Genomic DNA, 57,671 nt, shown 5'->3' with positions numbered 1-57,671 from the left:
TTCAGATCGATATTCTGTCCCTGCATAGACATAGAAGCGTTTACCGTGTAAGAAGAAACTTTATCAATGTTTGCTTTTCCTCCGATTGCGTTGATGTACTTATCTGCAATAGAAGCAACGGTAACTCCCGCATCCACTTTCTGTGCAGTTGGTTTTGCTACAGGATTGGCTTCTTTATCGAAATATTTTACCGGATATCCTAATTTTTCCAGACCTTCAGAAATATCCGCTGCTTTTCCGGCAATAAAAATTCTGCTCTGGTTAGGAAGAATGGTAGATTTTACAGCATTAGAAACATCCGCAGCCGTTACCTTATCAATAGATTTCAGATAATTCGTATAAAAATCATCCGGAAGATCCTGCACTTTTTTATTGAGAGCAAATCTTGCAATGGTTGATGGCTGCTCCAGAGACATGATGAAAGAACCTTTCAGTTTTGCTTTTGCATTTTCCAGTTCTTCAGGCTTTACGGTAGAAATAGCGTTAAGTTCGTTCATGAACTCTTTTACTGCTTTATCCGTAACTTCGTTTCTTACACTTGCACTTGCCGAGAATTGCGGAGAATATTTACTTGCGCTAAGATTAGAGTAAGCACCATATGTAAAGCCGTTTTTCTCACGAAGGTTCATGAAAAGTCTTGCTTCGCCGCCACCACCAAGAATATAATTGGCAATGGTTGCTGGGAAGTAGTTCGGATCTTTCATTTTCAGCGTATTCAAGTTGTTTAAAGACACAACAGACTGTACAGCAGAAGGAACATCTACTACGTTAATTTCCGTTTTAGCAACATTAGAAGCTGGTTCTAAAGGAGTAACCGGAGTATTTGCTTTTTTCCATCCGCTGAATGCTTTTTCAACCATTGGTTTTACCTGATCAAATTTTACGTCTCCTACAATTACAAGATAAGCGTTGTCCGGAGCGTAATATTTTTTGTAGGTATTCTGTACATCTGCCAATTGAATTTTACTGATCGATTCTACCGTTTCAAATTCTCCTCTTGATGTATTTTTACCATACATTAAAGCGTTAGAAACTTTTGAAGCAATAGAAGACGCATTTTTCTCTTCAGATTTTAAACCTTCAATGGCTCTGTCTTTAGAATCCTGTATTTCTTCAGCAGAAAATTTCGGATTAATGATGGCATCTGCCATTAAGTTAAGAACCTGAGGAAAATATTTTGAAAGTGAATTTGCCGCAGCTCCGTTAGAAGAAAAATTCAGGTTCGCACCAAGATAATCCACCTTTTTGTTGAATTCATCTTTGCTCATGTTGGTGGTTCCGTTTTCGAACTGTTCCGCCATGATTTCACTTACTCCTGTTACAGCTCCCTCACTGTAAGGAGCTCTGTCCATCGTAAGATTGGCATTTACTCTCGGCAGCTTATTGTTTTCTACTACCATTACCGTAAGACCATTGCTCAGCTGAAATGTTTTTGGCTTTGCAATATTAATTGCCGGAGTAGGTCCCGGTTTTGGCATGGCATTAAGATCTATTTTTTGTGCTGAAACCATTCCTGCGAAGAAAAACGCTGCAGCTATATATGTTAATTGCTTTTTCATTTGTAAAAATTTAATTTTTAATAATCATTTTTAAACCTAAATCTCAGCGGATTACTTTTTTTCAGGTACGTAGTTAATGATTATTCTTTGGTTGGAATTAAGATACTTTTTAGCTGCATTCTGAAGATCCTGTCTTGTGATGCCTCTGTAGATATCAATCTCTTTGTTAATCAGGTTTGTATTGCCCATCAATACGTGGTTGGTTGCCAGTGAAGCTGCAATTCCCTGAATGCTGGAGTTTGAATTAACGAACTGGTTCTCAAACTTATTCTGAAGCTTCTGATAATCGTCCTCAGAAATTAAAGTCGTCTGCAGTTTTTTAATTTCAGCATCAATATCCGCCTGCAAAGTAGCCTTTGTGGTTTGTCCCATCGGGATCGCAAAGAATGCAAAAATACCGTAGTCTTCAAGACCTTGGTTGAAAGCCTGTACCTGAAGCGCTTTTTTATCCTGATCTACTAATTTTTTGTATAAAACAGAAGATTTACCGCTGCTTAAATAAGAAGAAAGCATATCTAAAATATAAGCATCTTTCTCCTTGTTACCCGGAGTTCTGTACGCGAATACATATGCAGGAAGCTGGATGTTCGGGTCCGTAGCCGTTACTTCTTTTTCCTGAGTAATGGGAGTATCTTTCGGGAAATCTTTCGGGTAAACTGTACCTTTTGGAATTCCTCCGTAGTATTCCTTAATCCATTTTTTAGTCTGTTCCGGTTTAATATCTCCTGCTACCACCAAAGTAGCATTGTTCGGAACGTAATATTTTTTATAGAATGCCTGAAACTCTTCTAATTTCGCAGCATTCAGGTCTTCCATAGAACCAATTGTCGGCCAGTTATACGGGTGATTGGTAAACAAATTTTTCTGAATCGTAGTGAAAAGATTTCCATAAGGCTGGTTGTCCATTCTCAATCTCTTTTCTTCCTTTACAACCTCTCTCTGAGTATCTACACCCACCTGATTAATCAACGCGTGACGCATTCTTTCAGCTTCCATCCAAAGTCCCAGCTGTTCGTTGTTGGATGGGAAAGTTTCGTAATAATACGTTCTGTCGTTCGTTGTATTAGCGTTGTTTTGTCCCCCGTTTGAAGAAACGATCTTAAACCAGTCACCTCTTTTGATGTTGGGTGTTCCTTCAAATAAAAGATGCTCGAAGAAGTGAGCAAAACCTGTTCTTCCTTTTACCTCGTCTTTTGCACCTACATGGTACATTACCCCTGTTGTTACAACCGGAGCCGAGTTGTCCTGATGAAGAATTACGTGAAGACCGTTTGGTAAGTCATACTCTTCGAATTTAATTTGTTGTGCATTAAGAGCCATTCCGAAGAAAGCCGCTGCAGCAACAGAAAGAAGTCGCTTTTTCATAAAGTAGAAATTGTTTTGTCAATTAGTTCCAAAAATACATTAATTGTTACATTATTATCAAAATAAAATTAGCTTTAAAAATACTTCTTTGAAATAAAATTTTATTATGTTAAAAAGTGGTATCATATTTTCAGTGAAAGTGTAGAATAAAAATTAATTTTGTAAAACAGAAACCATTATTGTAATGAAAAACTTTTTAGACCAGAATATCTCTCATGAGTCGCTTAAAATATTATTCAGTCAGGCTCCGGTAGCGATGTCTTTGCTGATGGGGGAGGATTTTATTATCAGTAATGCCAATCAGCAGATTCTTGAACTCTGGGGAAGAGATGCATCCGTTATAGGAAAAAAGCTTGAAGAGATGCTTCCTGAAATAAGATCTCAGGGACTTTTTGAAATATTAAACAGCGTTTTCACGACCGGAGAAGTTTTTAAAGGCAATAAATGGTCGGTTTTTTTAGAGAAATTCGGAAATTACGAAGAACACTTTTTTAATTTCATTTATGCTCCTGTGTATAATGAGGATCATAAAGTTATTGGAGTAAGTGTTGTAGCCATAGAGGTTACGGATCATGTTATTTCGGAGCAGAAACTTTTGGAAAGCGAATACCGTTTTGAAGATCTTATCAGGCAGTCAGATTATTCCACTGCGATCTATCGTTCAGAAGACTTATATATAGAGCTTGCCAACGACAAAATGCTGAGAACATGGGGCAAAGATGCTTCCGTCATCGGAATGAAACTTGAAGATGCACTTCCTGAACTGGAAGGTCAGCCATTTGTAGGATTATTAAAAGACATTTTCAAAACAGGAAAAACCTACTCCGCAACAGAAGATCGTGCAGATCTTGTAGTGGATGGTAAACTTCAGACTTTTTACTATAACTTTTCTTATAAACCTCTGAAAAACTCCAATGGGGAAGTCTATGCGATCCTTAATATGGCAGTGAATGTTACAGATCTTGTGAAAGCTAGAAAAGAAGTACAGGAAAGCGAGAAAAAATACAGAGACCTTGCAGACTCTATGCCTCAGTTTGTATGGACGAGCGACAAACGGGGTAAAATAACCTATATGAACGACAATTGGTACAAATACATGAAGTTCAAAAAGGAAGAAGATGCCAATGAAGCCATTAAAAATATCATACGACCCGAAGTTTACCCGAATATTATAAAAATCTGGGAAGAAAGTGTAAACACAGGAAAACCCTTCGAAGTAGAATACGAATTTTCGGATCCGGATAATCCTGAAGTTTACCGTTGGTTTCTGGGAAGAGCTGTTCCCAATCTGGATTCGGAGGGAGAAATACAGCAGTGGATCGGAACTTTTACCGATATAGATGATTTTAAACAACTGCAGAACCAAAAAGATAACTTTCTGGGCATTGCCAGTCACGAACTCAAAACTCCGCTTACCAGCCTGAAACTTTACACCCAGTTTATCGGGATGAACCTTAATAAACAGGGCGATTACAAAAATGCTGAAGTAGCAAAAAGAATGAACGATCAGATTGAGAAACTCACAGAACTCGTTAATGATCTTCTGGATGTGACCAAAATTCAGAAAGGACAAATCCAGCTTAATGAATCTGATTTTGATTTTGATCAGCTCGTGGAAGATATTGTTGTAGAACAGCAGATGACGGCAAGACACAAAATTATCTTCAAGAAAAGCAATATCGGAAAGGTAACCGCAGACAGGCACCGTATTTCTCAGGTGATGAGCAACCTGATCAGCAATGCCATCAAATATTCTCCTGATGCAGATGAAGTGATTGTTTCTACTCAGGTGAAAGATAATATGATAAAATTCAGTGTAAAAGATTTCGGGATCGGGATTCCGGAAGATAAACAGCATAAGGTTTTCGAGCAGTATTACCGGGTAAGCGGAACAAAAGAACATACCTTTCCGGGGCTGGGATTAGGACTTTACATCTCCTCAGAAATTATCAAAAGAACGGGAGGAAAAATTTATGTTCACTCCGTAGAAGGAAAGGGGTCTGATTTTTGCTTCGAAATACCTAAAATTAAAATATAAAACATGTCTACACAAATTTTAGTCTTGGATGATAGTCCTGCAATTGTTGATTCTATTGAAATGATGATGGAGCTAGAAGGACTTACCGTTTCCAAGTTCTATAAAGGATCGGATATGCTGGATGCACTGAATACACAGCCAAAACCGGATGTTATCCTCATGGATATGTGGCTTTCCGGAGAAGACGGAAGAGATATCTGCAGAACCATAAGAGCCGATGAAAATTTAAAAGATATTCCGGTGCTTATCATGTCCGCAAGCCGAGGACTGGAGCAGTCTGCTCTTGATGCAGGAGCCAACGATTTTATCGCAAAACCTTTCGATATGGGAGATATGATTTCCCGCGTGAGAACGTACATCAAATAAAAACAGATTTTCTTGAAACATCAAAATCCAAAATTTGAATTCTCCATATAATACACTAATTTTGTGTTCCCAAAAATTTTTTGAAGCATGGAGGATTATCTGAAAGGACTTAATGAATCACAATACGAAGCTGTTACCACATTACAGGGACCATTAATGGTTCTTGCAGGGGCGGGTTCCGGAAAAACGCGTGTACTCACCATGCGGATTGCCCATCTCATTACCAACGGAATTGATCCTTTCAATATTCTCGCACTTACCTTTACCAATAAGGCGGCAAAAGAAATGAAAGAACGTATTGCAAAAGTTGTGGGACAGAGCAATGCAAGAAGTCTCTGGATGGGAACTTTCCACTCTGTTTTTGCAAGAATTCTGAGAAATGAGGCACATTATCTCGGCTATCCTTCCAATTTTACCATTTACGATCAGCAGGACGCATTAAATGTCATCAAAAAAGTGTTGAAGGACATGAATATTGATGCCGATCTGTATAAACCCAAAAAAGTTCAGGCAAGAATTTCGACCTATAAAAACAACCTCATCACCGTAAAAGCTTATTTCAACAATCCTGAGTTGATGGAAGCAGATGAAAAAGCCAATATGAAATTTATCGGTCAGATCTACCAGCGGTATGTAGAGCAATGCTTCAAAAACGGATCGATGGATTTTGACGATTTGCTGTTAAAAACCAACGAATTGTTAACCCGTTTCCCTGAAGTATTAGCAAAATATCAGGACAGATTCAGATACATTCTTGTGGATGAGTATCAGGATACGAACCATTCTCAGTATCTTATCGTTAAAGCTTTAGCCTCAAAATTTGAAAATATTTGTGTCGTGGGAGACGATGCACAGTCAATCTATTCCTTCCGTGGCGCGAATATCTACAATATTTTGAACTTTAAAAAAGATTATCCGGATGCAATGACGGTTGCTTTGGAGCAGAATTACCGTTCTACGCAGAATATTGTGAATGCTGCGAATGTAGTGATCGCGAAAAACCTTCAGCAATTCAAGAAAAATGTTTTCAGCGAAAATGAAGAAGGAGAGAAAATCAAAGTTTACCGTTCACTTTCCGATGCCGATGAAGCGAATTTCGTAGCCGGAAACATCTGGGAAACCAGAAACCGTGAGCAGAGAAAATACAGCGATTTTGCCATTTTATACAGAACCAACTCTCAGACGCGTGCTTTTGAAGATGCGCTGAGAAGAAAAAATATTCCTTACAAAGTCTACGGAGGTCTCTCTTTCTACCAGAGAAAAGAAGTAAAAGATCTCATCGCTTATCTGAGACTTTTAGTCAATGAAAACGATTCTGAAGCATTGATGAGAATCATTAATTATCCGGTAAGAGGAATTGGAGAAACCACTCAGAATAAACTGACTGTTTTTGCAGATGCACAAAATGTTTCCATATCACAGGTTCTCGATAATTTGCCAATGTATGCGCCACATTTAGGCTTAAACAACGGTGTTTTAAACAAACTGAACGACTTCTGGTCGATGATCAAAGCATTCCAGGTGCTGCTGAAAACTGAAACTGCGTACAGTGTTGCAATGGAAGTGGCAAAGCGAAGCGGACTGATTAAATTTTTAAAAGACGATCAGACTCCCGAAGGAATTTCCCGTGTAGAAAACGTTCAGGAATTAATGAACTCGATGCAGGGATTCATTGAAGAGCAGATGCAGTTGGAAGACGGAGATCCGAGTTTACCGAATTTCCTTGAAAACATTGCCCTTTCTGCCGATACGCAGGATAAAAACAATGAAGAGGATATGGTTTCGCTAATGACGATTCACCTTTCAAAAGGTCTTGAATTTCCGGTTGTACATTTGGTGGGGCTTGAAGAAAACCTTTTCCCGAGCTTTATGAGTTCTTCCACAAGAGAAGATCTGGAAGAAGAAAGACGTCTCTTCTATGTTGCTTTAACAAGAGCCGAAAAGCAGGTGTTTTTCTCTTATGCCGTTTCACGTTTCCAGTGGGGAAAAATTACCGATGCGGAACCTTCAAGATTTTTAAGTGAAATAGATGAAGAATATATCGAATTTGTAAATCCTGCAATTGAAAAACGTTTTATCAACAATTCCGGCATCAAATCCAATATTTTTGATGAACATCCTTCCGAAATGAGAAGTTTCAAAAGGGTAGAAAAGAAAACCATCGAAAGAAGCGACAGCTCAAAACCGATTGCAGAACCACGCAAATTAAAACCTGTAAGTACGGCAAAAATCATCAATCCGAGCGGAGCTTCATCTCAGGATATTGAAGTGGGTGATAAGGTAAGACACGACCGTTTCGGAATCGGAGAAGTAACTTTCCTCGACGGAACCGATCCTCAGAATATCAAAGCCAAAGTAGTCTTCCAGCATGAAGGCGAGAAAAATCTCATCCTGAAATACGCGAAACTGACTAAGATCTAAATCCGTTTAAATTTTAAAAATAGAAGATGGCAAAAGTCATTTTCTGTATTCTTTTAGTCTATTAATTTTGTAGACTAATAAATATGATTTACATTTGCACTTTTAAAACATGAATTTAAAGTGAGGAATATATGAAGAATAAAAAAACTATTTTTTCGGCATCGGTATTATTTTTCCTGGGAACATTTGCATACGCACAGGAAAAAGATACAGTAAAAACAAACAACTTAGAGGAAGTTGTTATTTTAGGATCAAGAGGCGGAGCAAGGTCTAAAGCAGACAGTCCGGTTCCGGTGGACGTTTTTAATATCAAAGAATCTTCGGTTATTTTACCGCAAACCAACGTTGCACAAATCCTTAATTTCATTGCACCGTCGTTTACATCAACCATACAAACCAATGCAGACGGAACCGATCATTTGGATCCTGCGCAGCTCAGAGGGTTGGGTCCCGATCAGGTTTTGGTTCTGGTAAACGGAAAAAGAAGACACACTTCCGCGTTAGTCAATGTAAACGGATCTCCCGGAAGAGGAACAGTAGGAACCGATCTTAATGCCATTCCGTCTTTTGCCATCAGTAAAATTGAAGTTTTAAGAGACGGAGCTTCTGCGCAGTACGGTTCGGACGCTATTGCCGGAGTGATCAATTTAGGATTGAAAAGAGATACCGGAAAACTGACGGGACAACTAAGCTACGGCGGAAATCTTACCCCGACAGCCAACGATCACACAGGAGATTTTGACGGACAGAATATTCAGGTAGACCTTAACTACGGAAATAAAATAGGGAAGAAAGGCGGATTTTACAACATTACGTGGACATCCCAGTTCAGAAATCCTACCTACAGAGCGGGAACAGAAAGCGGAAACATTTTCAATGCTTACAACGCGATTGAACAACGTGCTTTAAATAACGGCGTGAATCTTTCATCCCTTTTCACAAATATTAGCAATACTCCGAATTCCCAGCAGATCATCAATTATATTCATCAGTATGCACAGCAAGTCGATTATTTTTCTCCGGTGTTGCAGAACCAGATCCAGTCGGCGAATACAATTTCCGCATTACAGGGAATTTTAAATACGAATGTGACGGATCAGGAACTTGCTTACAGAGGTTTGTCAAGAAAAGATTTCAATATGCAGGTGGGACAGTCTAAACTGAATAACCATCAGCTTTTTGCCAATGTAGAAGTTCCGTTGAACGACAACTGGAAAGTTTATACTTTTGGCGGATACAGCTTCAGACACGGAACTTCGGGAGGGTTTTTCCGAAGACCTAACCAAAGCAGAACATTTACAGGATTGTATTCCAACGGTTATCTGCCGCAGATCGGAACAGACATTCAGGATCTTTCGCTTTCCGCAGGAATTAAAGGAGACTGGAAAGGCTGGAATATCGATTTCAGCAATACTTTCGGACAGAATTCTTTCAGCTATGATATTAAAAATACCGGAAATACTTCTTTAAGATTCAATTCTCCGAATGAATTTGATGCAGGAGGTTTAAGATTTTCCCAAAATACAATCAATTTAGATTTCTCAAAAAAATATGATGTCTGGAGCGGAATCAACGTTGCTTTCGGGGCAGAACACCGTTACGAAAATTTCAAAATAACAGCAGGAGAAGAAGCTTCTTACGCTACGTATGATGTTTTCGGAAATCTCTGGACCGGAAATACAGTTCGTCCGACCGACTTTTTCGGCGCTTCACTTCCGGGAGGTTCTCAGGTTTTCAGTGGATTTAAACCCGAAAACGCAGTAAATAAAAACCGACAGGCAATTGCAGGATATGCAGATGTTGAATTCAATTTTACCAACTGGTTATTGGCAGATGCAGCCGTGAGATATGAAAATTATTCAGATTTCGGTTCTACATTCAATTATAAACTGGCTTCAAGAATCAAAGTAAATAAAGACCTTAATTTCAGATTTGCGGGTTCTACAGGATTCAGAGCGCCTTCTATTCATCAGATTTATTATAATGTAACATCAACTTTGTTTACAAACGGACTGCTTCAGGAAGTGGGAACATTCAGCAACGATTCCGAAATTGCCAATTCATTGGGAATTCCAAGTCTGAAACAGGAAACTTCAAAATCTGCAAGTGTAGGATTTACCTATAAAATTCCTTCGGCAAAACTTACGCTTACCGCAGACGGATATTTCATCAGAATTGATAACAGGATTCTGCTTACCGGTCAGTTCGCAAGATCTGCCGTTTCTCCGTCAGCGCAGCTGATCTACGATGCCGCAAGAGTAAATGCCGTACAGCTTTTTACCAACGCCATAGATACGGAAACCAGAGGATTGGATATTGTTCTTACACATAATGCAAAATTTTCAAACATCAAACTGGATAATAATTTTGCGATCAATCTTAACCGGACCAGAAAAGTCGGAGCCATCCATTCATCCGGATTATTACAGTCTTCAAATCTGGAAAATGTTTATTTTTCCGAAGCATCGAGAGTGTATCTGGAAGAAGCAGTTCCCAGAGTAAAAGCCAGCTTATCCAATCAGCTTACTTGGGGAAATGCTATTTTCTATCTTAGAAATACCTACTTCGGAAAGGTAACGAGTCCCGATATTATCGATGCAAACGGAGACGGTGTCATTTCTCCGAATGAACATCAGGAAATAACAGATAAGATCATTACCGATGTTTCTCTGGCTTATCAGTTTACCAAAAATATAGGACTTACTGTTGGTGTCAATAACCTGTTTGATATCTATCCGACGAAGAACCTTCCTGCTTCTTCCAATAACGATCAGTTCGTTTACCCGCGATCAACTTCACAGTTTGGGCAGAACGGAAGATTTGTATTCTCAAGACTTAACTTTAATTTTTAAGTAATTTTTATGATTGTCCGTAATTTGTCATCATTGAAAAACCTTTGAGATCTTTGCTGAGTGAATAGTTTATGCTGAGCTTGTCGAAGCATCTTTGTGAACTTAAAAACAGTTGGTATATAAAAGAATCTTTGCGATTCTTTGCGTTAAAAAGCAGTATGATTAATAAAGGACAATCGAAATTTTTTTAATTCTCATCTGAAATGAATCCGGTTTTTCCGGGTTCATTTTTTTATTTGGCTGAAAGACAATTTGTATCTTTAAACCATAAAAGTTATACAATGAAAAGGATTCTGCTATTTTTATTTCTTACCCTGTTTTCCACCCCGCTTTTTTCTCAGGAATACCGCACCGAAAATAATATCCATTATTATGATGAAAAAACCAGTAAATCTGATGCTTACATCAATGAAAGATGTGTACTGGATATTTATATTCCGAAAAATGTGAAAAATTTTCCGACGGTGATCTGGTTTCACGGCGGAGGTTTAACCGGAGGTGAAAAGGAAATTCCGGAAGGACTGAAAAATAAAGGAATCGCAGTGATTGGAGTCAATTACAGGCTCTCTCCGAAAGTTAATGCCCCGAAATACATTGAAGATGCAGCCGCAGCAACAGCATGGGTTTTTAAGAATATTAAAAATTATGGAGGAAGTGAAGATCTTGTCTTTATTTCAGGACATTCCGCGGGAGGTTATCTTGCCATTATGGTAGGTTTAAACAAAATGTACCTGAACAAATATGGAATTGATGCCAATAAACTTGCCGGAATTATCCCTTTCAGCGGACAGATGATTTCTCATTTTACCACAAGAAAAGAAAAAGGAATTGATGAACTGGATGCCAGAATTGACGAATATGCACCGCTGCATTTCATCAGAGCAGATGCACCGCCTTTGCTATTAATTACCGGAGACCGCGAGAAAGAACTGCTCGGAAGATATGAAGAAAACGCTTATATGGCGCGAATGATGAAACTGAAAGGTCATAAAGAAACCACTTTATATGAACTTCAGGGTTTTGATCACGGCGGAATGGCGCAACCCGCTTTTCCTTTGCTCACCAACGAAATGAAAAGAGTGGAAAAGAATAGGAAATAGGATGGAGGTAGGAAGATGGAAGATAGAAGTAGGGAAGCGGGAAGATTTGATGTTAATAAATGTGCATACAGATTTTAAACTTCCATCCTCCAGCTTCTAACCTTCAGCTTTCATCTTCTAACTCCCAACTTCTCTCCTAATTATTTTGCAAAGTTTTTTATTTTTTCTTTCTTTGGAGCGAAAATAAAATTGATTTCGAACGATGGGTATGTTTTACAACAATGCGGTTTGTGATATTTATATAGGAAAAAGTGCAGGAGCTAAAATGATGCAGGACATCAGAAATGCTCAGAGAAATGTGAAAATTGTTTCTCCCTATCTTTCTCCTTTTTTAATTAAAGAGCTGATTCATCTCCATTCCAGAGGAATTAAAATAAGATTGGTTACCAGCGATGAAATCGAAGATTTTTACGGCTACGACAAGAATATCCATAAACTGATTATTCAGAATAAACACGTTGACGAAAAGGCAAAACAGACCAGAGACAATCTGGTAAGCCTTTCCGGAACGCTTCTTTTCGCCATGATCGGTTTGGGCGTGGTTTTGCTTCCGTTGATGTATCTTTTAAACAATTTTAAACTTGCATACGGATTTATTATTGTCATTTTAATGTTTTTAATAAGAGATTCCATCGTCAAAAAAATAAAAAGGACTAAAGTTTACCATTACAGCTACAAACAGCTTTTTCCCTTCAAGGTTTTTGTTTCTCCGAATAGCGGAAATTCTACCAATAAAACCTTCATTCACAGTAAAATTTACATCATTGATGACGAAATTGCCTATTTAGGTTCTCTGAATTTCACAGGAAGCGGCGTAAAAGACAACCACGAAACCAGAATCAGAACAACCGATCCGGAAGCTGTTGCTAAAATCATTGAAGAAGTAAAAGAAGTTTTCTATCATTCCAATCTTCCGGAAAGAGATATTCAGTTTTGGGGAAGTCAGTTGTACGAAGAACCCATTAATTAAGATGAATGGTGAATTTGCTTTGCAGTCAATGGTGAATTTTTTCATTATGATTATCTCAATCATGTTAAATTCACTGCGAAGCAAATTGATTATTGACCATTCACTTTAATTAATCACTGCATTTATTTTCTGCCATAAAACATCATCGAAATCTGAAAGAGCAAGATTCACATTATCTGCAGCATCACCCATTCTGATGATAACAAGTTTTTTGCTTGGAACCACATAAATTTTCTGGTCATTTTTTCCTAAAGCACAAAACATATCATCCGGTGCACTAGGAATCAATTTTCCGTTGAACTGAAACTGAGTCTGCGGCATATGATAACTTGTCTTTCCGTTCAGCCACCACAAATAACCGTAGGCTAAATTGATACTTTGGGAAGTGTTTGTCGCGCTTTGAAAATAATTGGAATTAATGACCTGTGTTCCGTTCCAGTTTCCGTTGTTTAAAGCCATCAGTCCGAAACGCGCCATACTTCTCGTTGTACTCCAGTACACACTGTTGTCGCCGCTTTGAATCCAGTTTCCTGTCATCCCGATTTTATCCCTCAGTTTGGTATTGAAATATTGTGACCAAGTCTGTCCTGTTGCTGCGGCTACAACATCCTGAAGTTTTACATAGACATTGTGATACGCCCATCGTGTTCCTGCATCGGCTTTGTACTGTAGATTTGCCGGACTTACATCATCTCCGAGGCTGTCGTCCAATCCGGAAGTCATTGTCAGTAAATTCCGGCAGGTAATTAAATTTTCTTTTGCCAATGGAGCGCTTGTCCAGCCGGTTCCGATGTATGTGGAAACTTTATTGTTGATATTGATAAATCCTTCCTGTTCTGCAATTCCCGTTACCGTTGAGGTTAACGTTTTTCCTGCGCTTGCCCAATACCAAGGGGTAGTAGAAGTATGTCCCGAAAAATAATTTTCCATAACGATTCTTCCATTTTGCAGGATCATAAAACTTTTAGAATGTTTGGTTTCCAGATACGTCAGAAGATCCTGAACTTTGTCCTGATGCCAGTTTAATGCGGAAAGAGATTTGGTTTCCCATACATCACTGTTGGAAGGAGGAAAATACATGGCTTCCGTTGTAGAAACCGTACTGTTCGGATCTGAAGAGGGTTGCGTAATATCATCAGAAGAGCTGCAGGATAATGCTAAAAAACAAAAAGCAGAAACAGAAAATAGATTTTTTATTTTCATACGAAATTAGTTTAAATTCTGATTTTTAGATAAGCATAGTAACGAATAGTTAAAAACATTTGATAAAAAATGTTAAAATTATCTTCAACTAAATTTTAAACTAAAACTTGAATAGACTAATTTCAGAATTAACCGCAAAAGATGCAAAATATAATAATACAGTGAATTTCAAGAATAAGCAAAGCATTCAAAAGAATAAAAATCAAAGATTTTTAAAAACTATTGTGATCTTTTTCTTTTAAAATCAGCACTTTGAATAAGGATTATTTTATCTTTTGTGCCTTTTGTGGTTATATAAAAGGTTAAATATTCTTTGTAAAAAAGAAATTATCTTCAATTAAAATTTAAACTAAAACTTGAATAGACTAATTTCAGAATTAACCGCAAAAGATAATGATAAAGCGAATTTACAGAATAAGCAAAGCATTCAAAAGAATAAAAATCAAAGATTTTTAAAAACTATTGCAATCTTTTTCTTTTAAAATCAGCACTTTGAATAAAGGTTATCTTATCTTTTGTGCCTTTTGTGGTTATATAAAAAGGTTAAATATTCAATTAAAATTTAAACTATAACTTTTTACTTTTTGTGCGCATCAATAAAACGGATCATGTCATCCGTAAGCTGATCCATATATTTTTTATCAGTTGTTCCGAAACCGTGTGTTCCATCTTCAACCACGACAAGTTCAGCTTCTATGTTTTGTTTTTTCAGTTTTTTTACCAGTTTTTTAGAATGACTTAATGGTGCCACCTTATCTTTATTTCCATGAAGAATAAAGGTTGGAATTCCGTTTTCAGTCTCATTAATCGGGGAAACCGTTTCCAGATAATCTATGGCTTTTCTTTTTTCTTCATTAATATCGTAGCCGGAAATTCCGTAAACCAGTTTTTGTCTGATCTCAACAATCGGTTTAAAGAAGAGACCTACAATAGACACCGGAAGTTTTCCCAGTCTTGTATGCAGAAGTTTATTAATATCAGTCGGTCCGAAATTATCAACCACATAATTTACCTTTGCCGTATAAGAAGATAATTCAGGGCTTCCCAAATATTCATTATCATTTGTATAAGCAGCCATCAGAGCAAGATGCGCTCCCGAAGAAGCACCGAAAAATCCGATGTTATCGGGATCAAAATGATATTGATCTGCATTTTTTCTTACCCATCGCACCACATCTTTGGTATCCTGAATCGGCAGCGGAAAATGTACGGTTTCACTTACAAGGGTATAATCGATGCTTACAACAGCATAATTTTTTTCAACAAGTTTTAAAATGAAATTTTCGATGTAATTGTTGGATCTTATTACTTTATCACCTTTCGCCCATGCTCCGCCGTGAACATAGATCACCACAGGAAGTTTTGTGGAACCCGCATTTTTCGGTTTGTACAGATCCAATTTGATGGGATTTCCGGAAGCATCATTTTTATACGTAATATTCTCTGAAAAATCCGTTTTTTCAGGAAGAAGAACACTTGGCGGTGATGGAGTTCCTTCGATCGGACCCTGAGAATAACTCAACGTAAAAAAGCTGAGCAGAAAAATAAAAAAAAGGCTTTTAGAAAACCTGTATGTAGTATTGTTATTCGTAAATTTCATAGAATATTTTTTTGAAGCGTATTATTTTACTAACTCCTCAAAAAGCCTACCAAAAGTATCTTCCAGATTTCTGGATTTTCCGGGATGAGGTCTCGAAGTCTGGATCACAGAACTTCTTACGGCAGTCAGCCAACGGAATCTTTCCGGAATTTCAAGCTGTGCAATCGGTCCGCCATCTTTTGTGCCGTCAGCGATTTTTTTGAAACTTTCCAGATTATGGATCACGTCTTCATAGTCTATTTTGCTTCGCATCAGCTTAAATTTATCAGGACAGAGATAAAATTCCACCTTAATGAATTTTTCTTTTTTTGAAAACATTACCAGTCCGATATTGAAAAACTCTTCTCTTTCAACCTTCGGAACCAATCGTATTACCGCGTATTCGTAGATTTTATCCTCTTGCATTTTTAGCTTCGTTTAAAAAGATTTCAGAATGTTCTAATCGGGTCTTCAGGAAGTTGAAATAGATTTCGCGGATTTCTTCCGGCGTTTCTTCCGCATCGTTCCAATGCAGCCAGTCTTCGGGAATGATATTTACAATTTCTCTGAATACCTTTTCGTTCAGTACTTCTTTGGCAAATTGATCGGCTTCATCCAGCTTCGATGCCTGTGGAAGCAAAACATGGTCTTTTACATATTTAAAAGGTGTTTTTGCTGCAGCATCAAAATTCTGCCATGAATGATGAAAATAAAAAGAAGCTCCGTTATCAATAATCCAGAGTTCTTTGTGCCACATCAGCAGATTTGTGTTTCTGAAAGTACGGTCGATATTCGTGATAAATGCATCCAGCCAGACGATTTTAGATGCCAGAAGCGGATCGATCTTCACACTCGGATCATAAGTAATGGAACCTGAAAGATAATGAAGTCCCAGATTAAGACCTTCGGAATTTTTCAAAAGATCCTGAATTTCTTCATCGGCTTCGGTTCTTCCGAAATCCACATCAAGATTCACAAAAACAAGCTCGGGAATTTTCAATCCTAAAATTTCTGTAATCTTTCCGCCGATCAGTTCAGAGATCAGCATTTTTACTCCGTGACCTGCTCCACGGAATTTCAGAACATATTTAAAATCATCATCTGCTTCTGCCAGAGCAGGAAGAGAACCTCCTTCCCGAAGCGGCAGAATATAACGCATGACGGTTACCTTTCTTAAATCCAACATAACGCAAAAATAAGATATTCCTTTGTCTTTATTTCTATTTATACTATTTTTAAGTAAAAATTGATTGTTTTGAAATTATGATTCTGAATAGACCATAGCGGAATGAAGAATCTGAATATAAATTTCCTGAACGATGCTCGCATCGATTAATGCTGTGTCGGAATAACAAAAAAAAATTTTTAATACATTATTATACAATACAATATGCAGATCACAAAAAAGCAAAATATCATTATTTCCAATCCTGAAACCAGACACTTTCTCGCCGATGCCTTTTTTCCGGAAACAGGGCAGAAACTACCGTTGGTGATTTTCGTTCACGGCTATAAAGGCTACAAAGATTGGGGCGCATGGAATCTTATGGCTGAAAAGTTTGCGGAAGCCGGATTTTTCTTTGTTAAATTTAATTTTTCGCACAACGGAACAACAGTTGAAAATCCTTATGAATTTGCTGATCTTGAAGCGTTTGGGAATAATAATTACTCTAAGGAGCTTTCGGACCTGGGAACCGTGATTAATTACTTCGTTAAAAATGAAAATGTAGATGCTGATAAGATTATCCTGATCGGTCACAGCAGGGGAGGAGGAATATCTATCATCAAAAGTTTTGAGGATGAAAGAATTCAAGGTTTAATTACCCTTGCAAGTGTAGACACACTGGATCGCTTCCCGAAAAACGATGATTTTGAGAAATGGAAAGAAGCCGGAGTTTTTTATGTAATTAATGGAAGAACTAAGCAGGAAATGCCTCATTATTATCAGTTCTACGAAGATTTTGAGAAAAATATCCATCGTTTTGATGTGGAAAGAGCAGCAGAGATGGCGAAAGTACATTTTTTAATCATTCATGGGACGGAAGACGAAGCAGTAAATGTAAAAAGCGCAGAGCATCTTCACATTCTGAACCCAAATTCTGAGCAGTGTCTTATTGAAAATGCCAATCATACTTTTGGGGCAAAGGAACCGTGGGAAGAGAAACAACTTCCCAAAGACCTTCATGAAGTTACAGAAAAATGCATTGCGTTTATTAAAGAGAAATATGATTTTTCTGGATTTATAAAGAAGTCCTATTCAAATTAAAAATTTTTCATACATTAGTGATATCAACAAATCTAAATCGTACACTATGAAAAATTTAAAAAAATTGAGCAGAGAAGCTAAAAAAAGTATTGTAGGGCAAGGACCGAGTTGTCCGCCTGTAGGATGTTACAATTTCTATCTCAGTGATGGAGACAGTACTTGTATCGCTTCTGGATGTCCAAACGATTATGGTACAATCGTTACGGTAAACGGACGATCTCGGTGTTGTTTCTAAAAAAAGTAAAGGAGTGAAAATTTTTCACTCCTTATTTATTTGTTCAGCTTAATGGCATTCTTTTTTACCGATTTTAAAAGACTTCTGAAGTTTTTCATCGTCATCATTTCCGTGGACGGTGTAAAGATCGTTGCTTTCTCACCTTTTTCTACAGAAACTTCCGAATAGGCTTTGAGGGTGTAGATCTTTTTCAATGTTTTGATATCATAAACATCCATCATTGCAAACGTTTCATTTTTCCGGTATTCATCTTGTACACCTAAAGTATGATCTAAACCGTTTCGGACTTTGAACGTATAAATATTCACCAGAAAGTTAAAGTCTGAATTGTTTTTAAGGTCTTCCAGATCTTCTGTTTCCGGACTGAACGGAATATCATGACTGATTAAGTTTTCGGATTTTGCTGTCTTTAAATCATAGGCTTTCCCGCCGCTTAATTCGTTAAATAATTTCATGGTTGCAGATGTCATCATTTCCTTATGATGTTCATCAACCGTTGTGTTGATATTATTAATCAGCCATTTCTGATCGTTAGAAAACACCAGAGATTTGCTGTAAATTCCGTAGTCTTTTCTTACAGGGTAATAGCAGGACTGTAAACCCAGTAATATCAATAATAACAAGAAATATTTTCTCATAAATCCTTTAGTAAATCAAAATTTTCCATGCATCTTCAATTTTACTTTCCAGTAATAATTTCTGAGCTTCAAAATGAACCTTTTCATCGGAATGATAATTTCCTGAAGGCAGTATTTCAACATTTGCCAGCATTCCCAAATCGTTTCCTGTAAATATTCTGCTGAATTTTATTTCGTCCGGAAGAAGATCGAAGCCGATTCCTTTCGTTACCAAAGGTTTTGGAACTTCAAAAAGATTGTCTGCTGTGTTTCTGGAATACCAGTTGCTTCCCAATCTTGCCACCATATCCAGTTTTGCCTGATCCAGATTTCCGTTTTCATCCAGATATTCTTCGCGGATATGAATTTTCTGAACTTCACAGATTACCAGATTTCCTGCACCGCCCTGATCGCCTAAAGATTTTACTTCTAAAACTTTGCATTCAAAATTTACAGGACATTCTTCAATTAATTTAGGCTGAACAAGATCAGCATCTTTCATCGTTAATCCGGATTTAATGAATTCGTTAACGCCTTCTTCATATTCTGTTGAAGCCAAAGAGATCTGCTGTACAATCGGAAAATTAACCGTTCCGATCACCACTTCCGGAACTTCAAGAACATTTTCCAGCGTATGTTTGATCGTATTGTCGCGAACTCTTCTTGAAGGTGAAAAAACCAAAACCGGAGGAACTGTACTGAACATATTAAAAAAACTGAACGGCGACAGATTGCTGTTTCCGTCTTTATCAACCGTTGAAGCCAGTGCAATCGGACGCGGCGAAACGGCAGTCTGCATTACTGTCTGCAATTGTACGGGAGTTATTTCGGAGGGGATGAGTGTTTTCATATTTTTACTTTTTAACACTTAAGTTAATTTAGCTTTAAAGATTTTCCTTTATTTGAAGTACACCTTAGTTTTTTGAAAATCTACGATTTTCATTCTATGGGAAGTGTTTTGAAGATTTTTGAGGCAAAAGATTCATAACCTTCATAATAAAGATTAATGACATTAAAATTTACCAAAATTGATCTTGGAACTTTCAGTAAATTCATGTAGTTCATCGTTTGAGCTTTATGAATTTGGTGAATTTCAGAAACCGACTTTATTTCTAAAACAACTAGATTTTCAATAAGAAAATCACATTTTAATTTGCAATCTATTAATTTCCCTTTATATGAAAAAGGAATTTCAAGTTCACTTTTGTATTTTAAACCTAAAATTTCAAATTCTCTTTCTAAACATTGATGATAAACATCTTCATATAATCCTGGTCCTGCCTGTTTATGAACTTCAATACAAGCTCCAACAATTTTATATGAAAGATCATTAATGAATTTTTGAGTTACCATAAAGTGAAAGATAATGAAAATCACAGATTTTCAGAAAACTAAAGTGAACTTAAATTTATGATATATTATTGACTTAAAAATACTTAAGTGTTTAAATATAATTAATTTGCAGGAATAATTTTGCCAGAAACCTCTCCAAAACCAACTCTTACCCCGTCTTTTTCAGCCCAGGCTTTCATGGTTACGGTATCGTTATCGTTGATGAATTTTCTTTCTTCTCCGTTGTTTAACTGAATAGGATTCTGACCTCTCCACGTTAATTCAAGCATGGAACCGAAAGATTTCGGATCGCTTCCTGAAATGGTTCCGCTCGCGTAAAGATCTCCGACTTCCACGTTACAGCCGTTTACGGTGTGGTGCGCCAGTTGCTGCGTCATGTTCCAGTACATATGCTTGTAGTTGCTTTCGCAGATCAGGTTTTGCTCTCCGTTTTCAGGCTGAAGATAGACTTCAAGATTGATATCGTAATTTTTATCTCCTTCAAATTTCAGATAATCCAAAACTTCAGGATCCTGTGTAGGAGAAGCGGTTCTGAATGGCTCTAAAGCTTCCAGAGTAACCACCCACAGCGAAATAGAGGAACCGAAATTTTTAGCTAAAAATGGTCCCAGCGGAACATACTCCCAAGACTGAATATCTCTTGCCGACCAGTCGTTGAAAACCACCATTCCGAAAATCGCGTCTTCAGCATCTTTGGTTGAGATACTTTCGCCCATTTCGGTATTTTTATTGATGATGAATGCCATTTCCAGTTCAAAATCCAGTTGTTTGCAAGGTCCGAAAATTGGCTTTTCCACATCTGCAGGTTTCATCTGACCTTTCGGACGGTTGATTTCCGTTCCTGAAACGACGATAGAGGAAGCTCTTCCGTGATAACCTACCGGAAGATGTTTCCAGTTAGGAAGCAGTGCATTTGCAGGATCTCTGAACATTTTTCCCACATTGGTTGCGTGTTCGATGCTGCTGTAAAAATCTGTGTAATTCGGAATATGAACCGGCATCATCATTTTAACCTGATCCAGCTCATAGAAAGCTTCTTCGATTGTTTTTTCGTCTTTTGACAAAGTAGAACCTTCCTGTAATAATTCCTGAATTTTTGAACGAACGGCATTCGTTACAGGCTTTCCAAGCTCGATGAACTCATTTAAGGTATAGGCTTCGAAAACGTTATCGCCAAAGCCTTCAATTTCTTCGAAATACCCTAAATCGTACAACGTTGCCAAATCTATGATCTGATCACCGATTCTTGTACAGCATCCGATGTATTCTTTGTTGAAAACCGCTACACCAAACGGAATATTATGAATAGAAAAATCTGAATCTGATGAATATTCTACAAATGATTTCATAATTTTAGAATTTAGTTTGGACTTTATATAAATCCGTTAGAATTTTTGGTTGTAATATTTGTTTAAATATTACTTTTTAGATTTGGTTTTGTTTTTAACTTTAGAAAAAGATTCTTCGTCAATCCAACGTGCTTTTGTATTTACGTCAATCAGGTACAGAATATTGTCCTGTCTTGTTAAAAGCAGCGTTTTGGTAACGGGGATCGGAACTTTTTTGTTTTCCAGAAGATCAGCTCTTAAAGAAATGATGTTCTTTTTGTTTCTCACGATATCCCCTGAAAAAACATTAGAACTGCTTTCTCCGGTGGCTTTATCGTCAAAAACCTCTACATAAGTCGCTTTGTTTCCTTTAATGACAATAAAATCCCTTTCGGTATGGTCTGCTTCATCGTTGATGAAAACAAATTTTTTATTGTCGATATTTACCGCTTCCAGATTCTGGTTGACTCCCTTTCTTTCCTCAAGTCTTGTAAGAATGTCATTCAGCGAACCATACTGAGCTTTTAGCCCAAAGCTCGCTCCTAAAAATAACATTCCAATTAAAAATTTTTTCATATTAATGTGTTTTTATAAAAAAGTTTTGTCAAGACTGTTCATCCTGACAAAACTCACTGTTACTATAAAATTAAAGATTTCCTCTTTTTTCCTGTTCTCTTTCCAATGCTTCGAATAATGCTTTGAAGTTTCCTGCTCCGAAGCTTTGCGCTCCGTGTCTTTCAATAATTTCAAAGAATAGAGTAGGGCGGTCTTCTACAGGTTTTGTAAAGATCTGCAGCAAATATCCTTCCTCGTCATGATCGATAAGAATTCCCAGTTCCTGAAGTTTCTTAATATCTTCGTCGATGTGTCCCACTCTTTCAGGAACCATGTCATAATAGGCTTCAGGCGGAGCAGATAAAAATTCTACCCCACGTTTTTTCAGTTCAGTTACGGTATGGATAATGTCTTTTGTAGCTACCGCAATGTGCTGTACTCCTTCACCTTCGTAGAAGTCCAGATATTCTTCTACCTGAGATTTTTTCTTCCCTTCTGCAGGTTCGTTGATCGGGAATTTTGCGTAACCGTTTCCGTTGGACATTACTTTAGACATCAAAGCAGAATATTCTGTATTAATCTGCTTATCGTCAAAAGAAAGAATATTTACAAATCCCATTACTTTTTCATACCATTCTACAGTTGGAATCATTCTGTCCCAGTCTACATTTCCTACGCAGTGGTCTACATACAATAAACCTGCATCTTCAGGCTTGTAATCGCTTTCCCACTTTTCGTAACCCGGCATGAAAGGACCGTTGTAGTTTTTTCTTTCAATAAACATATGAACGGTTTCTCCGTAAGTATAAATTCCGGACATTCTTACCTCACCGTTTTCGTCTGTTAATGTTACCGGCTCAAGGTAAGGTTTTCCGCCTCTTTTTGTGGTTTCTTCAAATGCAGAATAGGCATCATCTACCCAGAGAGCCAAAATTTTCACTCCATCACCGTGTTTTTTTACGTGCTCATTAATTGGAGAATCAGACTTTAGCCCTGTGGTAAGCACCAATCTGATTTTTCCCTGCTGAAGAACATAAGAAGCACGATCTCTTACTCCAGTTTCAGGACCAGCGTATGCAACAGACTGAAAACCAAAAGCGGTTTTATAATAATGTGCAGCCTGTTTAGCATTTCCTACATAAAACTCAATGTAATCTGTACCATTGATCGGTAAAAAATTTTCAGCCTGAGCAATTTTTTCGGCAAATGTAAGTGTTGACATATTTCTATTTTTACTTTTATATTTATGGGAATGCAAATTACGAATTTCTTACTAATACGAAAAATATTAACAAACAATCGTTAGGTTGATTTAACATAATCGTAAAGAAAAGTTCATTTAAGTATATTTAAGTTTATTATTCTGCTAATAATATGTATAGATTTGTATTACTAACAAGTGAAAAAAAAATATTTCGAAAAATGAAGCCGCAGGTTTTTCCTGCGGCTTTCTTTATTTTAGATTGTTTAATCTTCCTGCATCCGGGTTATAATTATCCCATATTTTCCACACATTGTCTATTTTTCTTATAAAATAAATCTGTGTGTTCAGCTGGTTAACGAAATGTTCTTCACCTGTTGCTCCTACTTTGAAAAGCAGGTTCCAGAATTCCTGAGATTCCAGAATTTTTTTGTCTGGTTCATCTGTCACAATATGGATGTCAAATACTTCATAATTCGAACGGTTGTTTTTCGTTACCAGATGAAAATCTCTTTCACACAATTCTTTGCTGAAATGTGAGGCTCTTTCCATAAAGGGCGATTCATTGAATACCAGATCTGTGAAGAGTTCTGTCTTATGCTGAGGAAACTGCTTGTAAAATTCAAAAACGGTAGCGCAGTAGTCGTACACCATCCGAAAGAATTTCTGACTGTTGTCTTCATCATCTCCCTGTCTCTTTTCTTTTATAAACTGTATGTAAGCATTTAAATCTCTGTATCCCAGAAAAATACATATCTTATCCAAGGTTTTTAAAAATCTGAGATCATTGTGCGTTTTATCCTGATAATCATTCTCGAAAAAACGCTGAAGGGTAACGTGGGAAATGGTATTGCCTATTTCAAATTTTTTTCCGCCTTTAAGTTCTTCTGCTTCAGAAAGTTCATCTTTAATGATTTCAGAAAGGATAATATAATGGCTTCGCTTCCATTCCTGCACATTCCCCAGAACTGAATTTTTCACTTTGGGATGCTTAACAACCTCTTCTCTTATCGAATTATATATCGTTTTCAATTTCCTGTTTTTAAAAGCTTTTTTGCAAATATACTGCCAATTGACTGATTTTTTTTTAACTATTTCATTATGTTAAATCGCAGACTGTTTTTTTGACTGGCAGAAAGAAGAATAAGCTCTTAAAATATAGAAAATATTAGTGCTTAAACCTTTCATAGGCAGCTTTTTCCAGCATTTCCCTGTCATCGGGATGCGCAATACTGATTAATTCCTGAGCTCTCTGCCTTAAATTTTTTCCGTAAAGATAAGCGGTTCCGTACTCCGTTACCACCCAATGAATATGTCCTCTTGTAGTTACTACTCCGGCTCCCTGTTTCAGGAAAGGAACAATTCTGGACACTCCTTTTTTGGTTCTCGAAGTAATGGCGATAATCGGTTTTCCGTCTTCGCTCAATGCGGCTCCTCTCATAAAGTCCATCTGCCCTCCGATTCCGCTGTACTGCATCGTTCCGATAGAATCTGCACAAACCTGTCCGGTAAGATCAATTTCAATGGCAGAATTAATCGCAACCATTTTATTATTTCTCATGATATTGATCGGGAAATTCACCGTACTTACATCATCAAATGAAAATACCGTGTTATCGTCCACGTAATCATACAGTTTTCTTGTGCCAAAACAGAAACTGGTGATGGTTTTATTGTCGTTGTAACCTTTATATTTATTGTTGATGACATCATTCTGGATCAGATCAATTACACCGTCACTCAGCATTTCGGTATGTACTCCCAGATCTTTATGATTATGAAGACATTTCAGAACCGCATCCGGAATGGTTCCTATTCCCATTTGCAGGGTGGATTTATCGTCAATTAATTCAGCCACGTTTTTTCCGACCAGCATTTCTTCAGGACCTACTTTTGCGCCGTAATCCACAGTGGGAAGTTCTTCTTCATGCCATACAAGCTTATGAATTCTGCTGATGTGGATCATTCCGTCACCATGCGTTCTCGGCATTAAAGGATTCACGACTGCGACAATTATTTTTGCGGTATCTACCGCAGCTCTTGCAACATCCACAGAGGTTCCCAATGTACAGAAACCATGTCTGTCGGGCGGTGAAACAGTAATTAAAGCAACATCAAGCGGTAATATATTTTTTCTGAAAAGAATAGGAATTTCACTTAGAAATACGGGAACAAAATCTCCTCTGTCGGAATTCACTGCATCGCGTACAGGAGACGAAACAAATAAAGAATTAACGAAAAATTTGTCTTTGTACTCAGGTTTTGCAATTTCCACATTTCCCTGCTGGGTAATTGAAACCATTTCTACATTATCCAAACGATGGGATTGCCTCGCTAGTTCGTCGATTAAGTAATTCGGAGTACAGGCGCTTCCGTGAAAAAATACACGGTTTCCGCTTTTAATGGTATAAATAGCTTCTTCTGCGCTGATGTAATTTTGCATATTGAAATTTTTTATGAATTTTTCTTAGTCTTAAAGATAGTTCATATTGTTTTTACTTAGTCTTATTATTCGAAGATTTTTATCATGTTTTAATTAAATTGATTCAAAAAAAGGACTGAAATATTAATATTCAGTCCTCAATATATTTTGATAATAATTTCAGTGCTAAAAGCAGGAAACCAGTCGTCAGAAGCTTTATTACTCCTGAGAACGGTCTTCAAGATGGTTGTCTTCGCTTTCCAGCCATGAAGTTTTGTAAGAAGGATCTTCCACTTTTAAAGCTTCTTCCGTAATTTTTAAAGGTCTGAAAGGATCTACCATTACAGCATATTCTTCCGTGAATTTCTTACCAATGCTCCTTTCCATTGCTCCTGGGTGTGGTCCGTGAACAATTCCTCCCGGGTGAAGCGTGAAATCCATTAAATCGATATGGTTTCGGCTCATGAAATCGCCTTCCGTATAAAATAAAACCTCATCCGAATCAATATTTGAGTGATTATAAGGAGCCGGAATGGCTTGTGGATGATAATCGTACATTCTCGCACAGAACGAGCAAACCACAAAATTATGAGCTTCAAAAGTCTGGTGAACCGGTGGCGGTTGATGAATTCTACCTGTGATCGGCTCAAAGTTTTTGATATTGAATTTATAAGGATAAAAATAACCGTCCCATCCTACAACATCAAACGGATGCGTTGCGTAGATGAAGTCTGTAATCTGGTTTTCTTTTTTTACTTTAATTAAAAATTCTCCCTTTTCGTCTTTAGGTTCCACAAAAGTAGGGGTAATGATGTCTCTTTCGCAGAAAGGAGAATGTTCCAGCAACTGTCCGAATTCGTTTCTGTATCTTTTCGGAGTGTAAATTGGAGAATGACTTTCCACAACAAAGAAAATCGTATCATCAGAATGCAGTTCCACCTGATAAATCGTTCCTCTTGGTATAATTAAATAATCCCCCACAGAAAATTCAAGATTTCCTACAAAAGTTTTTAAGATTCCGCTTCCGCAGTGTGCGTATAAAAGTTCATCGCATTCGGCATTTTTGTAGAAATAATCCATTGATTTTCTTGGCTTCGACAGTCCCATTTTCAGGTCATTGTTTACCATTAAGAACTTACGGCTGTCCAGAAAATCGTCTTCAGGAGTTACATTCATTCCCTTAAACATTCTTGGCGTTACATTTTTATCAATAACAATTTTCGGGGCTACGTCTTTCGGTTCGCCGATGGATTTTATCTGCGTAGGACGGTGAATGTGGTACAATAAAGAAGAAATTCCATGAAAACCTTCCGTCCCGAAAAGCTGTTCATAGTAAAATTTATCTTCAGGAGATTTAAAAATCGTGTGTCTTTTCTGGGGAATATTTCCCGACTGATGATATCTCATTTTACTTTTATATGTTGATTCTCAAATTTAACACTTTTTCATGAATTCAATTTAATAATATTTTTCAGTTGAGTTTTGTGGTTAGAAAATAATTGTTAGTTTTGTCTAACAATTATAATTTCATGAGGCGAATATTATTTTCTGCAATCTTCTTTTCGGGTTTCTGCTTTTCACAGGAAACGGACAGTCTGGCTTTGAATGGGTCGAAAGAGCACGATTCTGCAAAAGTTTCAAATCCAAAAATCAAAACAAAAGATATTGATGATGTGGTGATTACAGGAACAATAAAACCAATCAGCAAATCAAAAAGTCCTGTAAATGTTGAAATTTATTCGCAGAAGTTTTTTCAGAAAAACCCGACTCCGAGCATTTTTGAAGCTATTTCCATGGTCAATGGAGTAAAACCTCAGTTAAATTGTTCCGTCTGCAACACGGGAGATATTCACATTAACGGACTGGAAGGTCCTTATACGATGATTTTGATTGACGGAATGCCGATTGTCAGTTCGCTGTCCACCGTTTACGGACTGAGCGGAATTCCCAACAGTCTTGTTGACAGAATTGAGGTAGTAAAAGGTCCAGCTTCTTCTATTTACGGCTCCGAAGCAATGGGCGGAGTCATTAATATTATTACTAAAAATGCTTTGACTGCACCGAAATTAAGTGTCGATCTCATGACGACAACATGGAGTGAAAATAATATTGACGTTTCCACGAAATTTAATTTGGGAAAGAATGTCGCTTCGTTGTTGAGCATGAACTATTTCAACTATACAAAAAGATTCGATGACAATAAAGACAATTTTACGGATGGAGCTTTGCAGAACAGAATTTCAATTTTTAATAAATGGAATTTCCGCAGGAAGGAAAACCGATTGGGGAGTTTTGCTCTGAGATATTTATATGAAGACCGTTTTGGCGGAGAAATGCAGTGGAATAGATCGTATCGGGGAAGTAATGAAGTATACGGAGAGAGTATTTATACGAATAGAGTAGAAGCTTTCGGGGTTTATCAATGGCCTTTAAAAGAGAATATTATTACTCAGTTTTCCTATAATTTTCATGACCAGAATTCTTTTTATGGCAATAATCCTTTTCTGGCGAATCAGAAAGTGGCTTTTACCCAGACGTATTGGGATAAAAAATTCGGAAAACACGATTTGATTCTGGGGGTTACGTTTAAAAAGACATATTATGATGACAATACGCCGGGAACATTGTCTGTGGACGGATTAACCAACGAACCGATGAGGTCGCCGATTGTTGGAGCTTTTATTCAGGATCAGTGGGAAATTAATGAGAAAAACACGTTGCTGTTGGGTTACAGATTTGATTATGACAAAATTCATCATGCTGTACATTCGCCCCGCTTTGCATGGAAATTTTCGCCGAATCCTTATCATACTGTACGATTCAATTTCGGAACAGGTTTCCGTGTGGTGAATTTATTTACCGAAGATCACGCTGCATTAACGGGTTCGCGTGAAGTGGTGATTCAGTCGAATTTAAAGCCTGAAAAATCCATCAACGGAAATGTAAATTATGTATGGAAAATTCCGGTTGGAGATCAATTGATTAATTTGGATGCTTCTGGATTTTATACGTATTTCAGCAATAAAATTGTAGGAGATTTTGATACTGATCCTGCGAAAATTATTTATGATAATCTTCAGGGTTACGGAATTTCGAGAGGAGTTTCTTTAAATTTGGATTATACCTTTGATTTTCCTTTGAGCGTTAATCTGGGAGTGACGTATCTGAATGTTTATCAGAAGTTTGATGGGGAAAATAAAAAAACGCAGCAGCTTCATGCCCCGAAATGGAGCGGAACTTATAATCTGAGTTATAGGTTTATAAATAATCTGACAATCGATTTTACAGGACAGTTTTACGGACCGATGCGGCTGCCGGTTTTACCGAATGATTACCGGCCGGAATATTCTCCGTTGTATACTTTGGCGAATATTCAGATTTCAAAGAGTTTTAAATCAGGATTTGAAGTGTATTGCGGAATTAAAAACCTGTTCAATTTCACTCCGAAAGATCCTTTAATGCGACCTTTTGATCCGTTTGATAAAAATGTAAATGATCCGGTAAGCAATCCTTATCATTATACTTTTGATACGACGTACGGATATGCGCCGATGCAGAAAATAAGAGGCTTTTTAGGGGTGAAATATACTTTAAAATAGTTGTGAATTTTTAACGCAAAGATTTTTCTAATGAACAAGAATATTTTTAGAAATCAAAGGCAAATAAATTTGCTTCACGAAGCGTAAGGAAAAGCTTCATCAAATCAACTTGTTGATCCATCTTTGCTCACTTATATGAAATAGAAAAAATTAAACTTAGCGTTTAAAAGATTTTTATAAGAAAAAACATATATAAAATGAAAAGCCTAACGATATTTTTATTTTTAATGTTGGTGCCGTGTTTTTGTCTTTCGCAGATGAAAACCGGCACTTTTTCGGATTTGGAAATTCAGCAGAAGGAAGATCCTAAACCAATCATGATTCATCTTTATACCGATTGGTGCAGTGTCTGTAAAATCGAAAAATTTAATTTAAATAAAGATAAAGAGCTGGTTGAACTCATCAATCAGCATTTCTATATTATCAATTTTGAAGCTGAAAAAACAAAAGAGAACATCCGTTTTTTAGGAAAAGAATACCATTATCTGCCTAACGGAAACTCGGGAATTCATGAGCTGGCTCTGGCTTTATCAAAGAATAAAAGTCAGCCGGTTTATCCTTTGTGGATTATTCTGGATAAATATGGAAATTTGATTGAATATCATGAAGGATTGTTTAAACCTGAGAAATTAAAGAAGAAGCTCAAAGAGCTTTTAAACAAATGATTTTGTTTAGCAGATTGATTAGAACTTGTGGATTTCTACCGTACGCTGAGCGGAGCCGAAGCGTACGATGTGGTTATTTAGAAATGTCTTCTTACAGTACGCTTCGGCTCCGCTCAGCGTACGAAAGGTCACCAATACAAATATTCCTCATTTATTTTAATAGAGAGGAAATTTTTACTTCAAAATGATGAAGTGTATAAAATCGGGGGAGAGGTTTTATTTTAAAAGCACTGCAGCAATCGCCAGAATTGCAGGTAACGCCTGAACAAAAAAGATTTTCTTCGTTGCTGAAATGGCACCGTAAATTCCGGCAATAGCAACGCATCCTAAGAAAAATAAAGCGATATTCGTCTGCCATTTCGGATCTTCGATGAAGAATGACCAGATGAGTCCGGCAGCAAGAAAACCGTTGTAGAGTCCCTGATTGGCGGCTAAACCTTTGGTCGGTTTAAACATTTCGGGAGGCAGAGCTGCTTTGAAAACTTCTTTTCCTTTAGTTTCCCAGGCAAACATTTCCATCCAGAGAATATAAAGGTGTTCGAGGGCAACAGCGGCGATGAGTATTTTGGCTACAATTTCCATAATTTACGTTTTTGTTTTGTAAAACTAAAAAAATAAAGTTAAGTTTGGTTATACAATTTTCAAAAAAAATGGAAACTTTCAGGCAGCATTTGGAAAAATTTATTTCGGTAACCGATGATGAATTTTCTTCCATTCTTTCATTTTTTCAGCCGATGGATAGTAAGAAGAAACAGAATCTGATCACTGAAGGAGAAATCTGCCGGTCGATGTATTTTGTGGTAAAAGGCTGTCTCAGAAAATTTTTTATCAATGAAAAAGGAGTAGAGCAGACTACGGAATTTGCGATTGAAAACTGGTGGATCACCGATACTTTTGCGTATGAAAGACAGTCTGTCTCGAACTTTTCCATTCAGTCGGTTGAGAAATCACACCTTTTAAAAATTGATTCAAAAGATCAGGAAGAACTGCTGAAAAAGCATCCCGTTATGGAGCGGTATTTCAGGATGATTTACCAGAGAGCATATGCCGCTTCAGAAAGACGCATCCGCTATCTTTACGAATTTTCACGCGAAGAACTGTATGTGCATTTCAGTACCCAATATCCGTGGTTTATCCAGAGAATTCCGCAATATCTGGTGGCTTCTTTTTTAGGCTTTACTCCGGAATATTTAAGCGAAATCAGAGCAAAATTACGTTCTTAAACCAGTTTAAGATTTTTAAAGACTTCAAACCGGAACTTTGTCTCAGAAATTTAAACCAAAATATTATGAGTGCAAGATTCAACTGGACAACCGTTCATCCTGCTGCGTACAAAGCGGGAATAGGCATGGAAACTTCTCTTCAAAACAGCTTTTTAAGTCCGATTCAGAAAGAATTAATCAAAATCAGAGCTTCGCAGATCAACGGATGTGCTTTTTGTCTGGATATGCATACGAAAGATGCGTTGAAGTATGGCGAAACACCGCAAAGAATTTTCCTGCTGAATGCATGGAGAGATGCAAAAGAACTTTATACGGAGGAAGAGCAGGTTATTCTGATGATTGCGGAAGAAATTACGTTAATCAGTCAGAAAGGATTAACCGAAGAAACCTATCAGAAGGCAAAAGGGCTTTTTGATGAAACCCAGATTTCAGATATCATTATGGCAGGTATTGTCATTAATATGTGGAACAGGATTGCAATTTCCACGCATATGCCGATCGGTAAATAGTGTTTAAATACAGGGTAAAACAAAAGAGCTTTCCATATCTGAAAAGCTCTTTTCATTATTAAGTCTGTTTAAACTTTTTATTTAACCGCAAAAGTCAAAAAAGATCAACTAAACTTTTATTTAAAGTTGGTGATTATCAACAAAAAAAGTCACAATAGTTTTAAAAATCTTTGATTTTTATTCTTTTGGGCACTTTGATTATTCTGGAAATTCGCTTTATCATTATCTTTTATGCCTTTTGCGGTTTATTCTGAAATTAGTTTAAACTAGTCTTTTTATTTTTTCAATTCCTTTAGAATTTCTTCGCCTACACTTTTCGCAGACTGAGGATTCTGTCCGGTAATTACTCTCTGATCGCTCACTGCGTGAACCTGCCAAAGTCCGGATTTCTCAAATTTTGCGCCTCTTTCTTTTAGCTTATCTTCCAGAAGAAAAGGAACCACATTGGTTAATTTCACCTCCGCTTCTTCTTCGTTGGTGAAAGAATTGATTTTTTTACCGTCAACCAGATATTTTCCGTTATTCAGTTTGATGTTGACCAAACCAGCCGGACCGTGGCAGACTGCTGCAACCACACCTCCGTTTTCATAAATTTGAGAAGCGATGGAAGCCAGTTCGGTGTTGTCTGCAAAATCCCACATCGCACCATGACCTCCCGCATAAAATATTGCTTTATATTCTTCAGGATTCACTTCCGATGGTTTCATGGAGTGATCGATCTTGTTTTTATACTTTTCGTTTTCCCAGAATTCTTTATTTACAGGATCTTTCAGATCAAATCCGTCTACCGGAGAAGTACCGCCTTTCGGGCTTACAAAATCTATTTCATATCCTGCTTTGTGAAGAACTTCCCACGGATGAGCCACTTCCCCCAGATAATATCCTGTTTTTTCACCGGTGTCGCCTTTTGTCCCATGACTGGTAATGACGAACAAAATTTTCTTTTCCATATTTTTAAACTTTTTGGTTTGTGCCTGCATAAATCCTGCCATAAAGATGACAAGGACGAGTAATGTTAATTTTTTCATGCTGATATTTGCTGTTAAATAGACTGTTGAAATTCAGTTATTTAATAGTGTTTTAAATAATTTCTGTTAAATAATTTCTGTTAAATAAATCTGTGGTTGCTCCTGAAGCTTTTCATTCACCAGTTCTCCGAAAGCTTTGATGTAAGGCTGCTCGTTGTGTTGTGCTAAACCTTCTTCGCTTTTCCAGATTTCATAAAATATAAACTGGTTTTTATCATCAATTCCCTGGTGAAGCCTGTAAATTTCGTTGGCTTCCTCTTTCACGGTCTCTTTTACCATATTCTGAAGAACTTCCAGAACTTCTGCTCTGTATTCTTCTTTGGCTTTAATAACTGCGGTTAAATAAATCTTCATTACGCCAACTGAGGTTTTAATTCTTTTTCAAAAACTTCGGTAAGATGTTCTCTGTATAGCTTCATATCTCTTTCTACATCTGCATTTTTTTCGACATCATGAAAGTGGAAACTTTCTAATTTTTCAAGAGAAACGAAAGCATTCATCCGGTGGAATCCAAATAACGGTCCATTGTCTACACTGGTCTCCTTAAAAAATTCTCCCGGTAGCGTAAATGCGGTTGCAGGCGCGTTCCAGCTTGTAGTTACCATATATTTTTTTCCGCCAAGCATTCCTCCCGTTCCGTAATTGATCTTTGGATTATCGGCGCTTCTTCCGTCGCTCATATAAATTCCTTTGGCGTGTCCTGCGGTGAAAACTTCATCGATGTATTTTTTAAGACCGTTCGGTAACTGGAACCACCAGATCGGAGTGTGATAAATAATATAATCTGCCCACACAAATTTTGCCACTTCTTCATTTTTATCATACCCTTCGTCTACGTTAGTGATCTTTACTTCTACATTTTCAAAGCTCTTAAGTACTTCCAAAGTGTTCTCTGCGATGGTCTGGTTATATTTTCCTCCGGAATGTCCGAAATTCTGTCCCCCGTTAATAATTAATACTTTTTTCATTGCTTTTATGATTGTTTAAATTTTACAGGGACAAAGGTATTGGCTAAATTGCTATAAGAAAAATAATAAAAATTATAGCTAAGTATTATTTAAATGATAATTAATATATGTAATTGATTATCAGTTTTTTATTTTAAATATAGACCACCTTTATCGCTTTCATTGATGCTGAAAATATTATAATCATGATTATTTGGGTACATTTGCATCATAAAAGTAATACCTATGGTTAATTTAGAATGGTACAGAACTTTTAAGGCAATTTATAAAACAGGAACGCTTACCGAAGCTGCGGATACGCTGTTTATTTCTCAGCCGGGCGTAAGTCTGCATCTCAGTTCGCTTGAAGCGTATGTCGGATATAAATTATTTGACAGAACCGGAAGGAGAATGATTCCGACGGAAAGAGGAAAGGTCTTATATAATGCGATTACCGAACCTTTGGCAAAACTAGAAGAGGTGGAGAAAAACTTTCAGAAATCGACAGAGAAACTCACGCCTACCATCAGTGTCGGCATGTGTTTTGAAACCTTTCAGACAACATTGGAGCAGTACGTTTCGAGTCTGCCGTTCAACCTGATCATCAGTTTCGGGGAATACCGCGAAATGCTCGATCAATTAGATAAAGGAATTTTAGATTTAATTATTACTCCCAAAAAAGGAGTTTCGCCGAATATTGAACATGAAGCATTTTCTTCCGAACAGATCATTCTTGTAGGAGGAAAAGAGGTTGATAAAGAGCAGTTTGAAATTATTTTAAATGAAAAAGGAATCGAACACGCAGAAGAATGGCTGAAAAATGAAAAATGGTACGGTACAGCAGGAGATATGGAGCATCTTTTTCAGTTCTGGATCCTGAATTTCGGGCATAAACCGAACTTCCGTCCCAATTATATCGTTCCAAACCTGAATTCAATTGTGCGTTGTCTGAAAGGCGGAACAGGTTTGGCAGTGGTTCCTGATTTTCTCTGCAAAAAGGAAATTGAAAACGGAGAAGTACAGCTGATCTGGGAAGGTGAAAAACCATTAAAAAACACCCTGTATTTCGGATGCCGGAAGAAGACCAATTATCAGACGGAGATCGATCATATCAAAGCACTTTTCAGGAAGATGATGGGAAAAGAAATTGAGATTTAACAAATTATAAATAGATAAATAAAAAGTATGCAACAGAAAACATACACAGGGCAGCCTGTAATTACACTGAACAACGGAGTGGATATTCCGGCTTTAGGATTCGGAGTCTGGCAGATGGAAAATCTTCAGGAATGCGAAGATGCGGTGATCAAAGCCATTGAAACCGGCTACAGAATGATCGACACGGCTTCCATTTACCAGAATGAAACCGCAGTAGGAAATGCGATTAAAAACAGCGGAACAGACCGTGAAGAATTATTCATAACTTCAAAACTTTGGGTGCAGGATACTTCTTATGAGCAGGCGAAAGGGGCTTTTCAGAGAACTTTAGACCGACTGCAACTGGATTATCTGGATATGTACCTTATTCACTGGCCGTACTCTGATTTTAAAGGAGCATGGAAAGCGATGGAAGAACTGTATCAGGAAGGAAAAATAAAAGCAATCGGGGTTTGTAATTTCCCTGAAGATAAAATGGAGGAATTAAAAGCTGATGCAACGGTACTTCCTGTCATCAACCAGATCGAGCTGCACCCGATTTTCCAGCAGAAAGAACTTCAGGTGTACAACAGGGAAAATAACATCATCACGCAGCCATGGAGTCCGCTCGGAAACGGAAACGCCGGATTACTGGATAATAAGGATCTTAAATCAATCGGCGAAAAATACGGAAAAACGGTGGCTCAGGTAATTTTAAGATGGCATTTACAGGAAGGATTCTGCGTGATTCCTAAATCGGTTACCCCTTCCAGAATTGAAGAAAACTTTAATGTTTTTGATTTTGAATTAACCGAAGATGAAATGAACGTTGTCCGTTCTTTAGACACCGGAAAAAGATTATTCTTCGATCCGAAAGATCCGGAATGGGAACAGAAAATGCTGAAATCGGTAGCGGATATTTAAGATCTGGAATTTCATTTAAATAGTTTTCATTAAAAGCCTGTTTAGACTTTTATTTAACCGCAAAAGACGCAAAAGATCTATTAAATTTTTTATTTAAAGCTGATCATTATCAATGAAAAAGCTCACCATAGTTTTTAAAGTCTTTGATTTTTATTTTTTTTGAGCATTTTGATTATTCTGGAAATTCGCTTTAACATCATCTTTTGTCCCTTTTGCGGTTAACTCTTAAATTAGTTTAAACAAGTTTTATAGAATTGTTTAAAGTAAAAGAGTTTTGCTCCTGTAGGAGCAGAATCTGTGTAGAAATAAGAATAGAGCTGGCAATCAATCCGTAGGATTGATATCTGTAATACAACGGATGTTTTAAAGATAGCGTTCCTACGGAACGCCGAATATCTCCCGAATATGATTTCTACACAGATAAAACTCCATAGAGTTTTCTGGTATTTTACTGTAAACAACTTTATAGCAAAGAATCTTAATGATCTGATTTTTCAGAGATTCCTCATTGTTCTAAGAGTGGTAAAATTCAGATTATCAGGATTTTGAAAGGTCCTGCTAAAGAAATTATAAAACGCAAAAAAAAGTGTTTTATTAAGAAGAACGAAGATACTTACGCAAGATAAGGATGGTGAGCGTTCGCTTAATGGCAGATGAAATCTGTTTCACTTTGCTCGGCTCAAAATATTAACTCTAAAAACAAAAACTTTGCGTTTGAAGTTTATCATGAGAGTCTATTAGAAATTTAAACAGTTTTTAAGCCTGTTTAAACATTTATTTAACCGCAAAAGACGCAAAAGATCTATTAAATTTTTTATTTAAGGCTGAACATTATCAATGAAAAAGCTCACCATAGTTTTTAAAAATCTTTGATTTTTATTCTTTTGAGCACTTTGATTATTACATAAATTCGCTTTACCATTATCTTTTGTCCCTTTTGCAGTTAATTCTGTTTTAACTAAAAAGAAGTAATAATTATTTATTGCTTCTTTTTTTATTTAAAAATATCATTTAACTTTACGATGATACTTAAAAACTAAAATTATGGATACAAAAGTAAATCAGCAGATCACCGATGCGGTAACTCAGACTAATGTAAAAGTTTTAGGGGAGGCTCCGGCGATGGCAATGGGAAATCTTTATCAGTCTATGGCACATTCTACAGGCATACTTTTTCAGAATGCAGTTAGTGCTCAGAATCAGCAGAACGTCTTGGCTCAGGCTGCTACGACACAGGGCGTGATGCAGATTTACAGCATCGATACCGCTGCAGACGGAATTGGTACTTCAAAAATACTAAATAGCGGCGACTGAATATTTCAAGAATTTTTAAATAACCTGATTTCGGGATAAGTCTTCTTAAACGCAAGGTTAAACAAAGAGATTCAATTATCAGGAATTCATTTTTACAACTTATCAAAGTAATACCATTTTTGTCTTTTTTAAATAAACGAAGTGCCTTTGTTTAGCTTACCAACTTTCAATAAGTAAAAAAATCTTTTGTTTTTCTTTGCGATAAATCAATTATTTAAATTTATTTCTTATCCCGAACTGATGTTAAATAACAAAAACATCTGATTTTTTTCGGCATTATGTGTATAAGCCGTGAATTTCATCTATTTTTGCGGGATTACAATACCTCTGTTTAAGAAATTAGACAGTATAAGAATACCTTCTATCAATATGAACAAAATACTCATGTCGTTTCTTCTTTTGTCTGTTATTTCCTGCACAGGAAGTGATGAAGATCAGACTCCGGACAATAAGCCTTCCATTATCGGAACATGGTATGTCGAAAAAACCGAGATCTACAAATCTTTAAATCAGCAGATTCTGGTTTCTTTCTCAACGGAATGTCAGAAAATGAGCACCTACGAATTTACTTCTACCCATCTTTTCTCCATTTCTTTTGCGCAGAACAACAATACCTGCGAAAAAGCAAATGTTGTCACCCAAAAATACACGTTTAATCAGGCAAACAGTACATTCTGGTTTGAAGGGCAGGAAAAGTATCCGTATTACATCACAAAGCTTAATGAATCTGATATGGTGGTAGAAGACCGCACGCAGGATTTCGACGGCGACGGAGCCAAAGATGTATTGAGGCGTTTTTATAAAAGAATCAAATAAAATAATTGACTTATCCTTTTAATTATTATTGGAGAACAACAATGAGCAGGCGATTTATAATAGTGTCCCTTCGACAAGCTCAGGGTGACATCCCGAATACTTACCGCAATATTTAAATATTGTCAGGCTGAGCCTGTCGAAGCCTTCATGAGTAAAAAGGGTAAGTCAATAAAAAAACAACTCCTTTCGGTCTGAAAGGAGTTGTTTTTTTATATTCTGTACAGTTTATTTCGTAAGATCAAGACCTCCGAAATTTCCGGAGCTCATCATGAGATAAATGCCGTGTGTTTTATCCAGTGTGTTCCAGTATGCATGAAGTTCTTCCGCGTTGGTGAACACTTTTAAATTTTCATTTTTGAACTTTTCTTTGATCAGTTCCGGTGAAATCGGCTCCATTCTTTTGATTTTCAGGGCATCTTCAGAATAGAAAACAATCGCTTCATCCAGTCCGTCCATTGCGTGATCGTACTGTTCCAGAAAAACAGGATTTAAGCTGGAATACGTATGAAGTTCAAGAAAACCGTATTTCTTTTCGTTTTTAAACTGTTCGCAGAATGCTTTTACGGCTGCCTTTACCTTACTCGGCGCGTGTGCAAAATCTTTATACAATGTTCCGTTGTCTTCTCTTTCCACCTTTTCCAGACGCTTTGAAGCTCCTTTAAAGCTCATGATGGCTTCATAGAAATCTTCATCCATAATTCCCAGCGTATGGCAGATGTGTCTTGCCCCTTCAAGATTTAATAAATTGTGTGCGCCAAAAACCGAAAGCGGAATATCACCCATTTCCGTTTTCAGGTGAACTTTTCCGTTTACAATTTCGTATTCAGGGGTTTTATAAGGAATTTTTCTGAAATAATTTTCAGCACTTTCCACCACTTTTACCACTTCGGCATCTTCTTCATTGTATACCAGAACACCGCCTGCTGTAATGCTTGCCACAAATTTTCTGAACTGTTCCACGTAATCATCAAATGTTTTGAAAACATTGATGTGATCCCATGCAATTCCGCTCAGCAAAGCAATATTCGGCTGATACAGCAAAAATTTCGAACGGAGATCAATAGGAGAGGAAAGATATTCATCCCCTTCCAACACCATAAAATCATTTTCTTCGCTCAGTTTTACCATGCAGTCGAAACCTTCGAGCTGTGCTCCCACCATGAAATCCACGTCTTTATGATGGAAATTCAGCACATGGAGAATCATGGAAGTAATTGTTGTTTTTCCGTGTGAACCGGCAATAACCACTCTTGTTTTATCTTTAGACTGTTCGTACAGAAATTCGGGATACGAATAGATTTTCAGACCAAGCTCTTTGGCTTTCGCCAGTTCAGGATTATCCTGATGCGCGTGCATTCCGAGAATAACGGCATCAATATCGGAAGTGATCTTTTCCGGAAACCATCCCATTGCTTCGGGAAGAATTCCTTTCTTTTCCAAACGTGATTTCGAAGGTTCAAAGATGGCATCATCCGAACCTGTTACTACATATCCTTTATCTTTTAATGCAATGGCAAGATTGTGCATCGCACTTCCGCCGATCGCGATGAAATGGGTTTTCAACTGTATTTACGGTTTTTTTACATTAGTATTAATGATCTCCTGAAAAGCATTGGTAATGTTCGTCCAGTTTGTTTTATAGTTCGGCATTACAGAGCTTGCATCGGTTTTGCTGCCTTCATTCGGGCCTTTTTTTACGTTGATCGTTGTGGCAATCCCGTCATAGATTTTCTGGTGGTCTTCCTGTATTCTTCTGAAATTGTTCTGGGAAAGGGTAGTGTTCAGTTTTTTAAGATCTTCGTCTGTAATTTTAAAATCCTGTTTGTATTTTTTTCCCTGTCCTTCGAAAGAGTAATGCGCGTTGTTTCCTTTAATCAGAAGGTTTTCATACATTGGTGCAAATCCTCCGCTTTTCGAATAGCTGATGTCAAAATCCGAATACACTTTCTGGCTGTTGCAGGATACTAATACTATGATCGCGAATAAAATTCCTAATATTCTTTTCATAATTTTTTCTACTTTAAGAGCGTGTTTAAATTTATAATTTATTTTTACCATTAAGGAGTTAAGCTCCTTTAGCTTAAAAAACGTAATAAAAATCAATGTATTGATTTCTTAATTAGAATCAGTTTTAACCAGCTTACATTAACTTCATCGAATCTAAGATTTCTTAATGTTAAATTTAAGAATAAACAAAGTTTCTTTTAATTAAGAAAGTTAAGAAAAACCTGTAAAACTTTTATTTAGCAATATTTAAACAGGCTCTAATTATCTGATTCTTTTTGTTCTGATTTTTTAGCTTTTAATTCTTCATCATAACTGTGCAGTACATTGAAATCCTCTGTCTGCTCAATCGCCGTCATGATTTTATGCAGAATCTGCTGTGCATTTTCTTTGTCGTAGTCTATGTCAAGAGGTGCTTTAAATTCCATGGTCGGTTTTACACCTGTTACTTTTACACGAAGTCCCTTTTTATCGAAAGCCCTTCTGAATCCGTTAATTTTAATAGGAATAACAATAGGACGTTGGTTTTTTACCAGTTTTGCCGTACCCCTTCTTCCCTGAGCAAAAGCAGCCGTGGTTCCCTGAGGAAAAGTAGCTACCCAACCGTTATCCAGGGCTTTCATGATATTGTCCACCTCGCTCATGTCTACCATCCGGTTGACGTTTTTACCTTCCGCTCTCCAGGTTCTTTTTACCGTTACCGCCCCTGCAATCTTAAAGATTTTAGGAAGAATCCCTTTATTCATGGTTTCTTCGGCAGCTACATAGTAAAAATCAATTTTAGGATTTAGAAGATAGATCGGATTTTTAATGGTGTTCAGATACCCATTGTTCACCGAGCAGAATGCATGATACATCGCTGCCACATCTGCGAAATACGTCTGATGGTTGGATACAAACAGCACATTGGAATCCGGAAGATCCACAAGATGCTCAGTTCCGGTGATTTTCAGTTTATTAAAGCCGTTGAATCTTCTGTAAGATACAATTCCTAAAATAAAAATAATTAACCTTTTTAAAAAATAAGGAGTTCCGAACGCGTCGGTGAAAATGTTTTTCTTCGCCATCTCTCAATTAAACACGGTATTGCAAAGTTACATTTTTTTCAGCAACTGGCTGAATTCGCTCAGAATCATGGCGGTAGCGCCCCAGATAATATATCCGTTGAAATTTATAACAGGAACTTCATTTCCTGCCGTGCTCGGTAAAACCATCATTTCCGGCTCATCCGGAAGATTGAGAAAGCACGTGATGGGAAACTCGATTACTTCCACCGCCTCGCTCTGCTGTAAAACAAATTCAGGATTCTTTTTCGTATACGAAATATAAGGGTACACATAAAAGTTGCTGGGCGGTATGTAGATCGGCGACATTTCACGAATCATCCGTACATAATGTTTCTCAATGCCGATTTCCTCAGACGTCTCACGCACGGCAGTTTCCGCAAAATCCTGATCCGTTTCCTCACGCTTTCCGCCCGGTAAAGAGATCTGTCCGCTGTGGCGGTCGTGCTCATTAATGGTTCTCTGGATTAAAGGGAAATGCCACTCATCATTTTTGAGGTACAGCACTATATTTACAGCAGCAAATTTTGGATTTTTCGCCAAAACCTCTTCATACGTAAAAACAGGGCGGGAAGGAGGGGAGAAAACACCGTGCGCATGGATACCCGGCAATTCCGCAGCCTTTATTTTCTTTAATAAATCTTTTCCAAAACTCATTCTCAAATTTAATCATTTCTTTTGAAGAAAGGAAGAGCGGAAAATGTTAATTAATGGTAAAAGTGAGGGGGAGAGGGTTTAGGGTTTAGGGTTGATGATTGATGGTTGATGGTTGATGATTGATGATTGATGATTGATGATTGATGATTGATGGTTGTTGGTTGTTGGTTGTTGGTTGTTTGTTGTTGGGGGCTTCGGTTCCGCTCGGCGTACTGCTGGTTGATTTGTTTGCATGGCTGAATTTCTGAAATCTGTTTTTTTTGCTTGTTTTTGAATGATGTTTTTTGATGAACGGAGTAAAATTACCACAGAAATGTCTCCGCTCTGAGTACTTTTGGGTTGATTTGTTTGAATGGCTGAATTTCTGAAATCTGTTTTTTTGCTTGTTTTTGAATGATGTTTTTTGATGAACGGAGTAAAATTACTGCAGAAATGTCCATTTTCCACCACCATAAAAAATTCTGACCGGTTTTGACTGCTTTTGACCGGTTTTGACCGGTTTGAAAACCCATTTCTTCGGATCATGTTCGGGTCTTCTTCGGATCGGCTTCGGAAAAATGGGATTTTTTCCGAAGGATTACCGAACAACAGCCGAAGAAAAACAAAAAGTCCACAATGTATTTCTAGTATTTTTAAAATTAAAAGAAAGTGTATTATTTATTCGAAGAAGATTTTTTGAGGCTTGCCTCAGGTAAAAAGAGAAAAAGTTTGAAAAACTAATCAGTTTTCATAAAACTAAAAATAATGTCTCTTCCTTTGATTGCCTCAGGGAGAGTTTATTATAATATGAGAGATTTTGACGTATGGTTTCTAATATTTGTCAAAAATAAACTTATAGTGATAATATTTAATATTGTTTTTTTAATTATATTATTATATTTGTGAAATAATAACTAATACTATGAAAAAAAATATTCCAATACCACTGGATTAGTGCTAAAACATACCCATTAATTCAATTTCTATATTTATACTTTTAATAAAATATCGCAAATCCATTTTTTATGAATAAAATCTCCTGCAAGAGAATTTTCACAATACTTATGTCATTGTATTCATTCTCTGTTTATTCCCAACTGTTTGGCTCTGACGTGCAGCTGTGGGAAAAAACAAATCCTACTTTAAGGGAAGCAACTAGGTGTGCGGATGAAAAATTATTAAATTTTCATTGCGGAATAAAAGATAAGCTTTTCAAAAAATATATCAAATACAGTAAAAATAAGAGCCACACGCTAAGTCTTGTTCATACTTCTAAAGAAGACGAATTGATTTGGAATAATGCTTATAACAATGTGTCTCTAAGTAATAATACTTATTCTATAGATAAAGACTCTAAGGAATTAGGTAAGCGTCCAAGTATTTTTTCTTTTTTGGGAAATGCAGATCAAAAACAGAAGGCTGACAGTTTGAAAATCAAATTTGAAGATCAGAATCTTTATGAAATGATTTTCTTTTCGAGAAAGGCAAAAGCTATGGAGCTTAATAAAATACATTCATACTTATCTCTCAAATATGGGATTTCTCTGGAGAAAGGAAAGTATTATGGAAGTGATGCTCAAATAATCTGGGATCCGGAAAAACATAAAGATTATAAATATCGTCCTACAGGTCTTGGAAGAGATGATGGGAATGAACTTTATCAGAAACAGTCGACAAACCAGTCAGACTTGTTTTTAACTATAGGTATGGGTACCTTTGCAAGAACCAATTTTGAAAATTCTACTACTCTTGACAATAATAATTTTGTGATATGGTCGGATAACAACAGGTCAATGTCGGTAAAAGCGGATAAAGATTTGGAAGTTTTGGAAAGAAATTGGGAAATTAATTTTATAGGAAGTAAGATCCCTAAAACGGATTACAGTGTAAGGATTTTAAAGGATATTATTAATCCACTATCACATCCGATTAGTTATTGGATGATTATTAAAAAGGATAATGGGGAGGTTAAAAAAATACAAGGATTTGAAAATGAAAGATATATCACATTTACTAAAGTAGATTTTCTTAATGCTTTCGATTCTGGAAGCAAAGTTCATTTTACATTTGCTTTAAGTCCAAAAGCTCCAAAAAGTAATGAGCAGAATCCTCCATCAACCACTAATTCTGTAAGTTTGCATGGTTTGGAAGATATGTCATTGGATGCAAACGCTATAAACTTATATCCTAACCCTGTTAAAAAAGATCAGGACTTCACTATCGTTTTTCCTAAAATGGAAGATCTGGTTATTGCAATATATGATGGAGGAGGAAGATTGGTGAAATTGGAAAAAATCAGCAGTTCTGCAAGATCATATACATATCATCTTTCTGTTCAGAGTTCATATTTAGTCACCCTAACTCAAAACGGGAAAATTATAAAAACTTTTAAACTAATTGTTGATTAAACTAAGCCATGAGAATACGTGTGAATAGACAATCTTTTACTAAAAGATCAATACTTTTCGTATGCTTTTTTGCAAGTATGTTTATATTTGCCAGCTTTACGAAAGAAGACCGACAGAAAGTTAGGTCTTTCAAACTCCGAATGATGGATAAATATGTTCATCATTCAACAACAGAAGATAATGCAGATACAGACTCAACAAGAAGTTTAAAGAAAAAGAATAATAATGGGCATTTTCATGAAACTAAGAGTAAGACAAATAGAGATGTCATTCAGTCTGCTTTATCAAATATTGTATTTCCCGAAAATACTCTGGATAATACTTTTGCTTCAGAAGAAAAACAGGGTATTATCGGAGAGTTTTCTGATGATGAATCTGATAATGTGTCTGATAACTTCTTTACCATTACAATTCCTGAAATAGAAAGACAGAATGTAAAAGCCTATTTGATGTATGATCTTTTTGGGTTGGAATCTTATCATTCAGTATCAAGATCAATTAACAAGAATGTTGCTTTTGGAGGGAATATTATTGTTGCAAGCAGCAAGTGGAGTACTCAAAAAGAAGAAATTGCCTTAAATTCATTAGAAAAAGGAAAAAATACAATCTTATTTACTTCTTCTCTTAATGGGGTAAAGTATAAAGTAAAAAATGTAAAAATTGTTTTTGAGAACAAGTTAAAATCATCGGATAATATTTCATCATTATTATCAGGTAATAATCTTTACATAAAAGGAATTGAAAATGGACCTGTCAATATTAAGGGTAAATCAGTTTCATCTTTAAAAGGTGAGTACGAAACTTTGGTTGAGCTTACAGATGCCGATAAAGCGAAGGGCTTTATTTCCATTGTCGGTTCAAACGGAGTAAGAGAATATAAAATTCCTGAAAACAAGTCATCATTTAAAACATTGAGTGAAGAAAAATTTACTCCTTTAACTGTTAATATTTCGAAAGATAAAGAGTTTAAGGAAGTTTATGAAAATTCAATTATTGCAATTGAAAAAAATTCAGTAAGGAATATTGCTCAGGTTCAGGTTTTAAAACTCAGAAAAAAAGATTATCCTGCTATTTCCAGAGAGATTAAAAATATGACTGTAAATTCTAGTGCATATCGTTTAGAAAACCGATCAGGAGAATTTACAAAAAACATGGTTTTCTCTTTTCCTTACGATGAAAAAAAGTTGGGAGCAAGATCTGCAAAAGAATTAAAAGCTTTTTATTTTGATTATGCATCAAAAAAATGGAAAGTTGACCCTACCAGTAAAGTAGACACAGAGAAAAAAATAGTTACGGTTGAGACGAAGGGAGATACAGATTACATCAATGGAGTAATTTCAGTTCCTGAGTCTTCACAGCTTGAAGCATTTGCTCCGACAAGCATTAGTGGATTGAAAGCTGCAGACCCAACTGCTGGTCTGCAATTGATGGGAGTTCCTACAGCAACACAAAAGGGAGATGCGAGTACCAGTTATCCAATCCGCGTTCCGGCTGGTCTCGGCGGGCTTCAGCCTTCATTGTCAATCGGCTATAACAGTGCAGGAGGAAACGGCTGGATGGGAGACGGCTGGAATGTTAACGGTTTGTCGGCTATTACTGTAGATACAAGATGGGGAACTCCTGTTTTTGATACTAAAAATGGAGGAACAGAGACGGAACTTTATTCTTTGGATGGTGAAATGCTTGTCTATCCTAACGGATATCTTCCTCACAGACATAACGATGTTAATGAAAACAATACTGCTATTACTACTGAAAAGCAGAAAAGATCTGACTATACTAATCCTGATGATGGTACGAAAAAACAGTTCTATCTAAGAAAGAATCACGATTTTACACTGATTGAAAGAATAGGTACGGCTCCTGATAATTATACATGGAAAGTAACTTCAACAGATGGAACGAAAAGATACTACGGTGGTTCCACGGATTCTATGCTTTCCGGATCAGGAGGGGTTGTCCACTGGGGACTTCGAATGGTAGAAGATGTACATGGCAACACCATGAGATTTACATATTATAATGAATTTGCCTCAGGGGCATTTTTCCAGATTAAAAAGATCGAATATGGAAAGAATTATGATTACAGCGTAAATTTCAACAAAGAAACGAGCATTACCAGACAAGACATCAACATCAATGCAAAACAAGGGGTTGCAAGATCAGAGGCTTTCCTGTTAAAAAGTATTGAAGTAAAATACAAAACCGAGCTTGTAAGAACCTATAAAATGGATTATATAGAAGGGGAATTCTATAAAACCCTTTTGAAAAGAATTTATATCGTTCCTAATAATCCTTGTTCTACAACGCTTGCAAAAGGTACCGGAGAAAGTGAAAATTCTGAGGAACATACATCCGTTACAGGTAAAGCAAGCGGAATAAGAATAGATGACGGAACCGGTGGTAATGGTGGTGGTAACGGGGGAATTGAACCCACATGTAATGAGATATCAGACAGCTATACTTTCGATTATTATAATGATGTAAAAGATGGATCGGGTAATGTAAAGATATTTGGACCAGATACTGCTATTAATTTTCAGAATGATCATGAGGATGAACCTTATTCAGATTTTGTAACAAGTTTAATCAAGCCTTCTAAAATCAATGGAAATATAAGTACCGAAACAGGTTTAAATATAAGGATTGCTGCGGGATTAAATTTTTATACTCCCTCTAGTGCAGCTTACGGACATCTGATGTTTGGCTTCCCTTTTGGTAATTCCACTGCTAAAGCAAGAAATGCCCAACAGCTAATAGATTTCAATGGAGACGGTATTCAGGATATGATTTACAGAAATCCGAATAAAGGACTGCTTCTACGATCAGGAAAACTGGATGATCAGGGAAAATTAAGCTTTTCAGCGTCTCAGCGAATTGAAAACTATTCTGGTGGTGATTTTTCCTATACAGAAACGAAGACACGAAATAGAGGAGGGGACATGGGGGCAATTATTTACAGCAAATCCGAAACAGATTCTAAAACCAATAGTTCCACAAAAACCTATTTGATTGATGCTAACTCAGATGGTTTGATGGATATTGTACATGACGGAGAAGTCTGGTTTAACAGGTATGATACCGGCGCAGGAAAATCTTTCATGAGCAGACATTCAGAATATACGGAGAACATGGTGGTAAAAGCGAAAGCCATACAGCCTCCTATAAAATGGTGTGGAGATATTGGATCTGTACCTGATCCTTGTCCGGGAGAGCCTGAACCGGATCCCATGGATGTTGGAGATGTTGTGAAAGTATGGATTGCACCTAAAGACGGATATGTGAAGTTTACCGATAATGTTTCAATTTCACCCACACTTGTTTCCAATCCATCCATCAGCTTATCAGATCAAATGTACTATGGTGTAGAGATCAAAAATCCTACTCCTCAAGCCGGGATTGTACCTGTAAGCTATGCTAATACAAGAATATATTTAAAACAGCTTTTATCGACAGACCCTCCTCAGAATATTGTTATCAGCCGATATAACGATTATTACACTCAAATGCAGTCAGTTCCTATGGATCCCAACTATGGTATTCCGAACGGTATTGATAATCCTGACAGGCTGTTTGTGAAAAGTGGTGAGAAAATTTATGTAAGGCTACACAAAAATAAAGTAAAAAATGTAGAGGTAACTTCAAATCCTACTATTACTTACGTTGATCCGGTTACAGGAAATGAGATTCCGAATACTTTTGAATTGTCACAGGATCAGTTTCAGTTAAATAATGGTAATTATAAAAGCAATTTTCTTTTAAATAATGCCATTGCGCCCATTCTTTTAGATACTCCGGGAACAGTTACAATTAATGTATTGCCTTTCACATTCCCTTATTTATCGGATAATATTAAATTTAGAATTGTAACTGAAGATGTAAACACGGGAGCTATTACACCACTTATTACTCAGGAAATTTATACTCCATCAAATTTAACAACTCAGGCACATACACTAAGTTTTACTGTTCATAATGGCGAAAAGTTTTATCTGAGATTTATTGTAGAATCCGATTCTTTTACCAATTTTGTTGCGAATAACTGGAAGGGAAAGATTTATGTAGATTATCATGCCTCTGTTACTTACAGTCCCACACCCGTATATGTCGGGTTCTTAGGGATTCCTGAATATCCGTCTTTTGTGGTTACTCAGTTACAACCAAAACTGGATATTTATGCTGTTCCACATAGCGGTTTCTTTAATGAACCACATGATTTTAGCATCCAGATTAACAAGAATATTACCAATTTTGCTACTCTGTCAACAGGAAGTTTCTACTATATTATAAAAAAAGGCAACCAGGTTCTCGCGAAAAGAAGAGTTCTTGTTTCCCCGGGTAATAATAATAGTAATAGTGCGCTTATAGAGCAGAATATGATTGATGATTCAAATATTTCAGGACTGTCTCCTATTACTTTTTTTACCGGGAATCCCAGCTTCGGATCTTTAGGTAATGACCATTTGGTAACAGTTGAAGTGTACTGCAAGACTGGCGGAGATTATGAATTGTTTAATAAATATTCTGATTATTTTGCTGGAAAGCCATTCAATATTTATTATGATGGTGCAACAGTGTATGGTACAACAACAGCAACTGCAGTAAATACGGCTATGTATAATACAAAATCGATGTTTTTTAATAACTGGGGGCAATTTTTATATAAACCGGGAGCTTATGATAACTATTTATATGGAAAGCCTATTAATTTGTCTGAATTTGCAACACCAACTACACCACAGAATACCTATTCTGCCTGTTTAAATATTCCGGATTTACAAAACAATTATGATGCTTTAGCCGATTGTATTTTAGCTACGACCCCTGATCCTAATGCAGGTAATAATACCGCTTCACAGGTTATATCTCTTCTGAAACCTCAACTTATAGGAAATGGAAGACTTTTAATAGAACGTTGGGTAGGTTCAGGACCAGAACAGTACTCATCCGGAGAGGCTTTTAAAACAGATGATGAAGTTACTTATTTTACAGATCCTGTACCCACGGTTCCTCTTGTCACGCCAACAACCTATACTTCCGGACAGCTTTCAGTGGATACAAGTATGAAGGCGATCAGCAGGGATCAAAGAAGTAATTCACATAATAAAACGGTGGGAGGAACTTTATGGGTAGCAAATGTAGGAAATTCGGAAACGACGCTTAAAGAACCAAGTATCGAAACACAGACTTTCTCAGATATGAACGGAGATGGTTATCCTGATATGGTTTATCCTTCATCAATGCAGCTTACTAATTCTACTGGAAGTTTAGAAGATATTCAACTTGTTTCATATAGTGATTATCCTACGAGTTCTTTAAGTTATATGAAAAGTAACTCGGCAGGCTTCTCATATAATAGCCCGCCAGTAACAGGTAGAATAGGAGCACATGGAAATAACGGAACTTCTACTCAGCCAGATACGGGAATGCCATGGTCTGGAAGTGCATCGTTAGGTGCAAGTCTTAATCAGTATTATGATTCATATGATGCAGGTTCAGGATTTTGGATGGATGTAAATGGTGATGGGCTTCCTGATAGAGTAAGAGGAGGAAATACTGCCTATATGACGGTTGCGTTAAATTTAGGTAAAAGTCTGGGAGCAAATGCAACGTACCAGAATATGATTACTTATAAATCCCACCCGAAAGCCAGCGCCAGTATTTCATTAGGTGCGGGATTGGGATCTTCGGCTAACCTTGGGGCGTTATCCAGCTTTGGCTTTGGGATCAATGCGGGAGTAAGTGCAGGAGCTTCGACAGGAACAGCAGACGTAGTCTATGAAGATGTAAACAGTGATGGATTGATAGATATTCTTGAAGTTGCTTCCAATGGGGCTACTACAGTGAGGTATAATCTTGGAAACCGTTTTGCTACAGGAGCACCCTTGATGAAGAGCGGGGGAGATATTGATTTTGCGGATGAAACAAGATCATTCAACGGATCATTCTCTTTCGGAGGAGACTACATGTTTAGTATGGGGCCTATTACCCTAATTCCTCCAGTGATAGCATTGGTTCTTTGGATTAAAGCAGGAGCCGGAGCAACCGTGAATTTAGGAATGAATGTTTCTGAAACAAGAAAAGCATTCAAGGATATGAATGGTGACGGCTTTACAGATTTAGTTCAGGATACGAACAGTGGATTTATTGTTAATTACTCACAGGTTGGAAGAACAAATAAATTAAAATCAATTACAAATACTTTCTCAAAAGGAACTTATATATTGGATTATAAATTAGCAAGAGCAAATTATGATAATCCACACGCTAAATTTGTGATTAAAAGTATAAGCATTCTGGAGCCGGATGTATTTTCAGCAAAATATACTACGGATCAGGGAACTAAGATGGAAACCACATATGAGTTCCGAAATAGAAAATATGACAGGAGAGAAAGAGAAGATTTTGGTTTTGATACTGTGATTACCCAAGAAATGAATAACGGTTCCGCAGTAAGAACTACCACGGATAAATATTTCAATAATTCCTATTTGTTAAATGGAATACTGAATCAGACTACCGTAGTAGGGGGAGGTGGTACTCTATCCGATGTGAAATATAATTACAAATTGAGAAAATTCATGAGTAATGCAACATTGATTAATCTGAATTCCAATTTAGCATTTAATTATGACAGCGGTGGTACAGAAGGCAGAAAAATGGCTATTGCTTTACTGGACGAAAAAATAAAAACAACTTACGAATCTGGAGGAAGTATTGTTACAACCGAGAAATTTACGTATACCACAAAAGGTCTAATCTCCAAATATCAATATACAAGCCCATCTGCTAGTTACAATTCTAATATTACGTATCAGGCGCTTAATAATAACATTATCGGAATTCCCTCTCTCATTGAGGTATATGATGGCACAGCCAACTCTCAGTTGTTAAGAAGAAGAAAAGCCTATAATATTAATTTTAATAATGGTAATGTCGGATCTATTGCTATTTTTGACGGAACTAATGAAAGTGTTACCGATATAGAATATAACAGTATAGGAAATGTTACGAAAGTAACCTATCCTCCAAGTAACAGCAATACAGGGCCGCGTTATTGGATAGGATACACGTACGATGATGCAATAACAGGAAAATATGTTGTTGAGGTGAAAGATGTTTTTGATATCAAGTCAACGGCTATCTACAACCCACTGTTTGATGTGGTAACCCGAAAAGTGGATACGGGAGGTAATGCTATGGTATTTACTTATGATGGATTCGGAAGAACCAGAACAATAATGGGACCTAATGAGATTGCAAGTGGTTCTACCGTTCCTACCGTTAAATATAAATATTGGCTGGATCATGCGGGAATAGCCAATAACGACACAACAGTTAAAATCTACAGGGCATCTACTTCTAATTTTGATCCCGAGTATGCAGGCAGCAATAATACCATTATGACAGATACCTACTCCGATTTTCTGGGAAGAATCGTACAGGTAAAGAAAGATATTGAAATGTACGGATACGAATCCAGGTCAATATCGGGCAGAGCGGTTTTTGATGGGCTGGGAAGAATTGTACGGCAGTATCATCCTACTTTTGAAGGGCTTGCCAACCAGAATCTTACTTCGGTATCATTAGGAGGACCATATAATTCATCTGTTTATGACAGTAGAGACAGGGTGGTTTCGGCAACTGATGAAGACGGTGTTGTCACAACTACTGTTTATAGTATTGACAGTAATCTCTTCAAAACAACACAGGAAATCTCAAATGAAAAGTCAGAATCTTATGCCAATGCAGAGGGTAAAATCGTTCAGAAAGATGATTATCTTGATAATGATCCTCTTACTACTTTATTCGAATATAATACGATTGGAGAACTTGTAAGAGTAACCGATCCTGAAGGTATCTCTACGCAGTATTCTTATGATCTTGCAGGAAGACGCTTACAGCAGGTACATCCGGATAAAGGCACCACAAGGTATGAATATGATCAGGCGGGTAATCTTATAAAGCTTACAACAGATAATCTTCTGAATGATCCTTCCATCGGCACCAACTATATTTTCTACAAATATCAGTATAACAGACTAGTTGAGATTGCTCTTCCGGATCTTCCGTCAGGAGATCCCAACCCGAATAATGTGGTTTACCAGTATGCTCCTTACACGGCAGGAAATAATGCCGGTAAGCTGATCTATAAAGAAGACGGTTCAGGAAATGTAAAATATACCTACGGAAGAATGGGAGAAATACTTACGGAACTGAAAACAGTAAGAGGTTATGGTATCCCGGAAACGTATTATAAAACAATCTTCAACCATGATAGCTGGAACCGTATTACAAAGATTAAATATCCGGATGATGAAATTGTTTCTTATCATTATGACAAGGGTGGAAATCTTAAATCGGTAGATAATGATCAGGGAGAAACCTATATTCAGAATATAACCTACGATAATTATGAGCAGCGTACAAATATTGTGTACGGAAACGGAACTTCTCAGAATTACAGTTATGATCCTCAAAACAGAAAGCTGGTTAATTATAACCTGAACAGCTCTACAGGAAATCCGATGTTGCAGAATGTATATCGGTATGATGAATTCTCAAACATTACCGGGATTAAAAATATGGCTTCCCCTCTGGCGAACGGTATGGGTGGCGCATTTGAGTTTGAGTTTAGATATGATACACTCAATAGGCTTATAGGAACGGGAACCAGAGATGTCATTCTGGATGGTGAGAACCAGCCTATTATTAATTCTAATTTTGCTCACTCTACCTATTCTCTCAGAGTTGACTATAATAAGGTAGGAGGAATTGTGACGAAAAACCAACACCATGAAAGAGATCTTACGGTGGTTCCGGAAAATACCTACGTAAATGACTATATCTATGCAGGCAATACCCATAAACTGGATAAAGTTGTAGACGGATTAACAGGAAATACAGAATCATTTGAATATGATTATAATGGAAATACGGTGATGCATAACGACATTAACGGAACCAGAAAAATATTCTGGGACGAGCAGGATCGTATGAAAGCATTTTACAATGACAATACAGGCGTTTATCAATACCATACGTATGATGATAAAGGAGAGCGTGTTATCCGTTACGGATTGGAGGCTCCGGCACAGCTTTATCAGAATGGTGCACCTGTAATTGCAGGGGATATAAAAATGGTAGACTATAAGCTATACCCGAATCCTTATGTAACGGTGAGCTCTACAGGTCAGTATACAAAACATTATTTTGAAGGTTCAAAAAGATTTGCAAGCAGATTGATAGATGGCGCTGATAGGTTTGAAGATCCTTCGATTCTGTACAGCAGCAAAATGGCAGACCAGAAAACTACTGAAAGAAAAGCGGATGCAGAAGCAGACTTTAAGAAATATCTTGAGAAAACGGATCTTGGTAATAATGTTTCTGTAGAGCTGAGAGAAGTGATGCAACGTCCTAACCTATATTATTTACATGGAGATCATTTGGGAACTGCAACATTTGTTACCAATTCTCAGGGTGAGGCAACACAATTTTTCTTAAATTTACCTTTCGGGGAAACGATGTTGGAACAGATGGATGGTTCTTATAACAATCCATATAAGTTTAATGCAAAAGAATTGGATGAAGATATGGGATTGTATTATTATGGAGCAAGGTATTATAACCCTAGGTTGAGTATTTGGTATGGAGTGGATCCGCTAGCAAATTCATATCCGAGCTGGTCGCCATATAACTATACATTAGATAACCCGATTAGATTTATTGATCCTAAAGGTCTTAGTCCAACCGATGATTATCGATATAATAAAAATGGAACATTCACTTTGTTAGCAAAAACCGATGATAATTTCGATAGGATTTATAATAGTGATAATTCTAAAAGTATTGAAATAGATAAAGGAATTATTAGTGGCGGACTTCATACTAATAGAGAAGAAAAAAGATTTTTAGGATTTTTATGGAAAACACAGGATGCTTATAAAGGATCTACATATATGTCTTCTAATACAAAAGATTTGAAATCATTATATGGATTAATTAAAAATAATACAAATGTTGAATATGCTTTAAATATTTTTGAATCTTCCACAGGAATACAAGTTGGAGCTTTAACAACAAGCTATCAAAAGGCTGAAGAGGGTGAGGGTATAAATGTAATATTTAATATTTTGTCAAAATCACCTGATATGAAACAAATTTTAGATTCACATATTCATCCTTCAGGTACTGCTGTTGCTTCAGGGTTTAAGCAAAGTGATATTAATTATAATTATATAATTGATCCAAAACAAAATTCTGGTGATTTGTATTATAGACGATATTTAGAAGCTACATTTCCAGGTAGAGTACCAAAAGAAGCGCAGATAGTATTACCGAACTCCAATTCTCGAGTTTTTTATAATTCTGACACGATGAGAGTTTCTACTCCTCAATTGCAAGTAGGAATTCCAACCCAACGATAAAAATCATTATAATGAAAATGTTTAAATATTTAATATTTCTTTTGACATTAATTAGTTGTAATAAGAATTTAGATGATGTATTTAAAAATGAAAAAGCGAAAAGCTTATTTATCTTATTTTGTAATGAAGTTAAAGAAAGTGATCTTAAGCAAAGTGAAAATATTTTTATATATGCAGATAATCCCTGTCCAAATTATAATTGTAATATCACCTTTATAAATTGTCCTAGCTTGTCTGACGATGAAACTTATGGAAAATTTAATTATAATGGACTGACTATATATGTAGCGAACAATATACCAAGAAATATATTGTCTTTAAATGATTATAGTAAAAAATTACCACAGAATAAAAATGGTGTTAAGGGTCCTTCTGAATTTATAGAAATGTGGTTGTCAATAAAGAAAGATAGTTTTAAATATAGAAAAATAAATTTTAGAGAAAATGATCAAAATAGATGGAACACAAATTAACTTTTGGCTATATATCAAATTTAGAGATAGAACGTTTTTTGAATAATTAATTCATTGAATTTCAGGTAAAAATAAAATTCGGAAAATTAAAATAAGAGTAGGGAATATCTACTCTTATTTATTTTTACAGAAAAACATAAGCAATTGATTGACGATAATTCCTTGTGTATCAGATTTAGTGATAAAAATAAAACGTATAAAAAAAATAAAGTCTTGGTAATAATATTTTTTGTAGAGTCAAGAGAAATAATGCCGCGTCCTAACCTATAATATTTACATGGAGATCATTTAGGAACCGCAACATTTGTTACCAATTCTCAGGATGAGGCAACACAATTTTTCTTAAATTTACCTTTCGGGGAAACGATGATGGAGCAAATGGATGGATCTTATAACAATCCATATAAATTTAATGCGAAGGAATTAGATGAAGATACAGGATTGTATTACTATGGTGCAAGGTATTATAACCCGAGGTTGAGTATTTGGTATGGTGTCGATCCACTAGCGGAGAAAATGCCGAGTTGGAGTCCATATAATTATACATTTGATAATCCTGTAAAATTAACCGATCCTGATGGGCGTGCTCCTTTGCCACCTTATAGATGGGCTAATCTAAATGTTCAAATTGGATGGTATAATAAAGTGATTGATTATGATAATGGTGATAGTACAATTAATTTTAGAGGTCAAAGTGGTATCCTCGTGGCTAATGATAGGAATCATTGTTTAAATGTTATAAATCCTCAATATGCCTTACTTAATGACAAAACTTCAGACGAAAATGGTAATTACGGTCCACAGACATGGCAGGCTATAAAATCTCTTGATCCTGCATTACAACAAAATTTTAAATCTAATTGTTATGGATGGGCTCTTACTGGTGGATTATATTTTATTGACGCATCCACTAAAGAAATTTCTGATTTCCTAACAGCAGATGGATATGCCAATATGGGAACCCCATCAAAAGGAACAAATTATAAAAAAGGGGATATGTTATTATGGGATGGACATATTATTGAGGCAACAGGTCAGAGCAAAAAGGGTTTATTATGGCAATCTAAACAAGGTACTAATGAAGTTTTTGAAGGAACGCTTTCAGAAGTTTTAAATGAAAATGTTTCTTGGGATCCTAGGCAAGGATCTACTTCGAACGCTAAACTTTTTCGTCCTAAATCTAATTCTAAGGATTTAATAATGAACAAAAATAGAGACATCATAGGAACAGTAAAAAAAGTAACAAATGAAGATCATCAAAAAATTCGCAAACCTAATTAGGCTTTTATCAATTTGTATTATTTTACTCAGTATTATTGGTTGTAAAAAAAAAGAAACAAACAAAAATATTGAGAAAAGAGAAAACTTAGGATTAAGAGGGACTGTTAATAATAGGCAATCTGAAATACTAAAATCAAACAAATGGAAATTAAGAAGATATAAGGTGTACGATCAAATAAATGGGACTGTCGTTTACGAAAAAAATGTGGAAAATAAGATTATTTCTTTTAATGAGAAAAATATCATTATTAATAATAAAATTTCAGGGAGAATTGATTATAAAAATAACAAGTTTATAATCAACGAAATAGATACTCTTACAAATGAATTTTACTTATTGCATCTAAGAAATGGTCAATTAATTTTAAGAAATGATATTTATTTTACTAAAGAAAAAAAGAATATTAAACACTTTAAAATTGAACTCAATTTGAGTACTGATACATTAAAAAGCAATAAAGATTTTTATAAAATAGAATATTAAATAAAACCTCTCGCAAATTTTGGTAATGTATCAAATTTAATGATGATATTTTTTTTGATAATTAACTCATTGAATTTCAACGGGATTTTACGATAAATTATTAATAATACGAGTAAGAATTCCTTGTAATGTATCAAATTTAGTGATGATAGTTTTTAAATAATTAACTTATTGAATTTCAGTCAACATTAAAGGTAAATTATAAACAACACGAGTAAGAATTCCTTACTCGTGTTTGTTTTTGTCGAAAAAAATATATGCAAATGGTTGAAGATCATTCCTTATGTATCAGATTTAATGATAAGGATAAAAACAAAATTTATTTAAAAAATTAGGGCTTCAGAACCGCTACATTTGTTACCAATTCTCAGGGTGAGGCAACACAATTTTTCTTAAATTTACCGTTTGGGGAAACGATGATGGAGCAAATGGATGGTTCTTATAACAATCCATATAAATTTAATGCGAAGGAATTAGATGAAGATACAGGATTGTATTACTATGGTGCAAGGTATTATAACCCGAGGTTGAGTATTTGGTATGGTGTGGATCCACTGGCGGAGAAGTATCCGAGTCTATCTCCTTATGTGTATGTTGCGGATAATCCTGTTAATGCAATTGATCCTGATGGAAGAGATATAATTGTTTTATCTCACGGGGCAAGAAGTAGAACCGCCCCTGGGCAACACGGTAAACACGCTGTTGGTCATATGGCTGTTTTAATTGGAAATGAAAAAACAGGATGGAGATATTTGTCTTATGATTATGATAAAGGCAATAATAAAGGAAGGGGAAGAAGTGGAAATAATGATGTTTATACAGAAAGAACATTCAAAAGCTTAGACGAATTTAAAAATTCAGAACATAATACATTTAAGGATGATTATGATGACGGTCAAGGATTAAAAACTTCACATCGGGATTCCAATGGTAATATTATTCAAAGATTTCAAGATGCATATCAAATAACAACAAGTGAAGATGTTGATAAAGCGATGATAAAGGCTGCTAGTGGTGTGTTTGATAGCAAATGGACTGAGGTGCTAACAATTGGTCAAGCTAATCAATGTACAACCGTTGCAGAAAAAGCTTTAAATGCTGGTGGCTTACAAAATGGTGAAAGCAATCCTTCAGGGCGTTATAATGCAAAAACCGGAGATGAGATTATAGAGACAAATTACTTGCCCGCAGCCAAACAAAGAGCAATAGAAATGAAGAACAAAGGCAAGGATGTAGATAATAAAATTAGAAGAACTTCAAATTGAATAAATGGAAGCTGAAAAAAGAAATAGATTGAGGATA

Annotated in this window: 45 protein-coding genes and 2 pseudogenes (2 of these 47 running past the window's edge); 23 read left to right on the top strand and 24 right to left on the bottom strand. The window is 36.4% G+C overall.

The window, feature by feature from the left end:
• Both WFH39_RS12735 and WFH39_RS12730 read right to left on the bottom strand, forming a co-directional pair.
• Positions 1-1,559, bottom strand: partial view of a M16 family metallopeptidase gene (locus tag WFH39_RS12735; protein ID WP_336690188.1) — the 5' portion only. The gene continues 487 nt to the left of window position 1, outside the view; 1,559 of the gene's 2,046 nt are visible here — the first part of the coding sequence; its start codon is at positions 1,557-1,559; its stop codon lies beyond the left edge, outside the window.
• A gap of 51 nt (positions 1,560-1,610) precedes the next feature.
• Positions 1,611-2,924 carry a M16 family metallopeptidase gene (locus WFH39_RS12730; protein WP_235131579.1) on the bottom strand — a complete coding sequence of 438 codons (1,314 nt, stop codon included), beginning with the start codon at positions 2,922-2,924 and terminating at the stop codon, positions 1,611-1,613.
• A 184-nt stretch (positions 2,925-3,108) separates the two neighbouring features.
• Between WFH39_RS12730 and WFH39_RS12725 the strand changes: the two genes are divergently transcribed.
• The 6 genes from WFH39_RS12725 (at position 3,109) to WFH39_RS12700 (ending at position 12,671) form a co-directional block, all read left to right on the top strand.
• Complete coding sequence (locus tag WFH39_RS12725) at positions 3,109-4,962, top strand: PAS domain-containing protein (RefSeq protein ID WP_336690187.1); 1,854 nt, start codon at positions 3,109-3,111, stop codon at positions 4,960-4,962.
• A 3-nt stretch (positions 4,963-4,965) separates the two neighbouring features.
• Positions 4,966-5,328, top strand: coding sequence for a response regulator transcription factor (locus WFH39_RS12720; RefSeq protein WP_214588756.1), 363 nt, complete (start codon positions 4,966-4,968; stop codon positions 5,326-5,328).
• An 87-nt stretch (positions 5,329-5,415) separates the two neighbouring features.
• Entirely contained in the window at positions 5,416-7,749 is a 2,334-nt protein-coding gene (locus tag WFH39_RS12715; protein WP_336690186.1) for an ATP-dependent helicase, read from the top strand.
• Positions 7,750-7,880: 131 nt separating this feature from the next.
• Positions 7,881-10,601, top strand: a complete 2,721-nt coding sequence (locus WFH39_RS12710) for a TonB-dependent receptor plug domain-containing protein (protein WP_336690185.1) — start codon at positions 7,881-7,883, stop codon at positions 10,599-10,601.
• 281 nt (positions 10,602-10,882) lie between these two features.
• The gene (locus WFH39_RS12705) at positions 10,883-11,701 is read left to right on the top strand and encodes an alpha/beta hydrolase (protein WP_336690184.1); all 819 of its coding nucleotides are present in this window, start codon (positions 10,883-10,885) and stop codon (positions 11,699-11,701) included.
• A 202-nt stretch (positions 11,702-11,903) separates the two neighbouring features.
• The gene (locus WFH39_RS12700; protein ID WP_336690183.1) at positions 11,904-12,671 is read left to right on the top strand and encodes a phospholipase D family protein; all 768 of its coding nucleotides are present in this window, start codon (positions 11,904-11,906) and stop codon (positions 12,669-12,671) included.
• A 105-nt stretch (positions 12,672-12,776) separates the two neighbouring features.
• On the opposite strand, the gene WFH39_RS12695 is transcribed toward WFH39_RS12700, so the two are convergent.
• From WFH39_RS12695 to WFH39_RS12680, 4 genes are all read right to left on the bottom strand, one after another.
• Complete coding sequence (locus WFH39_RS12695; RefSeq protein WP_336690182.1) at positions 12,777-13,874, bottom strand: serine hydrolase domain-containing protein; 1,098 nt, start codon at positions 13,872-13,874, stop codon at positions 12,777-12,779.
• A gap of 577 nt (positions 13,875-14,451) precedes the next feature.
• The gene (locus WFH39_RS12690) at positions 14,452-15,474 is read right to left on the bottom strand and encodes an alpha/beta hydrolase (RefSeq protein WP_336690181.1); all 1,023 of its coding nucleotides are present in this window, start codon (positions 15,472-15,474) and stop codon (positions 14,452-14,454) included.
• 21 nt (positions 15,475-15,495) lie between these two features.
• Entirely contained in the window at positions 15,496-15,879 is a 384-nt protein-coding gene (locus WFH39_RS12685) for a DUF3037 domain-containing protein (protein ID WP_336690180.1), read from the bottom strand.
• Positions 15,866-16,639 carry a HipA family kinase gene (locus tag WFH39_RS12680; RefSeq protein WP_336690179.1) on the bottom strand — a complete coding sequence of 258 codons (774 nt, stop codon included), beginning with the start codon at positions 16,637-16,639 and terminating at the stop codon, positions 15,866-15,868. The genes WFH39_RS12685 and WFH39_RS12680 overlap by 14 nt, the downstream gene beginning before the upstream one ends.
• A gap of 204 nt (positions 16,640-16,843) precedes the next feature.
• On the opposite strand from WFH39_RS12680, the gene WFH39_RS12675 reads away from it, so the two are divergent.
• Together WFH39_RS12675 and WFH39_RS21225 are read left to right on the top strand one after the other, a co-directional pair.
• On the top strand, positions 16,844-17,719 hold the full coding sequence (locus tag WFH39_RS12675) for an alpha/beta hydrolase family protein (RefSeq protein WP_336690178.1): 876 nt from the start codon (positions 16,844-16,846) through the stop codon (positions 17,717-17,719).
• Positions 17,720-17,765: 46 nt separating this feature from the next.
• Positions 17,766-17,954 carry a bacteriocin-like protein gene (locus tag WFH39_RS21225; protein ID WP_394666004.1) on the top strand — a complete coding sequence of 63 codons (189 nt, stop codon included), beginning with the start codon at positions 17,766-17,768 and terminating at the stop codon, positions 17,952-17,954.
• Positions 17,955-17,989: 35 nt separating this feature from the next.
• Here WFH39_RS21225 and WFH39_RS12670 read toward each other — a convergent pair whose 3' ends face one another.
• From WFH39_RS12670 to WFH39_RS12630, 9 genes are all read right to left on the bottom strand, one after another.
• Entirely contained in the window at positions 17,990-18,592 is a 603-nt protein-coding gene (locus tag WFH39_RS12670; protein WP_336690177.1) for a hypothetical protein, read from the bottom strand.
• A 7-nt stretch (positions 18,593-18,599) separates the two neighbouring features.
• On the bottom strand, positions 18,600-19,421 hold the full coding sequence (locus tag WFH39_RS12665; protein WP_336690176.1) for a flavin reductase family protein: 822 nt from the start codon (positions 19,419-19,421) through the stop codon (positions 18,600-18,602).
• Between the two features lie 89 nt (positions 19,422-19,510).
• Positions 19,511-19,924, bottom strand: a complete 414-nt coding sequence (locus WFH39_RS12660; protein ID WP_116547492.1) for a GxxExxY protein — start codon at positions 19,922-19,924, stop codon at positions 19,511-19,513.
• Between the two features lie 101 nt (positions 19,925-20,025).
• A complete protein-coding gene (fahA, locus tag WFH39_RS12655) occupies positions 20,026-21,273 on the bottom strand; it encodes a fumarylacetoacetase (RefSeq protein WP_336690175.1) in 1,248 nt (415 codons plus the stop codon).
• A gap of 69 nt (positions 21,274-21,342) precedes the next feature.
• Entirely contained in the window at positions 21,343-21,828 is a 486-nt protein-coding gene (locus tag WFH39_RS12650; RefSeq protein ID WP_308006039.1) for a hypothetical protein, read from the bottom strand.
• Positions 21,829-21,898: 70 nt separating this feature from the next.
• Complete coding sequence (gene hppD, locus WFH39_RS12645) at positions 21,899-23,029, bottom strand: 4-hydroxyphenylpyruvate dioxygenase (RefSeq protein WP_336690174.1); 1,131 nt, start codon at positions 23,027-23,029, stop codon at positions 21,899-21,901.
• 231 nt (positions 23,030-23,260) lie between these two features.
• Complete coding sequence (locus WFH39_RS12640) at positions 23,261-24,040, bottom strand: hypothetical protein (protein ID WP_235131565.1); 780 nt, start codon at positions 24,038-24,040, stop codon at positions 23,261-23,263.
• Positions 24,041-24,176: 136 nt separating this feature from the next.
• A complete protein-coding gene (locus WFH39_RS12635) occupies positions 24,177-25,451 on the bottom strand; it encodes an acetyl-CoA hydrolase/transferase family protein (RefSeq protein WP_235131564.1) in 1,275 nt (424 codons plus the stop codon).
• Between the two features lie 198 nt (positions 25,452-25,649).
• Entirely contained in the window at positions 25,650-26,837 is a 1,188-nt protein-coding gene (locus tag WFH39_RS12630; RefSeq protein WP_336690173.1) for a homogentisate 1,2-dioxygenase, read from the bottom strand.
• Positions 26,838-26,959: 122 nt separating this feature from the next.
• On the opposite strand from WFH39_RS12630, the gene WFH39_RS12625 reads away from it, so the two are divergent.
• Positions 26,960-29,029: a TonB-dependent receptor plug domain-containing protein gene (locus tag WFH39_RS12625; protein ID WP_336690172.1), complete on the top strand. Its 2,070-nt coding sequence runs from the start codon at positions 26,960-26,962 to the stop codon at positions 29,027-29,029.
• A gap of 197 nt (positions 29,030-29,226) precedes the next feature.
• Complete coding sequence (locus WFH39_RS12620) at positions 29,227-29,694, top strand: thioredoxin family protein (protein WP_336690171.1); 468 nt, start codon at positions 29,227-29,229, stop codon at positions 29,692-29,694.
• Positions 29,695-29,910: 216 nt separating this feature from the next.
• Here WFH39_RS12620 and WFH39_RS12615 read toward each other — a convergent pair whose 3' ends face one another.
• Positions 29,911-30,276, bottom strand: a complete 366-nt coding sequence (locus WFH39_RS12615; protein WP_336690170.1) for a DUF1304 domain-containing protein — start codon at positions 30,274-30,276, stop codon at positions 29,911-29,913.
• 68 nt (positions 30,277-30,344) lie between these two features.
• Between WFH39_RS12615 and WFH39_RS12610 the strand changes: the two genes are divergently transcribed.
• Positions 30,345-30,917, top strand: coding sequence for a Crp/Fnr family transcriptional regulator (locus WFH39_RS12610; RefSeq protein WP_336690169.1), 573 nt, complete (start codon positions 30,345-30,347; stop codon positions 30,915-30,917).
• Between the two features lie 65 nt (positions 30,918-30,982).
• The gene (locus WFH39_RS12605; protein ID WP_271246551.1) at positions 30,983-31,426 is read left to right on the top strand and encodes a carboxymuconolactone decarboxylase family protein; all 444 of its coding nucleotides are present in this window, start codon (positions 30,983-30,985) and stop codon (positions 31,424-31,426) included.
• Positions 31,427-31,701: 275 nt separating this feature from the next.
• Here WFH39_RS12605 and WFH39_RS12600 read toward each other — a convergent pair whose 3' ends face one another.
• The 3 genes from WFH39_RS12600 to WFH39_RS12590 form a co-directional block, all read right to left on the bottom strand.
• The gene (locus WFH39_RS12600) at positions 31,702-32,454 is read right to left on the bottom strand and encodes a type 1 glutamine amidotransferase domain-containing protein (RefSeq protein ID WP_336690168.1); all 753 of its coding nucleotides are present in this window, start codon (positions 32,452-32,454) and stop codon (positions 31,702-31,704) included.
• 66 nt (positions 32,455-32,520) lie between these two features.
• Positions 32,521-32,808 (bottom strand): putative quinol monooxygenase, encoded by a 288-nt coding sequence (locus tag WFH39_RS12595; protein ID WP_336690167.1) that lies wholly within the window; start codon positions 32,806-32,808, stop codon positions 32,521-32,523.
• Entirely contained in the window at positions 32,808-33,422 is a 615-nt protein-coding gene (locus tag WFH39_RS12590; RefSeq protein WP_336690166.1) for an NAD(P)H-dependent oxidoreductase, read from the bottom strand. The genes WFH39_RS12595 and WFH39_RS12590 overlap by 1 nt, the downstream gene beginning before the upstream one ends.
• A 225-nt stretch (positions 33,423-33,647) precedes the next feature.
• Between WFH39_RS12590 and WFH39_RS12585 the strand changes: the two genes are divergently transcribed.
• The 4 genes from WFH39_RS12585 (at position 33,648) to WFH39_RS12570 (ending at position 37,592) form a co-directional block, all read left to right on the top strand.
• A complete protein-coding gene (locus WFH39_RS12585; RefSeq protein WP_302716645.1) occupies positions 33,648-34,559 on the top strand; it encodes a LysR family transcriptional regulator in 912 nt (303 codons plus the stop codon).
• Positions 34,560-34,586: 27 nt separating this feature from the next.
• Complete coding sequence (locus tag WFH39_RS12580; RefSeq protein WP_336690165.1) at positions 34,587-35,462, top strand: aldo/keto reductase; 876 nt, start codon at positions 34,587-34,589, stop codon at positions 35,460-35,462.
• Between the two features lie 1,044 nt (positions 35,463-36,506).
• Positions 36,507-36,776 carry a RebB family R body protein gene (locus tag WFH39_RS12575; RefSeq protein ID WP_235131553.1) on the top strand — a complete coding sequence of 90 codons (270 nt, stop codon included), beginning with the start codon at positions 36,507-36,509 and terminating at the stop codon, positions 36,774-36,776.
• A gap of 369 nt (positions 36,777-37,145) precedes the next feature.
• Positions 37,146-37,592 carry a lipocalin family protein gene (locus WFH39_RS12570; RefSeq protein ID WP_336690164.1) on the top strand — a complete coding sequence of 149 codons (447 nt, stop codon included), beginning with the start codon at positions 37,146-37,148 and terminating at the stop codon, positions 37,590-37,592.
• A 225-nt stretch (positions 37,593-37,817) separates the two neighbouring features.
• On the opposite strand, the gene WFH39_RS12565 is transcribed toward WFH39_RS12570, so the two are convergent.
• The 5 genes from WFH39_RS12565 to WFH39_RS12545 all read right to left on the bottom strand — a co-directional run bounded on the left by WFH39_RS12565 (position 37,818) and on the right by WFH39_RS12545 (position 41,842).
• Entirely contained in the window at positions 37,818-39,155 is a 1,338-nt protein-coding gene (locus WFH39_RS12565) for a UDP-N-acetylmuramate--L-alanine ligase (RefSeq protein WP_336690163.1), read from the bottom strand.
• Between the two features lie 6 nt (positions 39,156-39,161).
• Positions 39,162-39,599 carry a hypothetical protein gene (locus WFH39_RS12560; protein ID WP_235131550.1) on the bottom strand — a complete coding sequence of 146 codons (438 nt, stop codon included), beginning with the start codon at positions 39,597-39,599 and terminating at the stop codon, positions 39,162-39,164.
• A 257-nt stretch (positions 39,600-39,856) separates the two neighbouring features.
• Positions 39,857-40,663: a lysophospholipid acyltransferase family protein gene (locus tag WFH39_RS12555; protein WP_214588792.1), complete on the bottom strand. Its 807-nt coding sequence runs from the start codon at positions 40,661-40,663 to the stop codon at positions 39,857-39,859.
• A 27-nt stretch (positions 40,664-40,690) separates the two neighbouring features.
• Positions 40,691-41,317, bottom strand: coding sequence for an NUDIX hydrolase (locus tag WFH39_RS12550; RefSeq protein ID WP_336690162.1), 627 nt, complete (start codon positions 41,315-41,317; stop codon positions 40,691-40,693).
• A 78-nt stretch (positions 41,318-41,395) separates the two neighbouring features.
• On the bottom strand, positions 41,396-41,842 hold the full coding sequence (locus WFH39_RS12545; protein ID WP_336690161.1) for a hypothetical protein: 447 nt from the start codon (positions 41,840-41,842) through the stop codon (positions 41,396-41,398).
• Positions 41,843-42,321: 479 nt separating this feature from the next.
• Between WFH39_RS12545 and WFH39_RS12540 the strand changes: the two genes are divergently transcribed.
• The 7 genes and pseudogenes from WFH39_RS12540 to WFH39_RS12510 form a co-directional block, all read left to right on the top strand.
• Positions 42,322-43,704 carry a T9SS type A sorting domain-containing protein gene (locus WFH39_RS12540; RefSeq protein ID WP_336690160.1) on the top strand — a complete coding sequence of 461 codons (1,383 nt, stop codon included), beginning with the start codon at positions 42,322-42,324 and terminating at the stop codon, positions 43,702-43,704.
• Between the two features lie 143 nt (positions 43,705-43,847).
• Positions 43,848-54,131, top strand: a complete 10,284-nt coding sequence (locus tag WFH39_RS12535) for an RHS repeat-associated core domain-containing protein (RefSeq protein ID WP_336690159.1) — start codon at positions 43,848-43,850, stop codon at positions 54,129-54,131.
• An 11-nt stretch (positions 54,132-54,142) separates the two neighbouring features.
• The gene (locus WFH39_RS12530; protein ID WP_336690158.1) at positions 54,143-54,604 is read left to right on the top strand and encodes a hypothetical protein; all 462 of its coding nucleotides are present in this window, start codon (positions 54,143-54,145) and stop codon (positions 54,602-54,604) included.
• Between the two features lie 363 nt (positions 54,605-54,967).
• Positions 54,968-55,885, top strand: a pseudogene (locus tag WFH39_RS12525) (RHS repeat domain-containing protein); the annotation flags it as partial.
• The gene (locus WFH39_RS12520; protein ID WP_336690157.1) at positions 55,851-56,369 is read left to right on the top strand and encodes a hypothetical protein; all 519 of its coding nucleotides are present in this window, start codon (positions 55,851-55,853) and stop codon (positions 56,367-56,369) included. The pseudogene WFH39_RS12525 and the gene WFH39_RS12520, both read left to right, overlap by 35 nt.
• Positions 56,370-56,782: 413 nt before the next feature.
• A pseudogene (locus WFH39_RS12515) lies at positions 56,783-57,634 on the top strand (RHS repeat-associated core domain-containing protein); the annotation flags it as partial.
• Positions 57,635-57,638: 4 nt separating this feature from the next.
• Positions 57,639-57,671, top strand: the beginning of a protein-coding gene (locus WFH39_RS12510; protein ID WP_336690156.1) for a hypothetical protein. It continues 468 nt past the right edge of the window; the window shows 33 of its 501 coding nt (coding positions 1-33); it begins with the start codon at positions 57,639-57,641; its stop codon lies off the right edge, out of view.

This window comes from Chryseobacterium sp. MMO-72, assembly GCF_037146035.1.
GTDB lineage: Bacteria > Bacteroidota > Bacteroidia > Flavobacteriales > Weeksellaceae > Chryseobacterium > Chryseobacterium indicum.
Note: the sequence above shows the minus strand (reverse complement) of the source record. Positions and strands in the feature narration are given on the sequence as shown.

Excerpts from the sequence above, each read along its gene's own strand:
- WFH39_RS12630 (WP_336690173.1), bottom strand. The coding sequence starts at position 26,837 with ATGAGATATCATCAGTCGGGAAATATTCCCCAGAAAAGACACACGATT.
- WFH39_RS12610 (WP_336690169.1), top strand. The coding sequence starts at position 30,345 with ATGGAAACTTTCAGGCAGCATTTGGAAAAATTTATTTCGGTAACCGAT.
- WFH39_RS12665 (WP_336690176.1), bottom strand. The coding sequence starts at position 19,421 with ATGAAAACACTCATCCCCTCCGAAATAACTCCCGTACAATTGCAGACA.
- WFH39_RS12715 (WP_336690186.1), top strand. The coding sequence starts at position 5,416 with ATGGAGGATTATCTGAAAGGACTTAATGAATCACAATACGAAGCTGTT.
- WFH39_RS12700 (WP_336690183.1), top strand. The coding sequence starts at position 11,904 with ATGGGTATGTTTTACAACAATGCGGTTTGTGATATTTATATAGGAAAA.
- WFH39_RS12570 (WP_336690164.1), top strand. The coding sequence starts at position 37,146 with ATGAACAAAATACTCATGTCGTTTCTTCTTTTGTCTGTTATTTCCTGC.
- WFH39_RS12605 (WP_271246551.1), top strand. The coding sequence starts at position 30,983 with ATGAGTGCAAGATTCAACTGGACAACCGTTCATCCTGCTGCGTACAAA.
- hppD (WP_336690174.1), bottom strand. The coding sequence starts at position 23,029 with ATGTCAACACTTACATTTGCCGAAAAAATTGCTCAGGCTGAAAATTTT.
- WFH39_RS12695 (WP_336690182.1), bottom strand. The coding sequence starts at position 13,874 with ATGAAAATAAAAAATCTATTTTCTGTTTCTGCTTTTTGTTTTTTAGCA.
- WFH39_RS12560 (WP_235131550.1), bottom strand. The coding sequence starts at position 39,599 with ATGAAAAGAATATTAGGAATTTTATTCGCGATCATAGTATTAGTATCC.
- WFH39_RS12580 (WP_336690165.1), top strand. The coding sequence starts at position 34,587 with ATGCAACAGAAAACATACACAGGGCAGCCTGTAATTACACTGAACAAC.
- fahA (WP_336690175.1), bottom strand. The coding sequence starts at position 21,273 with ATGAAATCATTTGTAGAATATTCATCAGATTCAGATTTTTCTATTCAT.
- WFH39_RS12685 (WP_336690180.1), bottom strand. The coding sequence starts at position 15,879 with ATGCAAGAGGATAAAATCTACGAATACGCGGTAATACGATTGGTTCCG.
- WFH39_RS12585 (WP_302716645.1), top strand. The coding sequence starts at position 33,648 with ATGGTTAATTTAGAATGGTACAGAACTTTTAAGGCAATTTATAAAACA.
- WFH39_RS12555 (WP_214588792.1), bottom strand. The coding sequence starts at position 40,663 with ATGGCGAAGAAAAACATTTTCACCGACGCGTTCGGAACTCCTTATTTT.
- WFH39_RS12690 (WP_336690181.1), bottom strand. The coding sequence starts at position 15,474 with ATGAAATTTACGAATAACAATACTACATACAGGTTTTCTAAAAGCCTT.
- WFH39_RS12535 (WP_336690159.1), top strand. The coding sequence starts at position 43,848 with ATGGATAAATATGTTCATCATTCAACAACAGAAGATAATGCAGATACA.
- WFH39_RS12680 (WP_336690179.1), bottom strand. The coding sequence starts at position 16,639 with ATGTTGGATTTAAGAAAGGTAACCGTCATGCGTTATATTCTGCCGCTT.
- WFH39_RS12595 (WP_336690167.1), bottom strand. The coding sequence starts at position 32,808 with ATGAAGATTTATTTAACCGCAGTTATTAAAGCCAAAGAAGAATACAGA.
- WFH39_RS12620 (WP_336690171.1), top strand. The coding sequence starts at position 29,227 with ATGAAAAGCCTAACGATATTTTTATTTTTAATGTTGGTGCCGTGTTTT.
- WFH39_RS12520 (WP_336690157.1), top strand. The coding sequence starts at position 55,851 with ATGAAGATCATCAAAAAATTCGCAAACCTAATTAGGCTTTTATCAATT.
- WFH39_RS12675 (WP_336690178.1), top strand. The coding sequence starts at position 16,844 with ATGCAGATCACAAAAAAGCAAAATATCATTATTTCCAATCCTGAAACC.
- WFH39_RS12705 (WP_336690184.1), top strand. The coding sequence starts at position 10,883 with ATGAAAAGGATTCTGCTATTTTTATTTCTTACCCTGTTTTCCACCCCG.
- WFH39_RS12650 (WP_308006039.1), bottom strand. The coding sequence starts at position 21,828 with ATGAAAAAATTTTTAATTGGAATGTTATTTTTAGGAGCGAGCTTTGGG.
- WFH39_RS12730 (WP_235131579.1), bottom strand. The coding sequence starts at position 2,924 with ATGAAAAAGCGACTTCTTTCTGTTGCTGCAGCGGCTTTCTTCGGAATG.
- WFH39_RS12615 (WP_336690170.1), bottom strand. The coding sequence starts at position 30,276 with ATGGAAATTGTAGCCAAAATACTCATCGCCGCTGTTGCCCTCGAACAC.
- WFH39_RS12660 (WP_116547492.1), bottom strand. The coding sequence starts at position 19,924 with ATGGTAACTCAAAAATTCATTAATGATCTTTCATATAAAATTGTTGGA.
- WFH39_RS21225 (WP_394666004.1), top strand. The coding sequence starts at position 17,766 with ATGAAAAATTTAAAAAAATTGAGCAGAGAAGCTAAAAAAAGTATTGTA.
- WFH39_RS12540 (WP_336690160.1), top strand. The coding sequence starts at position 42,322 with ATGAATAAAATCTCCTGCAAGAGAATTTTCACAATACTTATGTCATTG.
- WFH39_RS12600 (WP_336690168.1), bottom strand. The coding sequence starts at position 32,454 with ATGAAAAAATTAACATTACTCGTCCTTGTCATCTTTATGGCAGGATTT.
- WFH39_RS12710 (WP_336690185.1), top strand. The coding sequence starts at position 7,881 with ATGAAGAATAAAAAAACTATTTTTTCGGCATCGGTATTATTTTTCCTG.
- WFH39_RS12545 (WP_336690161.1), bottom strand. The coding sequence starts at position 41,842 with ATGATCCGAAGAAATGGGTTTTCAAACCGGTCAAAACCGGTCAAAAGC.
- WFH39_RS12725 (WP_336690187.1), top strand. The coding sequence starts at position 3,109 with ATGAAAAACTTTTTAGACCAGAATATCTCTCATGAGTCGCTTAAAATA.
- WFH39_RS12635 (WP_235131564.1), bottom strand. The coding sequence starts at position 25,451 with ATGCAAAATTACATCAGCGCAGAAGAAGCTATTTATACCATTAAAAGC.
- WFH39_RS12530 (WP_336690158.1), top strand. The coding sequence starts at position 54,143 with ATGAAAATGTTTAAATATTTAATATTTCTTTTGACATTAATTAGTTGT.
- WFH39_RS12625 (WP_336690172.1), top strand. The coding sequence starts at position 26,960 with ATGAGGCGAATATTATTTTCTGCAATCTTCTTTTCGGGTTTCTGCTTT.
- WFH39_RS12550 (WP_336690162.1), bottom strand. The coding sequence starts at position 41,317 with ATGAGTTTTGGAAAAGATTTATTAAAGAAAATAAAGGCTGCGGAATTG.
- WFH39_RS12590 (WP_336690166.1), bottom strand. The coding sequence starts at position 33,422 with ATGAAAAAAGTATTAATTATTAACGGGGGACAGAATTTCGGACATTCC.
- WFH39_RS12720 (WP_214588756.1), top strand. The coding sequence starts at position 4,966 with ATGTCTACACAAATTTTAGTCTTGGATGATAGTCCTGCAATTGTTGAT.
- WFH39_RS12575 (WP_235131553.1), top strand. The coding sequence starts at position 36,507 with ATGGATACAAAAGTAAATCAGCAGATCACCGATGCGGTAACTCAGACT.
- WFH39_RS12670 (WP_336690177.1), bottom strand. The coding sequence starts at position 18,592 with ATGAGAAAATATTTCTTGTTATTATTGATATTACTGGGTTTACAGTCC.